The following is a 57,671-nucleotide window of genomic DNA, read 5'->3' as shown; positions in this document are numbered from 1 at the left end:
CGCGCAGGACATCCTGACGCGCCACCGCCCGGGCCCGGACGACATCACGCAGCTCATCTACACCTCGGGCACCACTGGCGAGCCCAAAGGCGTGATGCACTCGGCCAACACGGTGATGGCCAACATCATCCCCTACGCCCAGCGCCTGCACCTGGACGCCGAGGACATCATCCTCATGGCCTCGCCCATGGCGCACCAGACCGGCTTCATGTACGGGCTGATCATGCCCGTCATGCTCAAGGCCAGCGTGGTGCTGCAGGACATCTGGGAGCCCAGGAAGGCGATCGAACTGATCCAGAAGAAAGGCGTGACCTTCACCATGGCCTCCACCCCGTTCCTCACCGACCTGGCCAAGACCGTCACCGAGACGGGCCAGGGCGTGTCCACGCTGCGCACCTTCCTGTGCGCCGGCGCGCCCATCCCCGGTCCGCTGGTGGAGCAGGCCCGCGTCGCGCTGGGAGCCAAGATCGTGTCCGCCTGGGGCATGACGGAGAACGGCGCCGTCACGTTGACCCAGCTCGACGACGAGGACGAGCGCTCCTTCTCCACCGACGGCTGCCCGCTGCCCGGCGTGGAGGTCAAGGTGGTCGATGTCGATGGCAATGACCTGCCCGTGGGCGAGACCGGCCGGCTGATGCTGCGCTCGTGCTCCAACTTCGGCGGATATCTGCACCGCGCGCACCTCAACGGGACCGATGCCGAAGACTGGTTCGACACCGGCGACCTGGCACGCATAGACGCGCGAGGCTACATCCGCATCACCGGCCGCAGCAAGGACGTGATCATCCGCGGCGGCGAGAACATCCCGGTGGTGGAGATCGAGTCGCTGCTCTACCGCCACCCCGCCGTGGCCATGGCTGCCATCGTGGCCTACCCCGACGAGCGCCTGGGCGAGCGCGCCTGCGCCGTGGTGGTGCCCAAGCCGGGCCAGACCTTCGACCTGCCCACCATGGTGGAGTACCTCAAAGACCAGAAGGTGGCCCTGCAGTACATCCCCGAGCGGCTGGAAGTCACCGACACCATGCCGTCCACGCCGTCCGGAAAGATCCAGAAGTTCAAGCTGCGCGAGCTGATGCGCGCCCAGGGCTGATCCGCCCCACCGGAGACACCGCATGACGGACGACCACCCCATCCGCGTGGAAACGCACGGCCGCACAGGCCTGATCACCCTGCACCGGCCCCAGCAGCTCAACGCCCTGAACGACACACTGATGGACGAACTGGGCGCGGCCCTCCTGGCCTTCGATGCCGACCCCGGCATCGGCGCCATCGTCATCACGGGCAGCGACAAGGCCTTTGCCGCCGGGGCGGACATCGAGGCCATGGCCGACTGGACGTACATGGACGTCACCCAGGGCAACTTCATCACGCGCAACTGGGAAACCATCCGCGCCGTCCGCAAACCCGTGATCGCCGCCGTGGCGGGCTACGCCATGGGCGGCGGCTGCGAGCTGGCGCTGGCCTGCGACATCGTCGTGGCGGCCGAGTCGGCGCGCTTTGCCCTGCCCGAGATCAAGCTCGCCATGCTGCCCGGCGCCGGCGGCACGCAACGCCTGCCGCGCGCCATCGGCAAGGCCAAGGCCATGGACATGTGCCTGTCGGCGCGCATGCTCGACGCCCAGGAGGCCGACCGCTACGGCCTGGTTTCGCGCGTCGTTCCCGACGCAGAACTCCTGGAGCGCAGCCTGGCGCTGGCGGCGCAGATCGCGTCGTTCTCGCTGCCCGCGCTGGCGGCCATCAAGGAATCGGTGAACCGTGCCTGGGAAAGCCCGCTGACCGAGGGCATCTTGTTCGAGCGCCGCGCGCTGTACGGCCGCTTCGCGAGCAGCGATGCGCATGAGGGCATGCACGCCTTCCTGGATAAGCGCAAGCCGGACTTCCAGCACCGCTGAGGTGCCCCGATAGTTTGCCAAGCGCTTTCTCCATCCAGGCCAATGAATTTAAACACTATAAGCTATTAAAAACATAGCAACAAACGGGTAGCCGGTGGCCACAACGTGGATCCGAGCACCCGCACCAGGAGACAAGAACATGTTGACGATCAATCTTTTCAACCGATTGGTGTACGGCGCCCTGCTCATCGTGATGCGCTCGGGACTGGCGCTGATCTATGGCCTGCGGCGCGTGGTCGATTACAAGGACAGCGACGACGGCAGCAAGATGCTGGCGCTGCGCGGCACCCATGCCTTCTCCAAGCGCACGGCCGCCTACGCCACGGTGGGCGCCCTGCGCAACGACGGCAGCGCGCGCTTCTCGCCCTCGGTGGGCGTGAGCAACACCGCGCTGGCGCCCGTCGCGGGCCAGAACCAGACCGGCCTGATGGTCGGACTGCGCCACGCCTTCTAAGCCCGTGCCTCGGGGCGGCGCTGCGCAGACACGTGCTCCGCCTCGTTTTCCAAGGAAGTGACGGCACTCCCCCCCACCAACCCACCAACCCAAGAAGGAGACAAGTATGCCCCTGCATTCCCGCCATCTCGCCATCGCGCTCGGCCTGGCTGGCCTGATGAGCCTGCCCGCCCAGGCACAGGACAAGATTCGCATCGGCTTTCTGACCGACATGTCCAGCGCCTACGCCGACCTGGACGGCAAGAACGGCGCCATGGCCATCCAGATGGCCATCGACGACTTCGGCGGCAAGGTCAACGGCCTGCCCATCGAACTCCTCAGCGCCGACCACCAGAACAAGGCCGACATCGCCGCCTCCAAGGCGCGTGAGTGGATGGACACCCAGAACATCAGCATGCTCGTGGGTGGCACCAACTCGGCCGCCGCCCTGGCCATGGCCAAGCTCGCGCAGGAAAAGAAGCGCGTGTTCATCGCCAACGGCCCCGGAACCTCGGCGCTGACCAACGAGCAGTGCTCGCCCTACACCATCCACTACGCCTGGGACACCACGGCCTTGGCCAAGGGCACGGCGGGCGCCCTGCTCAAGCAGGGCTACAAGAACTGGTTCTTTCTTGCCGCCGACTACGCTTTCGGCGAAGCCCTGCAGCGCGACGCGACGAGCGTGATCAAGGCCCACAACGGCCAGGTCATAGGTGGCGTCAAGCACCCGCTGGGTGCCGCGGATTTCTCGTCCTTCCTGGTGCAGGCGCAGAGCTCCAAGGCGCAGATCCTGGGCATCGCCAACGGTGGCAGCGACATGATCAACGCACTCAAGGCCTCGCGCGAGTTCAGCATCGGCAAGAGCATGAAGGTCGCCAGCCTGATGCTGTTCCTGGTGGACGTGCACAGCATGGGCCTGAAGAACGCCGAGGGCCTGCTGTTCACCACCAGCTGGGACTGGAGCCTGGACGATGAGAGCCGCCAGTTCGGCCGCCGCTTCTTCGAGAAGGCCAAGCGCATGCCCACCGACATCCAGGCGGCCAACTACTCGGCCACCATGCAATGGCTCAAGGCAGTGCAGGCCCTCAAGACCACGGATGCCGACAAGGTCATGGATTGGTTCAAGAAGACCCCGCTCAAGGACTTCTACGCCCAGGGCCATGTGCGCCCCGATGGCCGCTATGTGCACAACATGTACCTCATGCAGGTCAAGGCGCCCGCCGAATCGACCATGCCCTGGGACTATGTGAAGCGGATCGCCACCATGCCGGGCGAAGAGGTCTTCACCACCAAGGCGGAGTCGCGCTGCGCGCTGTGGAAGTAACTCCCGCGCCTGCGCGGCGGGTGGTGGCAGCAGTGGCGCCGTTGGGCGCTCCATGTGCCGCACCGCCGCCAGGTGGTGGCCATCTTGTACCAACACCATGAACCCCAACAACAAGACCGCCCTTGTGACGGGCTCCACCAGCGGCATCGGCCTGGGTATCGCCAAGGCCCTGGCCCAACAGGGCGCCAACCTGGTGATGAACGGCTTTGGCGACGTGCAGGCCGCCATGCAGGAAGTGGCGGCACTGGGCGGCCGGGTTGAACACCATCCGGCCGATCTGACCAGGCCCTCGGATATCGCCGATCTGATGCGCTTCGCCAGCGACCGGTTCGGGGGCGTGGACAGGGCACAGGCGATGGGCGTTGACGAGCAGGAGGCCACCCGCCTGTGCCTGGGTGAAAAGGAGCCGTCCATGCAGTTCACGACGACGCAGGACATCGGGCAACTGGCCCTGTTCTTCTGCTCTCCCGCTGCGGCCAATGTGCGTGGCGTGACCTGGGCCATGGACGGCGGCTGGACCGCGCAGTAAGGGGCGCCATGCTGGACATCTCGCTCAAGGGCACAGACCTCACGCCATTCAGCGCCCGGGTGGAATGCGACCGTCTGCGCTTGTTCGCCCAGGTGACCGGGGAGGAAAACCCGTTGTTCCGGGACGAGGCCGTGGCACAGGCCCGTGGCTACCCTTCGCTGCCGCTGCCGCCCACCTTCCTGTTCTGCCTGGAAATGGCAGGCCCCCGGCCGATGGAGGTGTACGAGCGCCTTCAGGTCAACTATGCGCATGTGTTGCACGGGGAACAGCACTTCGTCTACCACCGCCTGGCTTTTGCGGGGGAAACGCTGCACTTCAAGCCGCGCATTGCCGATCTCTATGAAAAAAAAGACGGCACCCTGGGCTTCATGGTCTGGGAGACCCGTGTCGAGGCCAGCGATGGCACACCCGTGGCCGATCTGCGCAGCGTGATGATCGTCCGCCCGCCGCAGCCCGAAAGCGGGCACCCCGCCCCACGCGCCACCGCTCCCGCTGCGGAGGACGGCCTGCCCCGCGTGGCGGCGGGCCCCATCACCCGACACCAGCTGGGTCTGTATGCCGGTGCATCGGGGGACTACAACCCGCTGCACATCGACATGGACTATGCCCGCCAGGCCGGCATGCCCGATGTCTTCGCGCACGGCATGCTGTCGGCCGCATACCTGGCGCGTGTGCTCACCCGCTGGGCGGAGCCTGCGGCGCTGCGGCGCTTCAGCGTACGTTTTGAAGCCATCACCCACATCGGTGACGAGGTGCATTGCCAGGCCCGCGCAACCGGCCACTGCATCGAGCACGGTGAACCCTGCCTGACTCTGGCATTGACCGCACGCAACCAGGCGGGCGAGACCAAACTCACCGGCACCGCGGTGGTCGCCGCCGCAGCGCTGAGCGCCCCCTGATTTTCAGCTTGCCCTGCCCAGTACCATGACCCCCTCTACCTCCGACATCCTCTGGACTCCCGGCCCCGAGCAACTGCAGTCCAGCCGCCTGGTGCAATACCAGGACTGGCTGGCGCGGGAACAAGGCGTTACCACCCACGATTACGCCGGGCTGTGGCGCTGGTCGATCGAGCACCTGGATGACTTCTGGCAGTCGATCTGGAGCTATTTCGACATCCAGGCCGATGGCGAACGCGAGCCCGCGCTGGGCCAGCGCAGCATGCCAGGCGCCGAGTGGTTTCCCAAGGCCCGGGTGAATTTTGCCGAGCATGTGTTCCGCCATGCCACGTCCCAGCAACCGGCCGTGATCGCACGCAGCGAGGATGTGCCGCTGCAGCACATTGCCTGGGCCGAGCTGGAGCGCGCCACCGCAGCGCTGGCGGCCACGTTGCGCGGCTGGGGCGTGGGGCCGGGCGACCGCGTGGCGAGCTACATGCCCAACCGCCCCGAAACGGTGATCGCATTTCTGGCCTGCGCCAGCATCGGCGCCGTATGGTCCAGCTGCGCACCCGACATGGGGGCGCCTGTCGTGCTGGACCGCCTGCGCCAGATCGAGCCCAAGGTACTGTTCGCCGTGGACAGCTACCGCTACAACGGCAAGCCGCACGACCGGGCCCGGGAAGTCGCGCAATTGCTGGCCGAGTTGCCCAGTGTCGAGCATGTCGTGCAGGTGGATGGGCCGCTGGCGCAGGAGCGCGCGGTCGATTGGCGCCAACGCACGGGCTGGCACGCGACCGTGGCCCGGGATGCCTCACCCCGCTACGAGCGCCTGCCTTTCGGCCACCCGCTGTGGATCCTCTATTCCTCGGGCACCACGGGGCTGCCCAAGGCGATGGTGCACGGCCATGGCGGCATCCTGCTCACGCACCTGAAGGAAATGGCACTGCACAACGACCTGCGGCCCGGCGACCGACTGCTGTTCCTGGGCAGCACGGGCTGGGCCGTGTGGAACCTGCTGGTGGGCGCCCTGGTCACAGGCGCCTCCATCGTACTGTACGACGGCCATCCCTCCTGGCCCTGTGGCGACACCCTCTGGCGGTTCATCGACGAGCAGGAAGTCGCCGTGTTCGGCACGGGGGCGGCCGTCCTCATCGCGCACAGGAAGGACGGGCTGCGCCCCCGGGATTACGCGCCGCTGAGGAAGCTGCGCACCATCCTCTCCACGGGCTCACCCCTGCCCGTGGATGCGTTTGAATGGGTGTACCGCGACGTCAAGCCCGACGTCTGGCTGGCGTCGGTCAGCGGCGGCACGGACATCGCCGCCTGCTTTGTCGCCTGCGCGCCCACCCTGCCGGTGCATGCCGGAGAGATCCAGTGCGCGGAGCTGGGGGTGGCCGCCTACGCCTTCAACGAACAGGGTCAGGCGGTGATCGACGAGGTGGGCGAACTGGTGATCACCCAGCCGATGCCGTCGATGCCGCTGTACTTCTGGAACGATCCCGACGGACGGCGCTACCGCGAGAGCTACTTCGAGATATACCCCGGGGTATGGCGCCACGGCGACTGGATTCGTTTCACGCCCTATGGCAGCTCGGTGATCTATGGCCGCTCCGACAGCACCATCAACCGCTACGGCATCCGCATCGGCACGGCGGAAATCTACCGGGTGGTGGAGGAACTCCCCGAGGTGCTTGACAGCCTGGTCGTGGACCTGGAGTACCTGGGGCGCCCCTCCTTCATGCCCTTGTTCGTCGTGTTGCAGCCGGGCGTGGCCTTGGACGCCTCCCTGACCGAGCGCATCCGGCAACAGATCCGCACCAAGGCATCGGGCCGCCATGTGCCCGATGCGGTGGTCCAGGTGGGCGAGATTCCGCGCACGCTGAGCGGCAAGAAGATGGAAGTGCCGGTGCGCAAACTGCTGCTGGGCGCCCGCCTGTCCCAGGTGGCCAGCCCGGACGCCATGCAGAACCCCCACAGCCTGGACTTCTTCGCCACGTACGCCAAGGCGCTGGACCTTGGCGGCCCGGGCGGGACGGCGCTTTGATCTTGAACGGTACTTCACGAGGACAAACCAGACCATGAAAGCAGCATTCATTTCCGGCCATGGCGGCAACGAAGTGGTCGAGGTGCGTGAACACCACCTCCCAGAGCGCGCACCCGGCGAGGTGCGCGTGCGCGTGCAGGCCGCCACCCTCAACCAGGTAGATCTGTACATGCGCAACAGTGGCGCCGGCATCACGCACCGCCTGCCGCAGATCCTGGGCCTCGACGCGGCCGGTGTGGTGGACGCCTGCGACGCCAGCGATCCGCTGCTGCGCCCGGGCCAGGAGGTGGTCATTCACCCCGGCGTGGCCTGCGGCCGTTGCGAGTTCTGCCTGCACGGCGACAGCGCCCTGTGCACGCGCATCCAGTTCCTGGGCGAGCACCGCGATGGCACGTTCGCCCAATGGATTCAGGTGCCGGCGACACAGGTGTTTCCCAAGCCCGCCCACCTGACTTTTGCCGAGGCGGCCGCCCTCGGTGTCAACCACCTCACGGCCTGGCGCATGCTGTTTTCCAAGGCGCGCCTGCAGCCCTGGGAAACGGTGCTGGTCTTCGGTATCGGCGGCGGCGTCTCGTTGGCCGCCCTGCAGCTGGCCAGGGCCATCGGCGCGCGTGTGTTCGTGACCTCGCGCGACGACGCCAAGCTCGAACGCGCCCTTGCGATAGGGGCCGATCACGGAATCAACAGCCAGACCCAGGATGTCGCGAAACAGGCCATGGCCCTTACAGGCGGTCGGGGAGTGGACGTGGTGTTCGAGAACACGGGTGCGGCCACCTGGCCATCGGCCATGAAATCGCTGGTGCGCGGCGGCCGACTCGTCACCTGCGGCGCCACCACAGGAGATCAACCCGGTGCCGACCTGCGCCGCCTCTTCGTGCGCCAGTTACAGATCTTCGGCTCCAGCCTGGGAAGCTATGGGGAGTTCCACGACATGCTCGGCTTCGTGGATCGCACCAGCCTGCGCCCGCTGATCGACAGCACTTATGCGCTGGACGATATCCACGCTGCACTCAACCAGCTGGAGTCTGGTGCGCAATTCGGCAAAGTGGCCCTGCGCATCGACGGCCATGATGCACATCACGAGTAAGAACGCATGGACGCGGGCGACGGCCTTGCCAGCCTTTCGGCGATGTTTGAGGTTCACTTCATCCAGACGCTGCGGGCCAACGATCCTGAAGTCGGCTACAACCGCTGGCCTACGTTCACGCCGCGAACTGGGACTGTGGATTGAGTGCATAGAGCTGCGCCAGAAACCGATCAGTCACGAACGGCAGATCGTGGCCGTTTTCAGCCCTCAGCTCCCCGCGCCCTGATGGTGCGCAGCACAACACCGGTGCACTGCCTCCCCCGGTCTCTTTCAGAAAGAAAGGCCTGCAGTGCCGGTAAATACTTCGCAGTACGCTCATCATTCAATAGCAAAAATCACTTCCACCAGCTGGCACAGGGCTTGCAATGCATTAGGCAAGACCCTCACAGGTCTGCAATGGCGATTCTGCCCAACGGCGGGCGGATGCGGCCAGAAACCGGACAAAGGCGTCCCCACCCGCGCACAACTGCATGACGCAGCCAGGCGCGGTGTGAGGACGCCTTTTTTGTTTGTCACGCCACCAGGGAAGCCCCATGACCGATCTGCTCAAAACTCGCCTCAACCGCCGCACCGTACTGCAGGCCGCCACCGTGGGCGCCGTGGGCGTAAGCCCCGCGCTGCGCGCGCTGGTGCATGCCCAGGGCTCGGACGCGCCCGAGAAGAAGGAAGTGAAGATCGGCTTCATCCCGCTGACCGACTGCGCCAGCGTGGTGATGGCCTCGGTGCTGGGTTTCGACAAGAAATACGGCGTGACCATCATTCCCACCAAGGAAGCCAGCTGGGCCGGCGTGCGCGACAAGCTGGTGAACGGCGAGCTGGACTTTGCCCATGTGCTCTACGGCCTGGTGTACGGCGTGCACCTGGGCACGGCGGGCCCGAAGAAGGACATGGCGGTGCTCATGTCCCTCAACCACAACGGCCAGGCGATCACGCTGTCGAAGGCACTGGCCGACAAGGGCGCGGTGGACGGCCCCTCGCTCGCGGCGCTGATGGCCAGGGAGAAGCGCGAATACACCTTCGCGGGCACCTTCCCCACGGGCACGCACGCGATGTGGATGCACTACTGGCTGGCAGCGGCGGACATCAACCCGCTGTCGGGCGCCAAGCTGATTACCGTGCCGCCGCCGCAGATGGTGGCCAACATGCGCGTGGGCAACATGGACGGCTTCTGCGTGGGCGAGCCCTGGAACCACCGCGCCATCATGGACGGCATCGGCATCACGGCCAACACCACGCAGGACATCTGGCGCGACCACCCCGAGAAGGTGCTGGGCACCACGGCCGAGTTCATGAAGAAGCACCCCAACACCACGCGCGCCGTGATGATGGCGGTGCTGGAGGCCAGCCAGTGGATCGACGCGAGCCTGTCGAACAAGATGAAGATGGCCGAAACCATTGCCGGCAAGGCCTATGTGAACACCAGCGTGGATGCCATCAACCAGCGCATCCTGGGGCGCTACAGCAACGGCGTGGGTGGCGGCCAGGGCAAGACCTGGGACGACCCCAACCACATGAAGTTCTTCAACGACGGCGCGGTGAACTTCCCCTACCTGTCGGACGGCATGTGGTTCCTCACGCAACACAAGCGCTGGGGCCTGCTCAAGAGCCACCCCGACTACCTGGCCGTGGCCAGGCAGGTGAACCAGGTGGAGCTGTACCGGTCGGTCGCCGGCGCCCTGAAGGTCAACGTGCCCAAGGACGCGCTGCGCACCAGCAAACTCATCGACGGCGTGGTGTGGGACGGCAAGGACCCCACCAAGTACGCCGATGGTTTCAAGATCAAGGCCTGACGCCCGGCCCCATCCCCCCGCACGCCAAGCACGCAGGAGATCACCATGGTCAGCGCAGTCTTCCACTCGCCGCTGGAGCACGCACCAGCAACACCGTCAACCGCTATCGCAAACATAGCAAACAACGCTCAAGCCGCAAGCACTTCAGCCGTAAAAGCATCCAAACCGACCCATTCGTCCACGCCAGCCCGTTCCGCGCGCGACGGGGCCGCGCTCTCGCGGGCCTTCTGGCTCGCGGTGCTGCCGCCCGCGCTCGGCCTGGGGCTGCTGGTGGGGCTGTGGGCCCTGGTGTCGGCCAGCACGGGCGGCAGCATTCCCACGCCGCACGAGACCTGGCTGCAGGCGCTGGAAGTGTTCAGCAACCCCTTTTACCGCAACGGCCCCAACGACCAGGGCGTGGGCTGGAACGTGCTGGCCTCGCTGCAGCGCGTGGCCGTGGGCTTTGGGCTGGCGGCGCTGGTGGGTATTCCGGCAGGCTTCGCCATCGGGCGCTTTGCCTTCCTGGCGCGCATGTTCAACCCGCTCATCAGCCTGCTGCGGCCGGTGTCGCCGCTGGCCTGGCTGCCCATCGGGCTGCTGGTGTTCAAGGGCGCCAACCCGGCCGCGATCTGGACCATCTTCATCTGCTCGATCTGGCCCATGGTCATCAACACCGCCGTGGGCGTGCAGCGCGTGCCGCAGGATTATCTGAACGTGGCCCGCGTGCTGAACCTGAGCGAGTGGAAGGTGCTCACCAAGATCCTGTTCCCCTCGGTGCTGCCCTACATGCTGACCGGCGTGCGCCTGGCCGTGGGCACGGCGTGGCTGGTGATCGTGGCGGCCGAGATGCTGACGGGCGGCGTGGGCATCGGCTTCTGGGTGTGGGACGAGTGGAACAACCTCAACGTCAAGAACATCATCATCGCCATCTTCGTGATCGGCATCGTCGGGCTGCTGCTCGAATACGCCCTGGTCAAGCTGGCCACGGCCTTCACGTTCGAAGAGGTGAGGACTTGACCCACCCCTGCGGCGCGTCACCCCCTCCAGGGGGCGCCACCAGTGGCCCGGCAAAGCCGGTTCCACGGTGGCCTCGGAAAAACCAGGAGAACCTCATGCATACATCTCTCACCACCAAGTTCATCGAGGTCCAGGGCGTCGAGCAGACGTTCAAGACAGCCAAGGGCCTGTTCCCGGCACTGCGCGATATCAACCTGACCATCGCCAAGGGCGAGTTCGTGGCGCTCATCGGGCACTCGGGCTGCGGCAAGTCCACGCTGCTGAACCTGATCGCCGGGCTGACCACGCCCACCCACGGCGCGCTGCTGTGCGCCAACAAGGAGATCAAGGGCCCCGGGCCCGAGCGCGCCGTGGTGTTCCAGAACCACTCGCTGCTGCCCTGGCTCACCTGCTTCGACAACGTGTACCTGGCCGTGGAGCGTGTGTTCGGCGCCCGCGAAGGCAAGGCGCAACTGAAGGCGCGCACCGACGCCGCACTGGCCCTGGTGGGCCTGACGCACGCGGGCCAGAAGCGCCCCGGCGAGATCTCGGGCGGCATGAAGCAGCGCGTGGGCATCGCCCGGGCGCTGTCGATGGAACCCCAGGTACTGCTGATGGACGAGCCCTTCGGTGCGCTCGACGCGCTCACCCGCGCCAAGCTGCAGGACGAGCTGCTGGAGATCGTGGCGCGCACGCACAGCACGGTGGTGATGGTGACCCACGACGTGGACGAGGCCGTGCTGCTGTCCGACAAGATCGTGATGATGACCAACGGACCGGCCGCCACCATTGGCGAGGTGCTGGCGGTCGATCTGCCGCGCCCGCGCTCGCGCGTGGAGCTGGCCGAGGATGCGCGCTACGTGAACTACCGCAAGGCGGTGATCGACTTTCTGTACACGCGCCAGGGGCATGTGGAGAAGGCCGCATGAAACGCCACCCATTCGCCCCTGTGCTGGCATAGAAACTGCATGACTTCCGCGCGGCCACGTGGTCGCGCACTGGCCTGGTGCAACGACGCACTCCCGCCTCCCCCGACAAAGGTGTCCCTGCCAACCACTGCTTGCCCAGTGGCGGCACGGACGCCTTTTCTGTTTTTGGCATTGCATACGGACCTCAAGGCACCGCCATGTTCAACCTCCGCGATTTTCACCACGCAGGCCATGCCCCCACGCTGTGGGCCTCGTTTCTGTACTTTGCCTTCTCCTGCGGCATCTGGGTCATCAATGGCGCGATGGCGCCTTTCATCAGCGAGACCTACCAGCTCAGCCCCGCGCAAAAAGGGCTCATGCTCTCCATCCCCATCTTCGCTGGCGCCCTGATGCGGTTTCCGCTGGGCGTTCTGGCCCAGTACATCGGGCGCAAGAACGCCACGCTGGTGGAGATGACCGGCATTGCGCTGGCCATGGGCTTTGGCTATTTCTTCGTGGCGAGTTACCACGACCTGCTGGCCATGGGCGTGCTGCTGGGCATTGCGGGAGCCAGTTTTGGCGTGGCGTTGTCACTGGGATCGGGCTCGTTCCCGCCCCGCTACAAGGGTCTGGCCATGGGGTTGGTGGGCGCGGGCAACGTGGGCACAGCCGCGTGCGCCCTGCTGGCGCCGCCGCTGGCGCAGCAGTTCGGCTGGCAGACGGTGTATGGCTTTGCGGCCATCGGCATCGCCCTGCCCATGCTGGTGATGGTCTTCTGCGCGCAGGAGCCGCCCGACAACAACCACCATGCCAGCCTGCGCGAGCACGTGGCCTGCCTGTTCGAAAAGGACGGCTGGGCGTTCAGCCTGATCTACGCCGTCACCTTTGGCGGCTTCATCGGCCTGACCAGCTTCTTGCCCAGCTATTTTCACGACCAGTTCGGTGTGGGCAAGGTGCAGGCCGGGCAACTCACGATGCTGGTCGCCTTTCTGGGCGCGGCGCTGCGCATCGTGGGCGGCTGGCTGTCTGACCACTGGGGTGGCATCAACACCCTGACCGGCGTGCTGGCCGTCACGGCCATCAGCCTGGTGCTGTGCGGTCTGGCCGAAGGCTCGCTGCTGACCACCATGCTGCTGTTTCTGCTGTGCTTTGCCGCACTGGGCGCGGGCAACGGCGCGCTGTTCCAGCTGGTGCCGCTGCGCTGGCCGCTGGCCACGGCCGTGGCGGGCTCAATGATCGGCGAGATCGGGGCCTTGGGCGGCGGCCTGATTCCCAGCGCCATGGGCCTGTCGCGCCAGTACACCGGCACCTACCTGTGGGGCTTTGTCCTGTTTGCTGCCTGTGCCGCCGCCATGCTGGCGTTGCTGCGCACCATGCAGCCCCGCTGGACCCGGACCTGGGTGGACAAGGGCGGCCGCGCCCGTCCAATGCCAGCCTGAACGCGGCCGCACCGCACGGGCGCCCCTGGCGACTCTGGCAGCTGCAGCCGCAGGCGCGACCACGGCCACGCATCTTGTGGTCCGACCACGCGGCAGGGGTGCGCGCTGCGAAACACGCGCACGCAATGCGACGTGATGGCGCGCATGGCGCGCGGCCACGGCTTCGCCCGCTTTGGCGAGCCCGGCGCCCGGCGACACCCGCCGCGCCGGTGTCAGGCGTGCTTAGCGCCCGCCGCCAGTGATGTAGTGCTCGAGCTGCTCGATGATGAATTTCTGCTCGGAAATGATGTCCTTGACCAGGTCGCCAATGGAGATCAGCCCCACCAGCTTGCCACCATCGACCACCGGCAGGTGGCGCAGGCGGTTTTCGGTCATGAGCGCCATGCACTCCTGGCTGGTCTGGGTGGGGCCCACATACATCACCGCCGTCGTCATGACATCGCGCACCAGCGTGGCGGTGGACTTGCGCCCCAGCAGGGCGATCTTGCGGGCGTAATCGCGCTCGGTGACGATGCCCACGATGGTGTCACCCTCCATCACCAGCAGCGCCCCGATGCGCTTGTCGGCCATGCGCTGCAGCGCATCGAACACCGAGTCTTGCGGTGCGATGGCGTAAATGGTGTGGTCGCTCTTGGATTTGAGAATTTCGGCAACGGCTGTCATGGAGGACCTCCCTACAAAAATGATGGCGGACGTGAAAGAGTTTCAACGCATCCTGCCTTGTGCGCAACACCGGCAGCGTCATGGGCCCTGCCTGGCGGCATCTGGCAACGCCACGGACTTGCTTGGCGTTGCCCATTATTTTGAAGCCATAGTGGGCAAAATTGCTTCCCCGCAAAGCGCCAAGAGCGCTCGAAAGCAGAGCAGATGGGTGGCACCCTAGCGCCGCCCGCCCAGCAGGCCGCCGCCCATCTTGAGCAGGTCGCCCAGGCCTACCTGGCCGTCACCGTCCTGGTCGAGCAGGTTGCCCAGCAAGCCGCCACCCAGGCCCCCATGCTGCTGCACGCGCGCCTGCTCCTGGCCCAGCGCCTGACCCAGACCGCCGGCGTCCATGCCGCCCGCGCTCATGCGCTGTGCCAGAAACGACATCACGATGGGCGCCAGCATCTGCAGCAACTGCCCGGCGTTCGCCCCCAGCCCCGTGGCCTGGCCCAGGCCGGCCTCGGCACGCTGCTGGTTGCCACCGAAGATGTGGCCCAGGATGGCCGCGCCATCGGGCTGGCCGCCACCACCGCCCAGCAGCGAACCGAGCAGGCCACCCAGGTCGGGGCCGCCGCTGTGGTCGCGCTGCAAGGCGCCAAAAAGGTCCATCGCGCCCTGGGGCTGGGCCGCATTGCGCCCCAGCGTGCCCAGCAGCAGCGGCAGGGCCGCGCCCACGGCGCTCTCGGCCTGCGCCGGGCTGGTGCCGAGTTGCTGGGCCATCTGCTGCAGCGGCGCACCCTGAAGCTGGGCCATCAGTTCGTCAACAAGGGAGGCAGGGGAGTTCATGACAGGCATCCTTTCAAAAAATGCATGGGCCACCGGGCCCGGCAGACATGGTAGGCCCAATGGGTGACATCGCAGTGCACGGTGACCCCTTGCCAAGTCAACAACCGGGTCAGGAACAAGGGATTTACCCCTTATTACAATCAGGGTTAACCCTTGATTTGTTGCAGCCCACCCGGCCGTTGCAGACCGTTGCACGACGTGCGCGCCCACCTGCGCGCTGTGCACGCCCATCGCCACGTACCGCGTGGCATTCGCGGGCCCTCCCCCCATTCGACTTTTCAGCCACCGTTGCGCTGCCCCGCGTGCTGCACGCCAGCACCGCGCCGCCGCGACCGCTGCGCCTTCCAAGGATATGCACCATGCAGGCCATCGCCCGTCTGAGCCAGTTCGTGGGCAAGACTTTTGCCATCTGGGTTCTTCTGTTCGCCGTGCTGGCGTTCTATGCCCCCGCCCAATTCAAGTGGATCGGCCCTTACATCGTGCCGCTGCTGGGCATCATCATGTTCGGCATGGGCCTGACGCTGTCCAAGGACGATTTCAAGGAAGTCGCCAAGCGCCCGCTGGACGTGGCCATCGGCGTACTGGGCCAGTTCATCATCATGCCGGGCCTGGCCTGGGCGCTTTCCAAGGCGCTGAACCTGCCGCCCGAGGTGGCCGTGGGCGTGATCCTGGTGGGCTGCTGTCCCGGGGGCACGGCATCGAACGTGATGACCTTCCTGGCGCGCGGCGACGTGGCGCTGTCGGTGGCCATCACCTCGGTGACCACGCTGCTGGCGCCGGTGGTGACGCCCACCCTCATCTACCTGCTGGCCAGCCAGTGGCTGGAGGTGAGCGCCTCGGCCATGTTCTGGTCCATCGTGCAGGTGGTGGTGCTGCCGATCGCCTTTGGCGTGCTGGCGCAATCGCTGCTGCGTGACAAGGTGAAGGCGGCGGTTTCGGTGCTGCCGCTGGTGTCGGTGGCCGCCATCGTGGCCATCGTGGCGGCGGTGGTGGCCGGCAACCAGGCCCGCATTGCCACCAGCGGCCTGATGATCTTTGCCGTGGTGGTGCTGCACAACAGCCTGGGCCTGCTGCTGGGCTACTGGCTGGGCAAACTCACGGGCATGGAGGTCTCCAGGCGCAAGGCCTTGTCGATCGAGGTGGGCATGCAGAACTCGGGCCTGGGCGTGGCGCTGGCCACGGCGCATTTTTCGCCCCTGGCCGCCGTGCCCAGCGCCATCTTCAGCGTGTGGCACAACATCTCGGGCCCGCTGGTGGCCACGCTGTTCCAGCGCTTTCGCAACGAAGACAGCACCACCGCCCCCGGCAAGTCTGCCTGATTTTTGCGCGATTCATAGCTGCAAAATAAATAGCATCCAGCGCTTTACCAAAAGCGCCAGAAGCACTTTCGGCACGGATTCCTCAGAACCATCGCCGCGCCAGACAGCCACGCATGGACCATGCCGCGCAAGCGCTGAACGGGCGCCCACGGCATGGCCGGCGATGCCGGGCGATCGTCGGCCCGCCGGGGGCGCCGCCCCGCTTGCCACAGCACGCCATCCCCTTGGGCGCCCGGGACTTCCATGCCCCCGCGCTTTTTGCGTCAAAATGTTTTGCCAACCAGGACTGCGCGCGCCCATGACACCTCTTTTCCCCGACCACCTGCCTGCCCCCACGCCGTCCGCCCTCCATTCCCCTCTCCCGCCCTTGCGTTCACCGCGCCCACTGGCCTGCGCCACGCTGATGGGCCTGGCCTTGCTGCTGGGCGCCTGCTCCGACAAGGCGCCACCGGTGGCGCCCAAAGGCCCGGCGGAAGTGGGCGTGGTCACCCTCCAGCCCGAGCGCCAGACCGTCACCACCGAACTGCCCGGCCGCACCAGCGCCTACCTCAGTGCCGAAATCCGCCCGCAGGTGGGCGGCATCGTGCAGCAGCGGCTGTTCACCGAAGGCGCCCAGGTCAAGGCCGGCCAGCCGCTGTACCAGCTCGACGCCTCCAGCTACCAGGTGGCGCTGGCCAGCGCCGAGGCCTCGCTGGCCAAGGCGCAGGCCAATGTGGGCACGGCCGAGGTCAACGCCCGGCGCAATGCCGAGCTGGTGAAGATCGATGCGGTGAGCCGGCAGGTGCATGACGACAGCCAGGCGGCCCTGGTGCAGGCCCGCTCCGACCTGGCCGTTGCCCGCGCCGCGCTGGACAACGCCCGCATCAACCTGGGTTACACCCGCATCAAGGCGCCGATTGCGGGCCGCACCACCACGTCCACCGTCACCCCCGGCGCGCTGGTCACCGCCAACCAGGCCGCCGCACTCACCACTATCTCGCAGCTCGATCCGCTGTATGTGGATGTCACCCAGTCCAGCACCGAGGTGCTGCGCCTCAAAAGCGACCTGGCGCGCGGGCGCATCCAGAAAAGCGGCCAGGCCGAGGCGCCCATCACCCTGCAGCTGGAAGACGGCAGCCGCTACCCCCACCCCGGCAAGCTGCAGTTCGCCGGCGTGAGCGTGAACCCCGGCACCGGCGCCGTGACCCTGCGCGCCGTGGTGCCCAACCCCGACGGCCTGCTCATGCCTGGCATGTATGTGCGTGCGGTGCTCGAAACCGGCATCAACGCGCAGGCGCTGCTGGTGCCCCAGCAGGGCGTGAACCGCGACACGGCCGGCAACGCCAGCGTGCTACTGGTCACCGCGAACGACAAGATCGAGCGGCGCAAGATTGCTGTCGAAACAGCCGTGGGCAACCGCTGGCTGGTGGGCAACGGGCTGGCGGCCGGCGACCGCGTGGTGGTGGATGGTTTTCAGCACATCAAGCCCGGCGATACCGTGAAGCCGACCGAGGTGGCACCCAAGCCGATGGCAGCGCCGGCTTCTGCGACCGCGACGCCTGCAGCTTCGGCCGCATCGGCCGCACGCTGAGGGCCGGCCCGCCATGGCACAGTTCTTCATCAACCGGCCCATCTTCGCGTGGGTCATCGCCATCATCATCATGCTGGCCGGCGCCATGTCGATCAAGACATTGCCGCTGGAGCAATACCCCGACATCGCGCCGCAGCGCGTGTCGATCAGCGCCCTGTACACCGGTGCGTCGGCCAAGACCGTCGAGGAATCGGTCACGCAGGTGATCGAGCAGCAGCTCAAGGGCCTCGATAACCTGATCTACATGGGCTCGACCAGCGACGCCTCGGGCAGCTCGCGCACCACGCTCACCTTCAATGCCGGCACCAACATCGACGTGGCGCAGGTGCAGGTGCAAAACAAGCTGCAGCAGGCCATGTCGCGCCTGCCGCCGGCGGTGCAAAGCCGGGGCGTCACCGTCACCAAGGGCGGCAACGACTACCTGATGATCATCACCTTCACCTCGCCCGACCCCAGCGTGTCGCAGGTGGACATTGGCGACTACATCACCAGCAACCTGGTGGACGTGATCAGCCGCATCGACGGCGTGGGCGACGTGCTCACGCTGGGCACCGGCTACGCCATGCGCGTGTGGCTCGATCCGGGCAAGCTCGAAAAATATGCGCTCATGCCGTCCGATATCGGCAGCGCCATCAACGCGCAGAACGCACAGGTGTCGGCGGGCCAGCTGGGGGCCCTGCCCGCCGTGGGCGAGCAGCAGCTCAATGCCACCATCACGGCGCGCAGCAAGCTGCAGACGAAAGAAGAGTTCGAGCAGATCGTGCTCAAGTCCACCACCGACGGTGCCGCCGTGCGCCTCAAGGACGTGGCGCGCATCGAGCTGGGGGCGGAAAACCTCACCATCACCTCGCGCCTGAACGGCCAGCCCGGCGCCAGCATGGGCGTGGTGCTGGCCGACAGCGCCAACGCCATGGCCGTGGCCACAGCCGTCAACGCCAAGATTGCCGAGCTGCAGCCGTTCTTTCCCTACCAGCTCAAGCCCTTCACCAGCTACGACACCACACCGTTCGTCAGCGCCTCGATCGAAGAAGTGGTCAAGGCCCTGCTCGAAGCCATGGCGCTGGTGGTGCTGGTGATGTATGTGTTCTTGCAGAACTTCCGCGCCACGCTGATCCCGGCCATTGCCGTGCCCGTGGTGCTGCTGGGCACCTTCGGGGTGCTGTCGGCAGCGGGTTTCTCGATCAACACGCTCACCATGTTCGGCCTGGTGCTGGCCATCGGCCTGCTGGTGGACGACGCCATCGTGGTGGTGGAAAACGTCGAGCGCGTGATGGGCGAGGAAGGCCTGTCGCCCAAGGAGGCCACGCGCAAATCGATGGCCGAGATCACGCCCGCCCTCGTGGGCATCGCCCTCACGCTGTCGGCGGTGTTCATCCCCATGGCGTTCTTTGGCGGCTCCACCGGCGTGATCTACCGGCAGTTTTCCATCACCATCGTGTCGGCCATGGTGCTGTCGGTGCTGGTGGCCCTGACGCTCACGCCCGCGCTGTGCGCCACCTTGCTCAAGCCCATTGCCAAGGGGCAGCACAGCCCCTTTGGCGCACCGCGCAAGGGCATTGCGGGTTGGATCGACCGCTTTTTTGTGGGGTTCAACCGCCGCTTCGACCGCACGGCCGACAGCTACCAGCGCGGCGTGGGCGGCGTGGTGCGCCGGGGCAAACGCATGATGCTGGTGTACCTGCTGATCTGTGCGGGCATGGCGGTGCTGTTCTTGCGCCTGCCCACGTCGTTCTTGCCCAATGAGGACCAGGGCGCGATATCGGTGCAGATCACCCTGCCACCGGGCTCTTCCAACGCGCGGTTGCAGGCCGTGATGGCGCAGGTGCAAAAGTACTTTGCGGCCCAGCCCGATGTGATCAGCTTCAACTCCATCACCGGCTCGGGCGGCGACCAGAGCTCGGCGCGCGGCTTTGTGCGGCTGACCAACTGGAGCCAGCGCAAGCGCCCAGACCAGAGCGCCGACGCCATTGCGCGCAAGGCCACCAAGGACCTGGCCGCCATCCGCGATGCGCGCATCTTCGTGCTGCTGCCGCCTGCCGTGCGCGGGCTGGGGGCCAATGCGGGGTTCAACTTCCAGCTCAAGGACCTGAACGGCCTGGGCCACGACGCGCTGGTGGCTGCACGCGACAAGGTGCTGGACCTGGCCGCCAAGCGCCCCGAACTGAGCAACACGCGCAGCACCAACCTCGATGACACCGCGCAGCTGGGCGTGGACATCGACGACCGCAAGGCCGGCGCCCTGGGTCTGGCCACGGTGGACGTGAACAACACCCTGTCGAGCGCGCTGGGCGGCACCTATGTGAACGATTTTCTGAACAAGGGGCGCGTCAAGCGCGTATACATGCAGGGCGATGCGCCATTTCGCATGCTGCCGCAGGACGTGGCCCCCTGGACGGTGCGCAACAACCAGGGGCAGATGGTGCCATTCTCGGCATTTTCGAGCACCCGCTGGACCTATGGCTCGCCGCAGCTGCAGCGCTACAACGGCGCCCCCAGCTATGAATTCGTGGGCAATGCGGCCGCGGGCGTGAGTTCGGGCGTGGCCATGGCGGCGGTCGAAAACATCATGAAGGAAATGCCGCCCGGCATTGGCTACGAATGGACCGGCGCCTCGTTCCAGGAGCGGCTCTCGGGCTCGCAGGCGCCGCTGCTGTATGCGGTGTCGATCCTGTTCGTATTCTTGTGCCTGGCCGCGCTGTATGAAAGCTGGTCGGTGCCGTTCTCGGTGATTCTGGTAGTGCCGCTGGGCATTGTCGGGGCGCTGCTGGGCATCGGTTTTCGCGGACTGCCGAACGACGTGTACTTTCAGGTGGGCCTGCTCACCACCGTGGGGCTGTCGTCCAAGAACGCCATCCTGATCGTGGAATTTGCCACCCAGCTGCAAGAGCGCGGCCGCAGCGTGGTGGACGCCACGCTGGAGGCCGTGCGCCTGCGGTTGCGGCCCATCTTGATGACCTCGCTGGCCTTTGGTTTTGGCGTGCTGCCGCTGGCCCTGGGCACGGGTGCCGGCGCCGGCGGCCGGCAGGCCATTGGCACGGCCGTGCTGGGTGGCATGGTGTCGGCCACCGTGCTGGGCATCTTTTTTGTGCCGGTGTTCTTTGTGCTGATTCGCGGTTACTTTGCCGACCGCGCAGCCAGACAATTGGCCAATGAAACGGGAGCCCCCGCATGAGCCGCCCCCCCCTGATCGCACCCCGCCACACCGTGGGCGCCCTGGCGCTGCTGGCACTGCTGGCGCTGGCGGGCTGCACCAGTCTGGCACCCGACTACCTGCGCCCCGCGCTGCCCGTACCGGCCACGCTGCCGGGCACAGAGGGGCAACCCGGCACTCCTGTGCCCGACTCCGGCCCCATGGGCTGGCAGGATTTCCTGCAGGAGCCGCGCCTGCGCGAGCTGGTGGCGCTGGCGCTGCAGAACAACCGGGACCTGCGCGTGGCCGTGCTGGCCATCGAAAAAGCCCGCGCGCAATACGGCGTGGAGCAGTCCAGCCGCTTCCCCGCCGTGGGCGCCACCGGCGCCGGCACGCGCACGCGCACCGCCCAGGACCTGACCACCGGTGGCCGCTCGCCCACCAGCAGCCAGTACAGCGCGCAGCTCGGGTTCAGCAGCTACGAGATCGACCTGTTTGGCCGCGTGAAAAGCCTCAACGAGGCCGCACTGCAGGAATTCTTGCGCACCACCGAAAGCCGCCGCAGCGTGCAGCTGAGCCTGGTGGCCGAGGTGGCCAATGCGTGGCTCACGCTGGATGCCGATGGCCGGCGCCTGCAACTGGCGCAAGACACGCTGCGCAGCCGCCAGAAGTCGTACGCACTGACCGAGCGCAGCCACGCGCTGGGTGCGGCCTCGGGCCTCACGCTGGCGCAGGCCCAGACCACCGTGGACGCGGCCCGCGCCGACGTGGCCGCCTTCACCAGCCAGGTGGCGCGCGACCGCAATGCGCTGGCCCTGCTGGTGGGTGCGCCCGTGCCTGCCGCGCTGCTGCCCGAGAGTGCTGACACGGCCGCATCGGCATCCACAGAGCCCACAACCCCCCTCGCGCCACCCGCCGCCGCGCTGCTGGCGATTCCGGCCCATCTGCCCTCGTCGGTGCTGCTCCACCGCCCCGATGTGCGCGCGGCCGAATACACCCTGCGCGGCGCCTACGCCAGCATAGGCGCGGCACGGGCGGCGTTCTTTCCCAGCATCGCGCTCACGGCGTCGGCGGGCACCGCGAGCAATGCGCTCTCGGGCCTGTTCGACGGCGGCAACGGCACCTGGAGCTTTGCGCCGCAGATCCGCCTGCCCATCTTTGATGCGGGCCGCAACCGCGCCAACCTGCAGATCGCCGAAACCGCGCGCGACACCGCCGTGGCCCAGTACGAAAAGGCCGTGCAGACCGCGTTCCGCGAAGTGGCCGATGCCCTGGCCGACCGCGCCACGCTGGCCGAGCGCCTGCAGGCCCAGCAATCGCTGCAGGCCGCCACGCTGAAGGCGCTGCAGCTGTCCGAAGCCCGCTACCGCCTGGGCGCCGACAGCTACCTGCCGGTACTGGACGCCCAGCGCTCTCTCTACAGCGCGCAGCAGACACTGATTGCGCTCTTGTTGGCCGAGCAGGCCAACCGGATCACGCTGTACAAGGTGCTGGGGGGTGGCTGGAGCGACGACACCACGGACGGTACGGCAACGCCCGGCGCCTGAAGGGGCGCTTTCGCCCCACCCGACGGGGAATCCCCCTGGGCTGCCCATGCACCAAGCTGGCACGGCCGCCACGCAGGCCCTGCACCGATATCGACATCGGTTCCGATATTGCTTCCAAATTGATAGCTTAAAACGCTTTTCAAATAAGCGATACCGCATGATTTACCTTACACCACCCATTTTCACCATCGCTGGCACAGGCCTTGCATAACCCTGGGCGTGGCCAAGGTAGGCCACCTGTTGAGCCCGGTGCAATGGCGGATCGGGCTGACGAAGACGATGGCGTCCCTGCGGGAGTACTGGCTGCGAAGCCGGTGCACCGTGCGGACGCCTTTTTGTTTTTCCGAAACGCCTACGGGGGTCACGATGAAAAAATCCAGGCTGGTGATGGTGGGAAATGGCATGGCCGGCGTCCGCTCGCTCGAAGAGCTGCTGAAAATTGCGCCCGACCTCTACGACATCACGGTGTTCGGTGCCGAACCGCACCCCAACTACAACCGCATCCTGCTGTCTCCCGTGCTGGCGGGCGAGCAAACGATTGACGAGATCATCCTCAACGACTGGGCCTGGTACCAGGACAACCACATCACGCTGCACACCGGCTTTACCGTGACCGACGTGGACCGCGTGCACCGCACCGTGCATGCCGCCAACGCCGCGGGCGAAACCATCACCGCCGAATACGACCGCCTGATCATGGCCACGGGCTCCAACCCGTTCATCCTGCCCATTCCCGGCAAGGATTTAAAGGGCGTGCTGGCCTACCGTGACATTGCCGACACGCAGGCCATGATCGACGCGGCCGCCACCTACCAGCACGCCGTGGTCATCGGCGGCGGCCTGCTGGGGCTGGAGGCCGCCAACGGCCTCATGAAGCGCGGCATGCAGGTGACGGTGGTGCATGTAGGCGACTGGCTGATGGAGCGCCAGCTCGACGATGTGGCCGGCAAGATGCTGCAGAAGTCGCTGGCCGAGCGCGGCATGCAGTTTCTGATGAAGGCGCAGACGCAGGAGCTGGTGGGCAACGCCGAGGGCCGCGTGGCCAGCGTCAGGTTCAAGGACGGCACCGAGGTGCCGGCCGACCTGGTGGTGATGGCCGTGGGCATCCGCCCCAACACGCAGCTCGCCGAAAAGATGCGCCTGCATGTGAACCGCGGCATCGTGGTGAGCGACACGCTGCAGACCACCACCGACGCGCGCATCTACGCCGTGGGCGAATGTGCCGCGCACCGGGGCATTGCCTATGGCCTGGTGGCCCCGCTGTTCGAGCAGGGCAAGGTGCTGGCCAACCACCTGGCCGAGTTCGGCATCGGGCGCTACCAGGGTTCGCTCACGTCCACCAAGCTCAAGGTCACGGGCATCGACCTTTTTTCAGCAGGCGACTTCCAGGGCGGCGAGAACACCGAAGAGATCGTGATGAGCGACCCCTTTGGCGGCGTGTACAAGAAGCTGGTGCTCAAGGACGACAAGCTCGTGGGCGCCTGCCTGTACGGCGACACGGTGGACGGCTCCTGGTACTTCAAGCTGCTGCGCGACGGCCGCACGGTGACCGACATCCGCGACAAGCTGATGTTTGGCGAAAGCAACATCGGCGATGCAGGCCACCAGGGCCAGAACAAGGCCGCCGCCATGGCCGACACCGACGAGGTCTGCGGCTGCAACGGCGTGACCAAGGGCGCCATCTGCAAGGCCATCAAGGACAAGGGCCTTTTCACGCTGGATGAAGTGCGCAAGCACACCAAGGCCAGTGCATCGTGTGGATCGTGCACGGGCCTGGTCGAGCAGATCATCATGTTCACGGCCGGCGGCGACTACAGCGCCACGCCCAAGACCAAGGCGATCTGCGGCTGCACCGACCATGGCCACCAGGCGGTGCGCGAGGCGATCCGCGCCAACAAGCTGCTGTCCATTGCCGATGTCTTTCACTTCATGGAGTGGAAGACGCCCAACGGCTGCGCCACCTGCCGCCCGGCCATCAACTACTACCTCATCAGCACCTGGCCCAAGGACGCCAAGGATGACCCGCAAAGCCGCGCCATCAACGAACGCAGCCACGCCAACATTCAAAAGGATGGCACCTACAGCGTGATCCCGCGCATGTGGGGGGGCGAGACCACGGCCGACGAACTGCGCCGCATTGCCGATGCGGTGGACAAATACCAGATTCCCACCGTCAAGGTGACGGGCGGCCAGCGCATTGACCTCTTGGGCGTGAAGAAGGAAGACCTGCAGGCGGTGTGGAAGGACATCGGCATGCCCAGCGGCCACGCCTACGCCAAGGCCCTGCGCACCGTCAAAACCTGCGTGGGCAGCGAGTGGTGCCGCATGGGCACACAGGACAGCACGCAGATGGGCAAGGACCTGGAGCGTGCCATGTGGCGCATGTACGCGCCGCACAAGGTCAAGTTTGCGGTGAGCGGCTGCCCGCGCAACTGCGCCGAGGCCGGCATCAAGGACGTGGGGATCATCGGCGTGGACAGCGGCTGGGAGATGTACGTGGCCGGCAACGGCGGCATCAAGACCGAGGTGGCGCACTTCTTCACCAAGCTGAAAACCGCCGAGGAAGTGCTGGAGTACACCGGCGCGTTCTGCGAGCTGTACCGCCAGGAAGGCTGGTACCTGGAGCGCACGGTGCACTACGTGAACCGTGTGGGCCTCGACTACGTGAAAAAACGCATCCTCGAAGACCACGCCGGCCGCCAGGCGCTGTGGGAGCAGCTGCAGTTCGCGCTCGACGGCGAGCCCGACCCGTGGTTCGAGTTGGACAAGGCGGCGGTAGACCAGCGGCAGTTCATCCCGATCGCCGCGGTCTGAAAGTTTTCATCTCAAAAGTGCCCTCAGCGTTTTACCGACAGGCGCAAGAAGCCACAAAGGAATAGCAATGACCGAATGGACATCCATCTGCCGCGTGGACGATATCCCCGTGCTGGGCTCGCGCCGCGTGGCCCGCGAAAAAGGCCTGGACGTGGCGGTGTTCCGCAGCGCGTCCAACGAAATCTTTGCCTTGCTCGACCGCTGCCCGCACAAGGGCGGCCCCCTGAGCCAGGGCATTGTTTTCGGCACCAGCGTGGCCTGCCCCATGCACAACTGGACCATTGGCCTGTGCGACGGCCAGGCCGCCGCCCCCGACGAGGGCTGCACGCCCCCATTTCAGGTGCGGGTGGAGGACGGCACCGTGCTGCTCAACACCCACGAACTGGCCCACCACGCCGTGAGCGAAACGCGCCCCATCGCAGGGCCGCAACGGCGCACCCCGGCCCCCCCGCCAGCGTGATCCCACGCCAGCCCCGACGGCTTGACACGCTCCGCGGGCAGGCCGGCATCCACCGCACCCTTGGCAACCCTGGCACTTCCAGACAGACCACAGAAAGAAACCCATGGCCTATCTCGTCCCCTCCGAATTCGTCACCAAAATGGTGGACGCCGGCGAATCCAAGATCTACATGTCCACCCGCGACGCCCTGATCCGCGCCTACATGGCGGGCGCCATCCTGGCGCTGGCGGCGGTGTTCGCCGTCACGGCCACCGTCATGTCGGGCTCGGCACTGGTGGGGGCCATCCTGTTCCCGGTGGGTTTTTGCATGCTCTACCTGCTGGGCTTTGACCTGTTGACCGGCGTGTTCGTGCTGACGCCGCTGGCCTGGCTGGACAAGCGCCCGGGGGTCACCATCCAGGCCATTCTGAAGAACTGGGGCCTGGTGTTCACCGGCAACTTCCTGGGCGCGCTGACCGTCGCCTTCATGATGTCCTTTATCTTCACCTATGGTTTTTCGGTGGCGCCGAATGAAATCGGCACAAAGATCGGCCATATCGGCGAGGCGCGCACCCTGGGTTATGCCCAATACGGCCTGATGGGCTGGCTCACCATCTTCATTCGCGCCATGCTGTGCAACTGGATGGTGTCCACCGGGGTGGTGGGCGCCATGATCTCCACCACCGTCAGCGGCAAGGTCATTGCGATGTGGATGCCCATCATGCTGTTCTTCGCCATGACCTTCGAGCACTCGGTGGTGAACATGTTCCTGTTCCCCTCGGGTCTGATGATGGGCGGCAACTTCTCGATCCTCGACTACTTCATCTGGAACGAGATCCCCGTGGTGCTGGGCAATCTGGTCGGCGGCCTGGCCTTTACCGGGCTCACGCTGTACGCCACCCACATCAAGACCGGCCCCAAGCGCAAGCTCGTCTGAGCCCCCCGCATCCGCCGGGTGCCAACGCGGCAATGCTCCTGCGGTCCCGAACCCGACACCCTGAACGAATGGCGCGCCAATGAGCGACACCCTGAAAGTGAGCATTGGCCAGCATTCTGACAAGGGGCGCAAGGAAGTCAACCAGGATTTCCACGGCGCCTGCGTGCCCCAGGGGCAGGTATTGGCCGCCAAGGGGGTGGTGGTGGCACTGGCCGATGGCATCAGCAGCAGCGATGTCAGCCAGATCGCCAGCGCCGCCGCGGTGCACGGGTTGCTCCAGGACTACTACTGCACCTGCGACGCCTGGAGCGTCAAGCGCTCGGCACAGTGCGTGCTGGCGGCCACCAACTCGTGGCTGCACGCACAAACCCAGCGCAGCCCCTACCGCTTCGACAAAGACCGCGGCTACGTCTGCACCCTCAGCGCGCTGATCGTCAAATCCACCACCGCACACCTGTTGCATGTGGGCGACACGCGCATCTACCGCGTGCAGGGCAAGGCACTGGAGCAGTTGACCGAAGACCACCGGGTACGCCTTCCGGACGGGCAGATCTACCTGGGCCGTGCGCTCGGGATTCAGCCGCAGCTGGAGGTGGACTACCAGGCCCTGCCGGTAGAGCCCGCAGACACCTTTGTGCTGACCACCGATGGGGTGCATGAACATGTCAGCGCCAGCTTCATCACGCAGGCCATTGAAACCCACGCAGACGATCTGGACCAGGCTGCCCGCACCATCGTGGACGAAGCCCTGCGCTGCGGCAGCGACGACAACCTGACCCTGCAGATCGTGCGCATTGATGCACTGCCCCACCAGGACGCCAGCGAACTGCAACGCCAGCGGGCCGCGCTGCGGTTGCCGCCCATCCTGGAGCCCCGTGCCCTGCTGGACGGCTACCAGATCGTGCGCGAGCTGCACGGCAGCCACCGCAGCCACATCTACCTGGCCATCGACACCGACAGCGGGCAGAAGACGGTGCTCAAGACACCCTCCATCGACCTGCAGGACAACGCCGCCCGCCTCGACCGCTTTCTGATGGAAGAATGGATTGCGCGGCGCATTCACAGCCCCCATGTGCTGCGGCCCGCCCCCTCGGAACGCAAGCGCGGGTACCTTTACGTGGCGATGGAATACGTGCAGGGGCAAACCCTGGCCCAGTGGATGATTGACCACCCCAGGCCCGAACTGTCGGTGGTGCGCGACATCGTGGACCAGATCGCACGCGGCCTGCAGGCCTTTCACCGGATGGAGATGCTGCACCAGGACCTGCGGCCCGAGAACATCATGATCGACACCTCGGGCACCGTGAAGATCATCGACTTTGGCGCGGTCCACGTCGCCGGCCAGGCCGAGAACGCGGCGCCCGGTGCCGGCGACACCGTTCCGGGCACCTTGCAATACGCGGCCCCCGAGTACTTTCTGGGCGAGCCCGGCACGCCGCAATCGGACCTGTTCTCGCTCGGCGTGATCACCTACCAGATGCTCACCGGGCGGCAGCCCTATGGCACGCAGGTGGCCGGGATCCGCACCCGGGCGGCACTCAGGAAGCTGCACTACGCCAGCGCGCTCGATGAACACCGCGCCATTCCGGCCTGGATGGACGCCGTGCTGCGGCGTGCCGTCCACCCCAACCCGCTCAAAAGGCAGGAAGCCTTGTCCGAGTTCGTGCACGATCTGCGGCAGCCGAGTGCGGCCTACCTCGGTCGCGCCCGCCCGCCACTGTATGAGCGCAACCCGATGGTGTTCTGGCGCACCATGGCGCTCGTGCTGGGGGCCGTCGTGGTGGTGTTGCTGGCGGTGATTCAACACCTGCGCTGACACCAGCGCGCCCCGGCGCGGCACGGCTGCGCGCCCGCTCACGCCACCCTCCCGTCCTGGAGCGCCCCGATGCACCACGCTGGTGCCAACCATCTGCCCGTGACCCACCCGGATCGGCGCCAGATCGGTGCCAGGTGGCATGTGGGCTGGCACATGTATTGCGTTACCTGTGCGAAGGCCCCGGCAGGGGCCGGTGAACCCGGGGTGCAATGGCGCAGCCAGGGGCACACGGACGAAGGCGTCTGCACCTGCGGTTTCAAAACCTCGAAGCCGCAGGGTGTGGGCGCTTTTTTTTGCGATTTTCCTTGGGGGCTTCGATGAAAAATTTCAGACAAACGATGGGGGACCCAGCGGACTTGTCCCTGGCGTACGGGGCAGAGTCCCTTGTCGTGCGTTCCATGCAGGAAACCCCATCCACCTGCCCCTACTGCGGTGTAGGCTGTGGTGTGATCATCGAAAGCAACGGCCCGCAGATCACCGGCGTGCGTGGCGACCCGAACCACCCCGCCAACTTCGGCCGCCTGTGCACCAAGGGCTCCACCCTGCACCTCACCGCCACCAGCACCCTCACCCTGCAGACCCGCCTGCTGCAACCACAGCACCGCGCGCAACGCGGCGGCAAGCCGCAGCCGCTGCCATGGGATGCAGCACTGGCCATGGCGGCCGACCGATTCGCCACCACCGTCGCACAGCATGGCCCCGACGCCGTGGGCTTCTACGTCAGCGGCCAGCTGCTCACCGAGGACTACTACGTCTTCAACAAGCTGGCCAAGGGCCTGATAGCCACCAACAACATCGACACCAACTCGCGCCTGTGCATGAGCAGCGCCGTGGCCGGCTACAAAGCCACGCTGGGTGCCGATGCGCCGCCTGCCTGCTACGACGACGTGAACCACGCACAGTGCCTGTTCATCGTGGGCAGCAACGCGGCCTGGGCGCACCCCGTGCTGTTTCGCCGCATCGAAGACGCACGCGCCGCCAACCCGGGCATGAAGGTCATCGTGGCCGACCCGCGCCGCACCGACACGGCCGGCATGGCCGACCTGTTCCTGCCCCTCCAGCCCGGCAGCGACGTGATGCTGTTCAACGGCATGCTGCACCTGATGCTGTGGGAAGGCTGGGTGGATGCCAGCTACATCGCCGCGCACACCACGGGCTTTGACGCACTCAAGGCCCTGGTGCGCGAAGCCACGCCTGAGCGCGTGGCCCAGGTGTGCGGCATTTCGGTGGCCGACCTGACCACCGCCGCCCAGTGGTTTGCCACGGGAGCCACAGGCGACCCGCAGCGTCGCAAGGCCACTTTGAGCCTGTACTGCCAGGGCCTGAACCAGAGCAGCAGCGGCACCGCCAAGAACGCCGCACTCATCAACCTGCACCTGGCCACGGGCCAGATCGGCAAGCCCGGCGCCGGCCCCTTCAGCCTGACGGGCCAGCCCAACGCCATGGGCGGGCGCGAGGTGGGCGGCCTGGCCAATCTGCTCAGCGCGCACCGCGATCTGGCCAACCCGGCACACCGCGCCGAGGTGGCCGCGCTGTGGGGCGTGGCCGATGTGCCCAGCCAACCCGGCAAGACGGCCGTGGAAATGTTCCAGGCCGCCGCCGACGGCGAAATCAAGGCGCTGTGGATTGCCTGCACCAACCCCGCGCAGAGCATGCCCGACCAGGCCACCGTGCGCCGCGCCCTGCAGCGCGCCGAGTTCGTGGTGGTGCAGGAGGCTTTCGCCACCGCCGAAACCTGCGCATATGCCGACCTGCTGCTGCCCGCCACCACCTGGGGCGAAAAAACCGGCACGGTGACCAACAGCGAACGCCGCATCTCGCGCGTGCGCTCTGCCGTGCCCGCACCCGGCCAGGCGCGCCACGACTGGGCCATTGCGGTGCAATTTGCGCACCAGCTCGAGGCGCGGCTGCGCCCCGGCCAGCCCACGCTCTTCCCCTATGCGACCGACCACGCCGACGCAGGTGCCGAAGCGGTGTGGAACGAGCACCGCGAAAGTACGCGCGGGCGCGACCTCGACATCACGGGCCTGTCGTGGCAGATGCTCGAATCCCAAGGCCCACAACAGTGGCCGTGTCCTGCGGACCCGGCCGGCGGCGGCAATGTGGACGGCAACGCGACAGCGTTGCCGGCCCGACGGCGCGACATGGGCAAGCCGCGCCTGTATGAAGACGGTATCTTCCCCACCGCCGATGGCCGCGCCCGCTTTGCCGTTCATGCCTGGCAACCCCTGGCCGAGCCCCGCGAGTCGCGCTACCCCTTCAGCCTGACCACGGGCCGCCTGCGCGACCAGTGGCACGGCATGACGCGCACCGGCCAGCTCGGCCGCCTGTTCGGCCATGTGGCCGAGCCCAGCGTGCAGCTGCACCCGCAGGACATGGAGCGGCGCGGCCTGCACAACGGCGACCTGGTGCATGTGACCAGCAAGCGCGGCTCCATCGTGGTGCCCGTGCAGGCCGATGCCACGCTGGGCCTTTCGCAGGCCTTCATGGCCATGCACTGGGGCAGCGAATTCCTGAGCGGCTGCTCGTCCACCGGGGAGCGCCTGGCGGGTGTGAATGCGCTCACCACCTCGGCGTTCTGCCCCACATCCAAACAGCCCGAGCTGAAACACGCCGCGGTCAAGGTGCTCAAGGCCGAACTGCCCTGGATGCTGCTGGCCATGGCCTGGCTGCCGGCTGACAAGGCACAGCTGACACGCGAAGCCTTGTCCACGCTGATGGCGCAGTTCCCATTTGCCAGTTGCGTGCCCTTCAGCAACGCCACCCCGCTGGATGATCCGGGCCGCGAGCGCACCGGTGTCTTGGTGCGCGCCGCCGCGCACGAGGCACCGCCCGAAGCACTGGTCACGCAGATCGAAGCCCTGCTGGGCCTGGCGGGCGCGGACACGCTGCGCTATGCCGACAAGAAACGCGGCCAGCACCGCGCCGCGCGCCTGGCGCGCCAGGGCGAAACCACCACACTCGAAGGCGTGGTGCTGGCCGGCGATACCAGCGCCGAAGGCTGGCTCAAGACCCTGCTGCAAGAGGAACTGCCCGCGCAAACCTATGGCCGCCTGCTGCTGGTGCCCGGCGCCAAGGCCCCGGTCGCGGTGCAGTCGCGCGGCAAGCCGGTGTGCAGCTGCTTCAACGTGACGGACGCCGCCATCACGGCCGAGCTGGCGAAGTGCCACGGAACCGACGACGACCGGCTGGCCCAGCTGCAAGGCGCCCTGCGCTGCGGCACCCACTGCGGCTCGTGCGTGCCGGAGCTCAAGCGCATGGTGCGCAGCACGGGGCCACTGGCCGCCACGCCCGCTCCTGCACAGGCCGTCATATAACCAAAAGTTCGCTGGATTGCAGGAAAATAGCCGTCCACCCCACCACTACCGCACCAGGACTTGTGCAATAGGGCTCCGGCCAGGCATTTCGGCGCAGACAGTACAAGCGTACGGCAAGCCGAAATAACGACGCCGGAGCCCTATTTCACAAGTTCCGCCACCAAAAACCATGGGTATCAGCCAGTACATCAAGGAAATCGGCCGCGGCCCGCGTGGCTCCAAGCCCCTGACGCGCGAGCAGGCGGCCGATCTTTTCGGCCAGGTGCTCGATGGCACGGCCTCCGACCTGGAGATCGGCGCCTTCTGCCTGGCCATGCGCATCAAGGGTGAAACGCCCGAGGAAATGTGCGGCTTTCTCGACGCCACGCACAGCCGCATGGCGTTGCTGCCCGCCAGCGACCGCCCCCTGATCGTGCTGCCCAGCTACAACGGCGCGCGCAAGCTGCCCGTGCTCACCCCCCTGCTGGCGCTGCTGCTGGCACGCGAGGGCCTGCCCGTGCTGTTGCATGGCATGCGCACCGAGGCGCGCCGTACCCTGGCATCGGATGTGCTGCTGGCGCTGGGTGTTCCTGCGCTTACGGCTCCTGAAAAGATCGCCAATGGCCGCGTGGCCCACATCGAGACCCAGCACCTGCACGCCGGCCTGGCGCGCCTGCTGAAGGTGCGCGAGGTGGTGGGGCTGCGCAACGCGGGGCACAGCGCCGTGAAGCTGATGAACCCCTGCGCAGGCGCCGCCGTGGTGGTGACCAGCTACACCCATCCCGAGTATTACGAGATGCTGCAGGCCACCTTTGGCGCGCTGCACATGACCGCCCTGCTCTCGCGCGGCCTCGAAGGCGAAGTGGCGGCAGACCCGCGCCGCACGCCCCGCTACGACGCCTTTGCGGCCGGTGTGCACCAGCTGCTGCAAGAACAGCAACCCGGCACCGCAGCCGAGGTGCCCGGCCTGCCCACCGCGATTGACATCGACACCACGGCGCGCTACACCCGAGACGTACTGGACGGCCGCCTGCCCGTGCCGGCGGCGCTGGCGCAGCAGGTGGAACATATCTTGCATCTGGCTGCGCAAACCACACGGCCAACACCATGAAAACCACCCTCCCCCCCGCCAGCCCGCCGCCAGCCGCCTTCCAGGGAACCTGCACGCTGGTGGGCGCGGGCCCGGGCGACCCCGAGCTGCTCACCCTCAAGGCCCTCAAGGCCATCCAGGCGGCCACCGTGCTGCTGGTGGACGATCTGGTGAGCGACGCCATCGTGGCGCACGCATCGCCCACGGCGCGCATCGTTTATGTGGGCAAGCGCGGCGGCTGCCAAAGCACGCCGCAGGCCTTCATCGAAAAGCTGATGCTGATGGCCGTGAACGAGGGCGAGAACGTGGTGCGCCTCAAGGGTGGCGACCCGTTCATTTTTGGGCGCGGCGGCGAAGAGGTGGAGCACCTGCGTGCTGCGGGCGTGCGAGTCACCGTCATCAATGGCATCACCGCCGGCCTGGCAGGACTGACCGCGCTGGGCGCACCGCTCACCCACCGCGAGCATGCGCACGGCGTGGTGTTCGTCACCGGCCACGCCAAGCCCGGCGACGCCGGCATCGACTGGCGCCAGCTGGCCGCCACCGCGCGTGATGCCAAGCTGACCCTGGTGATCTACATGGGCGTGAGCGGCGCCGCGCACATCGAGCACGAGCTGCTCACCGGCCTGCCCGCCCACACGCCCGTCGCCATCATCCAGCACGCCAGCCTGCCCCACCAGCGCCACGCCGTGGCCACGCTGGGCACGCTGCAGGCCACCATCGCACGCGAAGGGCTGGCCAGCCCTTCCGTCATTGTGGTCGGCGATGTGGTGCGCGGCGTGGCGGCAGCGGCCCCGGCCGCCGCGGAGCGCCGGGTGGCAGGCTGAGGCTTTTTTCCTCCACGGGAACACCGGTGCCACGGAGCCGCAAGGGCGCGCGCAGTGCTAGCATCGCGGCCGCGTGGTGCACGGGTTGCCAACCACCGCGCAGAAAGTTCTGCCTTTGACTTCCCGCGTTGCGCACCCGGCTGTGGTGCTGGCCCTGTCCTTTCTCAGCGTGATTGCGCTGGGCACCATGTTGCTGATGCTGCCTTTCGCACACGCGCAGGCGGGTGAAAGCGCGCCATTTCTCACCGCGCTGTTCACCGCCACATCGGCTGTCTGCGTGACCGGGCTGGTGGTGGTGGACACGGGCACCTACTGGAGCGGCACGGGCCAGGCCGTCATCATGGGCCTGTTCCAGATCGGCGGCTTCGGCATGATGACCTCGGCCACGCTGATGGGCCTGTTGATCAGCGGGCAGATGCGCATCCGCACGCGGCTGCTGCTGCAGGCCGAAACCCACTCGCTGGCGCTGGGCGACGTGAAAAGCGTGGCCAAGCTCGTGCTCAAGGTGACGGTGGCCGTGGAACTGGCCATGGCCCTCGCGCTGTGGCTGCGGTTTGCACTGGGCTATGGCATGCCCTGGGGCGATGCGGCATGGCACGGACTGTTCCATTCCATCTCGGCGTTCAACAACGCGGGTTTTTCCACCTGGGGCAACAGCGTGATGGCGTACTCGGGCGACGCCCTGGTGCTGGTGCCGCTGATGCTGGCCATCGTGATCGGCGGCCTCGGGTTTCCGGTGCTGCACGAGCTGCTGGCCGAGCGCGGGCGCAAGCGGCCCATCTGGTCCATGCACACGGCCCTCACCGTGTGGGGCTCGCTGGCGCTGGTGGCGCTGGGCACCGGGGTCATCCTGCTCGCCGAGTTCGACAACCCCGGCACGCTGGGCCCCATGGGCTGGGCGCACAAGGCGCTGGTGGCGCTGTTCACCTCCGTCTCGGCACGCACGGCGGGCTTCAACGCCATCGACATCGGCGCGCTCACCACCGAATCGCTGGCGCTGCACTATGTGCTGATGTTCATTGGCGGCGGCAGCGCGGGCACGGCGGGGGGGGTGAAGGTGACCACCTTCTTCGTGCTGGTGTTGGTGGTGTGGAACGAGATCCGCGGCCACCGCGACGTGGAGTTCCGCGGCCGGCGCATCGCGGACTCGGTACAGCGCCAGGCCATCACCATCATGGTGCTCAGCGCGGCCGTCGTCTCGCTGGCCCTGTTGCTGATCCTGCCGCTGACGACGCTGCCCCTGGAAAAAGTGCTGTTCGAAGTGGTCTCCGCCTTTGGCACCGTGGGCCTGTCCACCGGCATCACGGCCGAGCTACCGCCCGGCGCCCAGTCCATCATCATTGCGCTGATGTTCGTTGGCCGCGTGGGCGTGGTCACGCTGGCCGTGGCCCTGGCCACGAACCAGATCCGCCGCAACTACCGATACCCCGAGGAGAAACCGATTGTTGGATAAATCCGTCAAACACCTGTCCGGCAGCGTGGTCGTCATCGGCCTGGGCCGCTTTGGAACGGGCGTGGCCAAATCGCTGGTGGAGCTGGGCCACGATGTGCTGGCCATCGAGCACGATGCCGATACGGTGCAGTCGCTGTCGCTGGTGCTGCCCCACGTGGTGCAGGGCGACGCCACCGACCTGGAAACCCTGCGCCAGCTGGCCGTGCCTGACTTCGCGCACGCGGTGGTGAGCATCGGTGGAAACCTGGAAGCGAGCGTACTCACCATCCTCAACCTGAGCCAGCTGGGCCTCAAGGACATCTGGGCCAAGGCCATCGACCCGCAGCACGGCCGCATCGCAGAGCGGGTGGGTGCGCACCACGTGGTGTACCCCGAGGCCGACATGGGCGAGCGCGTGGCCCACCTGGTCACCGGCAAGATGATCGACTTCATCGAGTTCGACGACGGCTTCGCCATCGCCAAGACCCGCGCGCCCATGGAAACGCACAACAAGCCCCTGTCGCAGTCCAACGTGCGCAAGCGCCATGGGATCACCGTGGTGGGCATCAAGCGGCGCCACGTCGACTTCATCTATGCCAAGGCCGAGACCGAGGTCAAGCCCGGCGATCACCTGATCGTGGCGGGCCCCACGCGGATGGTGGAACGCTTCGCTTCGCTGTACTGAGCGGCGCGAGCCGGCCGGCGTGTGCGCCACCATCGACGCCTTCGCGCAACCGGTGGCCAATGTGCTATCGGGGCGCACCAGCGAGATGGCCGGGCTCTCGCGGCAGGCCGTATCGCTGGCGGGGCGCTGCCGCAACGCGGCTTGCAAGCCGGTGAGGGCGGAGCCGGTCAGCCCTCTGTCGCCTCCCGCACCTGCTGGAAGCGCTCGGCCAGCTCCTTGCGCAGCGACTTGCGCAGCAGCGCCGCCTCCCAGCGGCGCCGCTCATCGGCGGTCACGGGCATGAGGGGCGGCACCGCCATGGGCTTGCGCGCCTCGTCCACCGCCACCATGGTGAAAAAGCAGCTGTTCACATGCCGCACCACCTGCGCGCGGATGTCTTCGGCCACCACCTTGATGCCCACTTCCATCGACGAACTGCCCGTGTAGTTGACGCTGGCCAGAAAGGTCACCAGCTCGCCCACATGGATGGGCTGCAGAAACATCACCTGGTCCACGCTCAGCGTGACCACGTAGCAGGCCGAAAAGCGGCTGGCGCAGGAATACGCCACCTGGTCGAGCAGCTTCAAGATGGCCCCGCCATGCACGTTGCCCGAAAAATTGGCCATGTCGGGAGACATCAGCACGGTCATGCTGAGCTGGTGGGAGGGGATGTTCATGCCGCCCATTGTCGCCCACCGCCGACCAAAATCGGCGGTCTGCGCAGCACCTACACTGCAGGCCATGCAGATGTTTGACGTGGTGATCGTGGGTGCCGGTGCTGCCGGCCTTTTTTGTGCCGGCCAGGCGGGCCAGCGTGGCCTCCAGGTGCTGCTCATCGACCACGCCGACCAGGTGGCCGAAAAAATCCGCATCTCGGGCGGCGGGCGCTGCAACTTCACCAACCGCGATCTCGACCCGCGCGCGCCGCACAGGCACTTCGTGGGCCAGAACCCGCAGTTCTGCCGCTCGGCGCTGTCGCGCTACACCCCGTCGGACTTCATCGCCCTGGTGCAAAAGCACGGCATCCCCTTCCATGAAAAGCACAAGGGCCAGCTGTTTGCCGACCGTTCGGCCGAAGACATCATTGCCATGCTGCTGGCCGAGTGCGCCGCCGGCGGGGTGACGCACTGGCAGCCTTGTGCCGTCAAAAACATCGTTTTCTCGGCCTATGGCGCAGATCCGTCCGGCGCTGGCAGCTATCACATCCATACCGATAGAGGCCCCGTGCAAGCGCGTTCGCTGGTGGTCGCCACCGGCGGCCTGTCGATCCCCAAGATCGGCGCCACCGACTTCGGCTACCGGCTGGCACAACAGTTCAGCATCCCGCTCATCGAGCGCCGCCCGGGCCTGGTGCCGCTGACCTTTGACGGCGCTCTCTGGGCGCCGTATGCACAGCTGTCTGGCCTGGCCCTGCCGGTGGAGATCAGCACCGGCAGCAAGAAGGAGCGCATGGTTTTCCACGAAGACCTGCTGTTCACCCACCGTGGCCTGTCGGGCCCGGCGGTGCTGCAAATTTCCAGCTACTGGCGCGAAGGCACGCCCCTGGCCATCAACCTGGCACCCGGCGTGGACCTGGGCGAGGCCCTGGCGACGGCAAAGAACCGCTCGAAAAAGCGCATCGCCAACGAACTGGCCACGCTGGCTCCAAGCCGCCTGGCCGATGCCTGGGCCCAGCGCGAGGCCGACTGGCAGCGCCCCATCAACGAAGCCTCGGACAAGGCCCTGGCCCGGCTGGCCGAGCAGCTGGCGCGCTGGGAGCTCACCCCCACCGGCACCGAGGGCTACAAGAAGGCCGAGGTCACGCTGGGCGGCGTGGACACGCGCGCACTGTCGCAGCAGACCCTGGAGTGCAAGACGCAGCCGGGGCTGTATTTCGTTGGCGAGGTGGTCGATGTGACGGGCTGGCTGGGCGGCTACAACTTCCAGTGGGCCTGGGCCAGTGCCCATGCGTGTGCGCAGGCGCTGGTTTCTGCCTCTTGATTTGCGCGCCGCAGTCGCTATAATGGCGGGCTTCGCTGGCAATGCCCCGTCGGCCAAATACTAGTTACAGACGGGGAAAACCGCCACGCATGGTCTTGAGGCCCGATCTCCCCAAGACCCTCTGTGGGCAACCTATTGGAAAACATTAGCTAATGACTACGATCCGCGTAAAAGAAAACGAACCCTTTGACGTTGCACTGCGCCGCTTCAAGCGCACCATTGAAAAGCTCGGCCTGCTGACCGACCTGCGCGCCCGCGAGTTCTACGAAAAGCCCACCGCCGAGCGCAAGCGCAAGAAGGCAGCCGCCGTGAAGCGCCACTACAAGCGCGTTCGCAGCATGCAACTGCCAAAAAAGCTGTACTAAGTACCGCTTCGGCACAGTCCCTCATACGGACAGCCGCCAAACCCGCGCTAGGGACGCCAAGCGCGGGTTTTTGTTTTTTCGGGTTTGCACAAAGCCCCTCTGGCGTCGTTGCAGCGCCTTGCCGTCGCGAGACTACTGTCTGCGGCGCTGACGCCTAGCCAGAGGGGCTTTGTGCAAACCCTCCGTCCCTGTCTGAAACCAAAAAAGGAAGCCGCCATGAGCCTCAAGGACCAGATCACCGAAGACATGAAGACCGCCATGCGCGCCAAGGACAGCGAGCGCCTGGGCACCATCCGCCTGCTGCAGGCCGCCATGAAGCAAAAGGAAGTGGACGAGCGCGTGGTGCTGGACGATGTGGCCATCGTCACCATCGTGGACAAGCTCATCAAGCAGCGCAAGGACAGCATCACCGCCTTTGAAGGCGCGAGCCGCCAGGACCTGGCCGACAAGGAGAAATCCGAAATGGCCGTACTGCAGGCCTACCTGCCCGAGCGCATGTCGGCCGAAGAAACCCTGGCCGCCGTCAAGGCCATCGTGGCCGAAGTGGGCGCCTCGGGCCCCGGCGACATGGGCAAGGTCATGGGCGTGGTCAAGACCCGCCTGGCCGGCAAGGCCGACATGGGCCAGGTGTCGGTCGCCGTGAAGGCGGCGCTGGCGGGCTGATCCCGATACCCACGCAAAACTACAGAAACATAAAAACAGTGGCACCTGGAGCTTGCGTGACAAGCGCCAGGTGCTATTTTTTCCTGATTCGCCACAGCGCAGCCGGGCTTTCGCAGACGGCCGTCTCGCGCATCTGGCGCGCCTTCGGCTTGCAGCCGCATCGCCAGGAGACATTCAAACTGTCTGCCGATCCGATGTTCGTCGAGAAGGTGCGCGACATCGTCGGCCTCTACATGGATCCGCCTTTGATGGCCATGGTGCTGTGCGTGGACGAGAAGAGTCAGATCCAGGCGCTTGATCGCACGCAGCCCTTGCTGCCCCTTGCGCCCGGCATTGCCGAGCGGCACACCCATGACTACGAGCGTCATGGTACGACCACGCTGTTTGCAGCCCTGGATATCGCCACGGGAGCGGTCATCGGCGAGATGCACCGTCGCCACCGCAGCAGCGAATTCCTGCAGTTCCTACGAACCGTTGAAGCCAGAGTGCCAGCGGTGCTGGATATCCACCTGGTCATGGACAACTACGGCACACACAAGACGGCGTCGATCAGATCATGGCTGGCCCGTCATCCGCGCATTCACGTGCACTTCACGCCGACCTCGGCGTCATGGCTCAATCAGGTTGAGCGCTGGTTCGCAACGCTCACGCAACGCTGCATTCGCCGCGGCACACATCGCTCCACACGACAACTTGAGCAGGCGATCCGGGAGTACCTCGACATCAATAACGCCAAGCCGAAGCCTTTCGTTTGGTCCAAGACCGCCGATGACATCCTCGCCAGCATTGAGAGGTTTTGTCTGCGAACTTCTAACTCACCACACTAGTCTGTGAAACAGTAAACGCGATAGCTCGGCACAAATGCTCCCTGACGGAGAGGCTTGCTGCAGTCGCCTTTTCTACCCTTCACCTTGCCACTGGCTTCGATCGTCAAGTCAATTGCCAGCAGATCATTTTCCTGACATCGTCGCTCATTCCAGCCACGCGCGGCTGGACTTGCCAATATGCGCCGCCAGTGCCCCCAGCGCCGGCACAAAGCGCATTTGCAGTTCTGCAGGCGCCACGGCGGCTTTCGGGAACACCATGTTGAGCACACCGAGCAGACGCTCTCCGCTGCGCAGCGGCACAGCCACCGCCGCAAAGTGCTGCTCGCGAACCCACTCGCCATCGTTGTAGGCATAACCCCGCTGCTGCGTTTCGCGCACTGCCTCGGCTACCGCAGCCCGGTCCCTTGCCATCACTCCGATCCAGTCATCGCGCTGGCCAAGCATCGACAGCAGGGCCTCGCGCTGCTCCTCCGAGCATGCCGCAAGATAGGCCCGCCCCAGCGCCGTCACAAACACCGGCATCTTCTCGCCGATCATGGCGCGGTGCTGCGACAGCGCGCTGAATCGGTGGGTTGACTCGCGCACCACCATGAAGCCTGACTCCATCGTGCCCAGATCGCAGGGCCACAGCAGCTTGCGCACCGAGGCGCGCATCAACGGCGCTGCAACCTGCTCCACCCATGCCTCGTCCTCAAATCCCTCGCTAAGGCGACGCACCTCAAACGTGAGGTAGTACTGCCCTTCACGTTCACCGCGTCGCACAAAACCCTCGGTGCGCAAGGTTTCCAGCAGCCGCTTGACGGTGGTGCGATGCATGCCGCAGACCTCGGCCAATTCAGTCGTTGTGGCCATGCCGCCCGAGGCGCTGTTGAGTGCCTTGAGCACATCCAGCCCACGCGCCAGGCTGCGCACATCTTTGTATTGGGATTCAACGGCCACAGGCCTGTGTTGCGGCATGGATCGATCTCCAAAACGATGGTTGGCGGCGAAAAACGGGGCACACCATGCAAAACAAGGGATAACCCCAGTATTTGGGTGCACCAGGTGCACGCAGTTTACGCTTTGATCTAGCGCAAACACAATCGCTTCAACTTGCGCTAGCCGTCCCCTGCGTTCATGACGCAAGCCACCGGGCTTCAGGTCCCGTGTGTTTCAACCGTTACATCCACAGGAGCAAGGCCCATGGCCACGAAAGTCCACAAGACAACCGCCGAATTCGATGTCGACGTCATCATCGTCGGTGCAGGCCCCGTCGGCCTGACCATTGCCAACACGCTCGGCGTGGCCGGCGTACCTTCGCTGTTGATCGAAAAGCTCGACAAGATCATCGACTACCCGCGCGCAATCGGAATCGACGACGAGTCCTTGCGCACGCTGCAGACTGCGGGCCTGGTGGACCAGGTGCAGGCGCACATCACACCTGACCACTGGATGCGCTTTTTTACTGCCAGCGGCAAGTGCTTCGCATCCATCGAACCGCGCACCGACGAGTTCGGCTGGTCGCGCCGCAATGCGTTCATTCAGCCACAGGTGGATGAAATCCTGTACCGGGGCCTGCAGCGCTTCAAAGACACACGGGTTCTGTTTGAGCAGTCGGTCACCGACATCACTCAGGACGCCGAGGGCGTCACGCTCACGCTCGAAGACAGCAAGGGCCAACCGCGCACCTTGCGCGCACGCTATGTGGTGGCATGCGACGGCGGCAACAGCTTCATCCGCCGCGCACTCAACGTGCCATTTGAAGGCCGCACCAAGCCCAACCAGTGGATTGTGGTCGATGTACGCAACGACCCGCTGGGAACGCCCCACATTGACATGCATTGCGACCCCGAGCGCCCTTACGTTTCGGCGGCACTTCCGCACGGCATACGCCGCTTTGAATTCATGGTGATGCCCGGAGAGACCGAAGAAGAACTCTCCAAGCCCGAGAACCTGGCCAAGCTCATGCGCAAGGTCGTCGCCGATCCGGACAGTGTGGATTACATCCGCAAGCGCGTCTACACCCACAACGCCCGCCTGGCCTCCACCTTCCGCGTGGACCGGGTGCTGCTGGCCGGTGACGCTGCACACATCATGCCGGTGTGGCAGGGCCAGGGCTACAACAGCGGCATGCGCGATGCCAGCAACCTCGCATGGAAACTCGCCTGGGTTGCCAAGGGCCTCGCCGGCGACGCCCTGCTGGACACCTATGGCGACGAGCGCCGTGACCACGCCCGCTCGATGATCCACCTGTCCGAGGTGGCTGGCGACATCTTCGCCCCCGAAAGCCACACCGCCGCCAAGGTTCGCGACACCGTGATGCTGGCTCTCAACGCCGTGCCGCCGGTCAAGCAGTACTTTGCAGAAATGCGCTTCAAGCCCATGCCCCGCTACGAGCGCGGCGTGGTGGTGTTGCCCGAAAAAGGCGAGAGCCAATCCATCCTGGGAGGTTTGCTCAACCGCTCGGGCGACCACCCGCTGGGCCGCCTTCTGGGCCTGATGGCCGAGAAGAAGGAATCGCCCCTGGGCCGCCTTCTCAATGGCTTTGAGGTGCCGCTGGAGACGCCCGTAGGCCGCATGTTCATCCAGCCGCGCGTGACCACCGAAACCGGGGAAACCGTGCGCCTGGATGACGTGATCGGCCTGAACTTTGCCATCCTGGCCTGGGGCACCGATCCCACTTTCAACCTGAGCAAAGAGGCTCGCGCCTTCTGGGATCGCCTGGGCGCGAAATTCATCACCGTCAAACCCCAGGTGCAAATGGCGCACAGCAACGATGCCCGCACAGGCGTTATCACGCTGGGCGACACCCAGGGCCGCATCAAGGAATGGTTTGGCAAGCAAAACAAATCCATTGTGTTCGTGCGCCCAGATCGGTTTGTGGCGGCCCTGTGCTCACCCCAGGAAGTCTCTGCCGTCACAACAGCCCTGTCCCGCAAACTCGCAACGCCCCTGGAGGCCTGAATGCCCAGCATTGCACCCCGTGCCTTTCTGGGCATGTCGCACTCGCCCTTGCTCGGACTCAACGAGATCAGCCCCGACGCCAAGGCCTCGCTCGACGCTGCGCTAGAGCAGGCGCGCGCCCAGGTACACGCTTTCAAGCCCGAATTGGTGGTGCTGCTGGGCCCCGATCACTACAACGGCTTTTTCAACGCGCTGATGCCACCGTTCTGCATTGGCAGTGCGGCCACTTCGGTGGGTGACTACCTCACGCCGCCCGGCGCCCTGAACACTGACGAAGCCGCCGCCCTTGCGATGACCACGCACCTGATGGACAACGGCTTTGACATCGCCCTGTCGCGCCGCATGCAGGTGGATCACGGCTTTGCGCAGGCCCTGCAGTTCCTGTGGGGCGGCCTGGACACCCCCTCCGTGGTGCCGATCTTCATGAACGCCGTGGCCCAGCCCGGCATTCCGCGCTTGGCACGCTGCCAGCAGCTGGGCGAGGCCATTGGCCAGTTTCTAGACACCCTGCCGCACCGCACCCTGGTGATCGGCTCGGGCGGGCTGTCGCACGAGCCCCCCGTTCCCACGCTGGCCCACCCCGATGCGGCCGTGCGTGAACGCATCACCATCAGGCGCGAGCCCACCGCGGCCGAGCGCGAAGCCAAGACAGCGCGCGTTATGGCCGCGGGCGTGGCTTTGGCGCGCGGCGATTCCAGCATGAAGCCGCTGAACCCGGCCTGGGACCGGCACTGGATGGACGCACTGGAGCGTGGTGCTTTCAGCGAACTGACTGCCATGACCGAAGACTCCATCGAGCAGCAGGCCGGTCTGTCGGCCCACGAGTCCAAGACCTGGCTGATCGCCCGCGCCGCCCTGCCCGCCCGGCCCATACCCTGCACGCTGCGCCATTACCAGGCCCTGCCCGCACTGATTGCGGGCTATGGCGTGCTGTTCCAGCACACCGCCTAAACACCACAAGCAATCTTCGAGGAACCAGATGACCACCACTGAACAGATCAACGCCTGGGCCGAGCGCCTGCGCGCAGCAGAGCAGACTGCGACCCCGATCGCGCCGCTGCGCGAGGAAATCACCCAAGCGGACGACGCCTACGCCGTGCAACTGGCCAATGTGCGCCATGCGCAGGCACAGGGTCGCCGTATCGTGGGCCGCAAGGTCGGCCTGACCTCGCCCGCCGTGCAAAAGCAGCTCGGTGTGGACCAGCCCGACTTTGGCACCCTGTTTGCCGACATGGTCTATGGCGACGACGAGGAAATTCCCTGGGCGCGCACCCTGCAGCCCAAGGTCGAAGCCGAAGTGGCCCTGGTGCTGGAGCGCGACCTCGACCTGACCGACGCCACGCTGGTGGACGTGATCAACGCCACTGCCTACGTGCTGCCCGCCATTGAGATCGTGGGCAGCCGCATCGCGAACTGGAACATAAAGTTCATCGACACCGTGGCGGACAACGCCTCCAGCGGGCTCATCGTGCTGGGCGCCGTGCCCACGCGCCTGAACGCGCTCGACCTCAAGCTGTGCGAGATGACCACCGAGCGCGCCGGCGCCGTGGTGTCGCAAGGCCAGGGCCGTGCCTGTCTGGGCCACCCGCTCAATGCCGCCGTATGGCTGGCGCGCAAGCTGGCCACTCTGGGCCAGCCCCTGCGCGCGGGCGACCTGGTGATGACCGGCGCACTCGGCCCCATGGTGGCGGTGCAGCCTGGAGATGCCTTCGAGGCGCGCATCAGCGGCGTCGGCACGGTGCGTACCTGCTTCGGTCACTGATCCAGCACCCGCACGCCCTTCTTTCCAAATCCTGTTCTGAAAGCCAACCTCATGCTGCTTCGTCGCACCCTCCTTGCTGCCCTGTCGGCCACCGTTGTTACGGGCATGGCCCATGCCCAGGCACCTGCATTCCCGTCACGCACCGTGACCCTTGTCGTGCCGTTTCCAGCAGGCGGCATCACCGACACCATCTCCCGCGCCCTCGCCCAGAAGATGACCGACTCGCTGGGCAAACCCGTGATCGTGGACAACAAGCCCGGTGGCGGCGGCCAGATCGCGGCCAACCAGGTCAAGCAGGCCGAGGCCGACGGCCACACCATCTACGTGGGTGCCACCGAGATGTTCGCCATCAACCCCACGCTGTACCGCAAGTTTTCGTACGACCCGATCAAGGACTTCGCCCCCGTCACCTCGCTGATTTCCTCGCCGCTGGTGCTGGTGGTGCCCAGCAACAGCCCAACCAACGCGATGGCCGATCTGGTGCAGCAATCCAAAACCCGCAAGGAGGGGCTGAACTTTGCCTCGCAGGGCATGGGCTCCATCGGCCACCTGCTGGGCGAGCTGTTCCGTGGCAAGACGGCGGGCAACTTCCACCACGTGGCCTACAAAGGCTCCGCCCCCGCGCTGCAGGACGTGATGAGCGGCCAGGTCGACATGATGTTCGACCCCATCATCAGCACGGGCCCGCTGATCGCCGGCAAAAAGCTCAAACCCCTGGCCATCGCCGCCACCAAGCGCTCGGCCCAACTGCCCGACGTGCCCACCCTGGGTGAGCTGGGCATCCAGGGCGTTGATGCCGGCGTGTGGTTTGGCGCCGTGGTCAAGGCCGGAACGCCCGCACAGACGATTGCCAAGCTCAACGAAGCCTTCCTGAAGGCCCTGAACGAGCCCGACATCCAAAAGCGCTTTGCCGAACAAGGCATGCAGGCCTTCCCCTCGACCCCCGCACAGTTCGGCAGCTTCATCCAGTCGGAAGTCGCACGCTGGGCACCGCTGATCAAGGCCAGCGGCGTCACCATCGAATAAAGGCCATCCCATGACCCGCAAACTCAAAGCCGCCATCATCGGCAGTGGCAACATCGGCACCGATCTGATGATCAAGATCCTGCGCCACGGCCAGCACATCGAGATGGGCGCCATGGTCGGCATCGACGCCGCCTCCGACGGCCTGGCCCGTGCCGCCCGCATGGGCGTGGCCACCACGCACGAAGGCGTGGCCGGTCTCACGCGCATGCCCCAGTTCGCCGACATCGACGTGGTGTTCGATGCCACCTCGGCGTCGGCCCATGTCCAGAACGATGCCTTCTTGCGCGGCCTCAAGCCCGGCATCCGCCTGATCGACCTCACGCCCGCGGCCATCGGCCCCTACTGCATCCCGGTGGTCAACGGGGAAGACCACCTGGACGCACTGAACGTGAACATGGTCACCTGCGGTGGCCAGGCCACCATCCCCATGGTCGCCGCCGTCTCGCGCGTGGCCAAGGTGCAGTACGGCGAAATCGTCGCCAGCATCTCCAGCAAGAGCGCCGGCCCCGGCACCCGCGCCAACATCGACGAATTCACCGAAACCACCTCCAAGGCCATCGAGGTGGTGGGTGGCGCCGCCAAGGGCAAGGCCATCATCGTTTTGAACCCGGCCGAGCCGCCGCTGATCATGCGCGACACGGTCTACACGCTCTCCGACAGGGCCGATGAAACCGCCATTGCTGATTCCATCGAGCGCATGGCCGCCGCCGTGCAGGCCTATGTGCCGGGCTACCGCCTCAAGCAAAAGGTGCAGTTCGACCGCATCGAGGGCCTGGACATCCCCGGCGTGGGCCACAACCTCAGCGGCCTCAAGACCTCTGTGTTCCTGGAGGTGGAGGGCGCAGCCCACTACCTGCCCGCCTATGCCGGCAACCTGGACATCATGACCAGCGCCGCCCTGCGCACCGCCGAGCACATGGCCCGGCGCATCCTGGCCGCTGCTGGCGCAGCCACCGCCGTGGCCGCCTGAAGGAGAACCCCATGAGCACCCCTGTTTCCAAGAAGATCTACATCTCCGACGTGACGCTGCGCGACGGCAGCCACGCCATTCGCCACCAGTACAGCGTGGTCCAGGCCATGCAGATCGCCAAGGCGCTGGACGACGCCCGGGTCGATTCCATCGAAGTCGCCCATGGTGACGGCCTGCAAGGCGGCAGCTTCAACTACGGCTTTGGCGCCCACACCGATGTGGAGTGGATCGCGGCCGTGGCCAGCGTGGTCAAGCACGCAAAAATAGCCACGCTGCTCTTGCCGGGCATTGGCACCGTGCACGATCTGAAGGCGGCCTATGACGCTGGCGCGCGCATCGTGCGCGTGGCCACGCACTGCACCGAAGCCGACATCTCCAAACAGCACATCGAATACGCCCGCCACCTGGGCATGGAAGCCGTGGGCTTTCTGATGATGAGCCACATGCAGACGCCCCAGGGCCTGGCCCAGCAGGCCAAGCTGATGGAAAGCTACGGCGCCACCGTGTGCTATGTGGTCGATTCAGGCGGCGCGCTCTCCATGAACGACGTGCGCGACCGCTTCCGCGCCTTCAAGGATGCGCTCAAGCCCGAGACGCAGACCGGCATGCACGCCCACCACAACCTGAGCCTGGGCGTGGCCAACTCCATCGTCGCCGTGGAAGAAGGCTGCGACCGCGTGGACGCCAGCCTGGCCGGCATGGGCGCGGGTGCGGGCAATGCGCCGCTGGAAGTGTTCATTGCAGCGGCGGACCGCATGGGCTGGAGCCATGGCACCGACCTGTACCAGTTGATGGATGCGGCCGACGACATCGTGCGCCCGCTGCAGGATCGCCCGGTGCGCGTGGACCGCGAAACCCTGGCGCTCGGCTATGCGGGGGTGTACAGCAGCTTCCTGCGCCATTCGGAAGTGGCCGCCCAAAAATATGGCCTCAAGGCCGTGGACATTCTGGTCGAACTGGGCAAGCGGCGCATGGTGGGCGGGCAGGAGGACATGATCGTGGATGTGGCGCTGGATCTGCTCAAGGCCCGCGAGCATGAGCGCATGCATGCGATGCCGGTGATGAGCGAAGCGGGCTGAGGCACCGCACTGCTGCTTGCAGGCTGATGGGGCATATTTTGATGCCAAATCGGCCTAACGCGCCTGTCAAAAAAGCGCCATAAGCTATCTTTTTAATAGCAAAATATCATCCCATGCCAGGAGTTCCCATGACTGCCACCATCCCCACCATCACCGAAACCGCCACCAGCAAGTTCGTCCGCATCCAAGAGGGCGATCTGAACTTGCAACTGCACTACAACGACGTCGGTCAGGGCGCCGAGACGGTTGTCATGCTGCATGGCTCTGGCCCCGGCGCCAGCGGCTGGGCCAACTTCAACCGAAACATCGAGCCATTTGTGAACGCGGGCTACCGCGTGATTCTGATGGACTGCCCCGGCTGGAGCAAAAGCGACCCCATCATCAACACCGGCTCGCGCTCAGAGTTGAACGCCCGCGCCTTGAAGGGCCTGCTGGATGCCATCGGCCTCGACAAAGTCCATATCGTCGGCAACTCGATGGGCGCGCACAGCACCGTGGCGTTTGCGCTGGCCCACCCCGAGCGCGTGGGCAAGTTGATCCTGATGGGCGGCGGCACCGGCGGCCCCAGCCAGTTTGTGCCCATGCCCACCGAAGGCATCAAGCTGATCGGCGCGCTCTACCGCGACCCGACGATTGAAAACCTCAAGCGCATGATGAATGTGTTTGTGTACGACGCAAGCCACCTGACCGACGAACTGTTCCAGGCGCGCCTCGACAACATGCTGGCCCGCGGTGATCACCTGGAAAACTTCGTCAAGAGCAGCACGGCCAACCCCAAGCAGTTCCCCGATCTGGGCCACCGCCTGGGCGAGATCTCGGCCAACACGCTGGTCATCTGGGGGCGTGACGACCGCTTTGTGCCCCTGGACGTGGGCCTGCGCCTGCTGTGGGGCATGCAAAACGCGCAGCTGCACGTCTTCAACCGCTGTGGCCACTGGGCCCAGTGGGAGCATGCCGACAGCTTCAACCGGCTGGTGCTGGACTTTCTCACGCACTGAGCGGCGTTACCACTCCCTCACCGGCTCACTGTTGACTGGCCGTCCTCCAGCCTTGAAGCGAAATCTGCCGGTGTAGTTGACTCAGCTCCCCGCCACCTTCATGCGGTTGACCAGGATGGAGCCCACGGTCTTGGCGCCGTAGTTGTAAGCATCGGCGCCCACGGCCTCGATGCCCTTGAGCATGTCCTTGAGGTTGCCCGCGATGGTGATCTCGTGCACGGGGAAGGCGATCTTGCCGTTCTCCACCCAGAAGCCGCTGGCGCCGCGCGAGTAGTCGCCCGTCACGTAGTTCACGCCCTGGCCCATCAGCTCCACCACAAACAGGCCCGTGCCCAGCTTTTGCAGCATGGCATCGAGGTTGTCGCCGGCCTGCGTGAGGCGCGAGGTCATCACCAGGTTGTGCGAGCCACCGGCATTGCCCGTGGTCTTCATGCCCAGCTTGCGCGCCGAGTAGCTGGACAGGAAATAGCCCTGCACCCGCCCGCCCTGCACCACCTTGCGCGGGGCCACGCGCACGCCTTCTTCGTCAAAGGGCGAGCTGCCCTTGCCACGCAGCACGAACGGGTCTTCCAGAATGTCGATGTGCTTGGGAAACACCATCTTGCCCAGCGAATCGAGCAAGAAGCTGCTCTTGCGGTAGAGCGAGCCGCCACTCACGGCCTGCACAAAACCGCCCAGCAGGCCCGCCGCCAGGGACGATTCAAACAGCACCGGGCATTGCGTGGTGGGAATCTTGCGGCTGCCCAGGCGGGCGAGCGCGCGCTGGGCGGCATAGCGGCCCACGGCCTCGGGCGAGGCCAGTTCGGCCGCGCTGCGCATGGAGCTGTACCAGGCATCGCGCTGCATCTCGGCATTGCGGCCGGGCAGCGAGGCGATGGGGGACACCGAAAAGCTGTGGCGCGAGCTGGCATAGCCACCGCGAAAGCCCCGCGTGTGCGCGCTGAAGAAATGGCTTTGCTGTGCCGACACGCCGGCGCCTTCGCTGTTGGTGATGCGGCGGTGGGTTTGGAGGGCAGCGGCCTCGCACGCCATGGCCAGTTGCGCTGCCTCTTCGCTGGTGACGGCCCAGGGATGGAACAGGTCGAGGTCGCGGTGCGTATCGGCCGGTGCAATATCGGCCTCGTCGGGCAGACCGGCCATGGGGTCTTCGGCGGTGAAGCGGGCGATGTCGTAGGCGGCCTGCACGGTCTGCTCGACGGCCTTGTCCGAGAAATCGGAGGTGCTGGCATTGCCACGGCGGTGGCCGATGTACACCGTCACGCCCAGCGACTTGTCACGGTTGCGCTCCACGTTCTCCAGCTCGCCCTTGCGCACGCTGACCGACAGGCCACAACCCTCGGAGGCCTCGGCGCCTGCGTCGGTGGCGCCCAGTTTTCTGGCATGCGCCAAAGCACGGTCCACCAGGTCTTCAAAGAACGAGCGGCTGTAGCTGAAGCCGCGCTCCGGAGCGGGCGAAATCGCGGCGGCTGGGGCGGAGGCCGCAGCGCCAGTGGCGCGGGAGGCGCGTTGGGTGGGTTTGTTCATAGCGGCGGCTATGATACTTGCCGCTGTGGTGCGCGCTGCGCCACCTCTCTCTTTGCCCCCACCCATGTCACGCAAACCCAAAAAAGGCTACTTTGTGCGAGGCCAGTTCGTTGCCGAAGGCAGCGAAATGGACATTCAGCTCAAGGCCGAACTCAAAGGCACGCCCGATGCCAGCCGCACCGATCTCAAGCGCGAAAGCGACGAGCTGCAAGACCTGGGCAAGGAGTTGCTGAGCCTGCGCGCTGACCTGTTCGACGCCGTGGGCCTGCCCGACAAACTGGTGGAGGCGCTGGCCGAGGCCCGGCGCATCACCAACTTCGAGGGCAAGCGCCGCCAGATGCAGTACGTGGGCAAGCTCATGCGCAAGCTCGAACCCGAGCGGGTGCAGGCCGCCCGCCAGGCACTGGAAGAGCAGCACAAGGGCTCGGCCAGCGAAAAACTGGCGCTGCACCTGGCCGAGCACTGGCGCGACCGGCTGATTGCCGACGACGCAGCCCTGGCCCCCTGGATGGCCGAGCACCCCGACACCGACACCCAGCAACTGCGCGCCCTGATCCGCCAGGCGCGCAAGGATGCCACGCCAGCCGGCAAGACCGCCAACGTGCAGGTCTCCGAGGGCCTGGCCCCGCGCAAGGGCCGGGCCTACCGCGAGCTGTTCCAGCTGGTGCGCGAGCACCTCGGCGGCGCGGCCGGCCCCGACGAGCAGCCCGAGGAGGACACGCACGATGACTGAAGCCATCCACGACCCGGTCAAGATCGGCATCGTCTCGATCAGCGACCGCGCCAGCACCGGCGTGTATGAAGACAAGGGCCTTCCGGCCCTGCAGGACTGGCTGACCCGCGCCCTGCGCAACCCCATCACCTTCGAGCCGCGCCTGATCCCCGACGAGCAGGACACCATCAGCGCCACGCTGATCGCCCTGGTCAACGCGGGCTGCAGCCTGGTGCTGACCACCGGCGGCACGGGCCCGGCCCTGCGCGACGTGACGCCCGAGGCCACGCTGGCCGTGGCGCACAAGGAAATGCCCGGCTTTGGCGAGCAGATGCGCCAGATCAGCCTGAAGTTCGTGCCCACCGCCATCCTGTCGCGGCAGGTGGCCGTGGTGCGCGAGCAAAGCCTCATCATCAACCTGCCCGGCCAGCCCAAGGCGATTGCCGAAACGCTGGAAGGCCTGAAGGATGCGGAGGGCCAACAACTCGTACCCGGCATCTTTGCGGCCGTGCCCTACTGCATCGACCTGATCGGCGGGCCGTATCTGGAAACGCACGATGAGGTCTGCAAGGCGTTCCGGCCCAAGAACGCCATCCGGCCTGCCCGCATCTGACCTCAAGCCAGATCAGCCCGTAGCCCTTCATTCATAAATGCAGACAGCTATCAGTTTTGCTGCATTGGGAGGAAGCAACACGGCGCCAGCTGCCGCCGCTTCTTGATCTGGGACAAGCCCGCCCACCTCCATCACCCAACTGGCACCATTGCGATATAGCCTCGGCAGGTTGTTCAACCCCAGCCTCCAAGGAAACCGCCATGCCTTCCATGATGAAAGCCGCCGTGTTCGTCGAACCCGGCCGCATCGAGCTGACCGACAAACCCATCCCCGACGTGGGCCCCAACGACGCGCTGATCCGCATCACCACCACCACGATCTGCGGCACCGACGTGCACATCCTCAAGGGCGAATACCCGGTGGCCAAGGGCCTGACCGTGGGGCACGAGCCCGTGGGCGTGATCGAGAAGCTGGGCAGCGCGGTGCAGGGCTACACCGAGGGCCAGCGCGTGATTGCCGGCGCCATCTGCCCCAATTTCAACAGCTACGCGGCGCAAGACGGCTACCCCAGCCAGGACGGCAGCTACCTGGTGCCGCAAGGCCTGTGCGGCTGCCACGGCTACAAGGCCACGGCCGGCTGGCGCTTTGGCAACCTGATCGACGGCACCCAGGCCGAGTACGTGCTGGTGCCCGATGCCCAGGCCAACCTGGCCCCGATTCCCGATGGCCTGACCGATGAGCAGGTGCTGATGTGCCCGGACATCATGTCCACCGGCTTCAAGGGCGCCGAAAACGCCAACATCCGCATCGGCGACACCGTGGTGGTGTTTGCGCAGGGGCCCATTGGCCTGTGCGCCACGGCGGGCGCACGCCTGCTGGGGGCCACCACCATCATCGCCGTGGATGGCAACGACCACCGCCTGGGCATCGCCAAGAAAATGGGCGCCGACGTGACGCTGAATTTCCGCAACGTGGACGTGGTCGATGAGGTGATGCAGCTCACCGGCGGCAAGGGCGCCGACAGCTCCATCGAGGCACTGGGCACGCAGGCCACCTTTGCCCAGGCCATGAAGGTGCTCAAGCCCGGCGGCACGCTGTCGAGCCTGGGCGTGTACTCGGAAGACCTGTCGATCCCGCTGGCGCAGTTTGCGGCGGGCCTGGGCGACCACACCATCCGCACCGCGCTGTGCCCCGGCGGCAAGGAGCGCATGCGCCGCCTGATGAACGTGATTGCCGCCAACCGCCTGGACCTGGGTGTGCTGGTGACGCACCAGCGCAAGCTCGACGACATCGTCGAGGCCTACGACCTGTTTGCCCACCAGCGCGATGGCGTGCTCAAGATTGCGATCAAGCCGTTCTGAACGGCCTGCTCTCTGAATTTGGAGAAAATTGGCCTCCAGCGCTTATCCATCCAGTGCTGGCAGGTGTAAAAAAAGAAGCACGCCAATGGCGTGCTTCTTTTTTGCGCGGCCGGCTGCGGCTACTTGCCCACGAGGTCGCTCAGCTTGCCCGCCTCGAACTGCTCCTTGAGCGCCGCATCGTCGGGCACGCAATCGCCCGTCTTGACGCACTCCGACAGCTTTTCGATGGCCTGCCACAGCAGTGCGATCTGGTGCTCTTGCGAGGAGGCGTTGTCGATCAGGCCGCGCATGGCCTGCGAGAGCGGGTCGTCCTCTTGCGTGATGCCGTAGGCCGTGAACTTGCGCGGCTGCTGCGGCTCGGTCACGTCGGCGCTCTGGCCTTCCTTGGACGGGATGATGCGTGCCGGAATGCCCACCGCCGTGGCGCCCGCGGGCACGGGCTTGATGACCACGGCGTTGCTGCCGATCTTGGCGCCATCGCCCACCTCGAAACCGCCCAGCACCTTGGCGCCGGCGCTCACCACCACATCGCGGCCCAGCGTGGGATGGCGCTTGGCCCCCTTGTACAGCGAGGTACCGCCGAGCGTGACGCCCTGGTAGATGGTGCAGCCGTCGCCGATTTCAGCCGTCTCGCCCACCACCACGCCCATGGCGTGGTCGAAGAAAACACGCTCGCCGATCTTGGCGCCGGGGTGGATCTCGATGCCGGTGAACCAGCGTGCAAAGTGCGAGATGAAGCGACCCAGCCATTTGAGGCCATGGTGCCAGCACCAGTGGGCCGGGCGGTGCAGCCAGATCGCGTGCAGGCCCGGATAACAGGTGACCACCTCCCACGTGCTGCGCGCGGCAGGATCGCGGTCGAGGATGCACTGGATATCGGAGCGCAGACGGGCAAGCATGGTTGTTATGGTTATTTGTAAATGGAAAACGCAGTCTATCGTTTCGCTTGTGCCGTCTCGATCATGGCTTTGGCGACACCACGCAGGATGTGGATTTCTTCCGGGCTCAGTTGCGCACGGTTGAAAAGCTGGTTCAGCCGCGGCATGAGCTTCTTGGGCGCGGCGGGGTCGAGAAAACCAATGCCGGTGAGCGCCCGCTCCCAGTGGGCCAGCATGCCGGCCACCTGGGCGGCATCGGCCTGCACGCGGGCCGGCGTGGCCTCCTGCACCGCAAACCCGCCCAGCGCCTGGCGCCACTCGTAGGCAATCACCTGGATGGCGGCGCCCAGGTTGAGCGAGCCAAAACCCGGGTTGGTCGGGATGGAGAGCGCCACATGGCAGCGGTACACATCCTCGTTGGCCATGCCGAAGCGTTCGGAGCCAAACAGAAAGGCCACGCCCGACTCGGCCGTCGCAGCGGTCGGTTTTGAAGAATTTTCGACCTCCAGCGCTTGTCCATCCCTCGCTGAAAGCGCTCTTTTCAAGAGCCTTTCAAAGTGCGCGCGGGGGCTGGCCGTGGGCGGGCCAAAGTCGCGCGGCGTCATGGCGGTCGCGCACAGGTGGCTGATGCCATCGAGGGCTTCATCGAGCGTGGCGACGATGCGCGCGTTTTCCAGCACATCGAGGGCGCCGCTGGCACGCTGGATGGTTTCCTCGCGCCGCAGCACGTTGGGCCAGCGCGGCGCCACCAGCACCAGATCGTCAAAACCCATGGTTTTCATGGCACGGGCGGCGGCGCCCACATTGCCGGCGTGGCTGGTTTGAATGAGGATGAATCGGGTACGCATGGAAAAATCAGAAAGAAACAAGGGGCCACCGGGGCATGCGCCATTGTCGCCGCTGGCCCGGGCCTGGCGGAGGTGCCAGCCCCAGCAGCTGGGCGCCGCCTGCAGGGCCGCGCACCCTGCGCGGGTGTAAAACTCTGTGCGTGGCACGGGCGTTGTGCACGGGTGTCGCAACCCGGACGTTAAGGGCCTGTTGAAGGTCGCTTTGGCACCTCGCACCTCTCTCCACCGCTTTCCCACTTTCAACCCTCCCTCCATGCACGCTCCCTCCTCCATCGCCAGAACCCTGGGCAGCTGGCTGCTGCTGGCGTTTGCCCTGCTGCTGTCGTCCACCGCCTGGGCCCAGCGCGACGAAGGCCCCTACCAGATCCTGCAGGCGGTCTATGGCACCGACCAGTACAGCATCGACGTCACCGACCGTCTGCGGCAACTGGCCCGCCGCGACCAGCGCTTTCGGCTCACCAATGACCTGTTCGGCGCCGACCCGGCCCCCGGTCTGCGCAAGATGCTGCGCATCCATGCCCGGGGACCCGACGGTCAGCCCCGCAACTTCGACTTCAGCGAATACAGCTGGGTGGATGGCGCGCAGTTCACGGGCTGGCGCAGCGGCCGCTGGGGGCGGGGCTACGACAACGATGACCGGCAAGGCTGGAATGGCGAGGATCAGGGCGGGTATGGCCACGCCGACCGGGACCCTCTCGACATCCGGCAGGCCACCTATGGCACGCCGCAATCGCGCTTCGATGTGACGCCACAGATCCGCCAGCTGCTGCGGGGCGAGCAGCGTTTCCAGCTGAACAACCAGCTCTTCAACGGCGACCCGGCGCCGGGCCAGCGCAAAACCCTGCAGATCGTGCTGGGTGGATTTGGCCGCCAGCCCGAGATTCTCGAATACGGCGAAGGCAGCTGGATCGACGGATCGCGGATCGCGCAGGCCCGCGCCCAACGGTGGGAGCAGCGCGGCGGGCGCAACGAGGCAGACCACGGCTACGTCAACATCCAGCGCGCCCTCTACGGCAACGGTTACCGCCAGGTGGACATCACCGTGCGCCTGCGCAGCTTGGTGCGTGACGGCCGACTGGAAGTGGCGGTGGACAACCAACTCGCCGGCGCAGACCCTGCCCCCGGTGAGCGCAAGAGCCTGATGGTGGAGTTCAGCCTGGGTGGGGGGCCGGTGCAGCAAACCACCGCAGGCGAAGGCCAGTGGCTGCGGCTGCCTTGAAACGCTGCTGAATCTGCGGATGCAGGCGGTGGATGCGCCGCCGCAGGCCAGGTTCCAGGCCCTCGCCCAGCGGTTCAGGGGCGCAGCGGGTAGAATCTCTCCCATTGTCGCCGCATCGCCGGTCCACGCCTTGTCCCAAGGCCCCTGTCCTTCACCCACAATTTATGTCGTCCACCCTGCACCCCATGCTCAACGTGGCCATCAAGGCCGCACGCGCCGCCGGCGCCATCATCAACCGCGCGGCCCTGGACGTGGAATCGGTGCGGATCTCGCAAAAGCAGATCAACGACTTCGTGACCGAAGTGGACCACGCGTCCGAAAAGATCATCATCGAGACGCTGCTCACGGCCTACCCCGGCCACGGCATCCTGGCCGAAGAATCGGGCACCGAGTATGGCGCCAAGGATTCCGAGTTTGTCTGGATCATCGACCCGCTGGACGGCACCACCAACTTCATCCACGGCTTTCCCGTCTATTGCGTCAGCATTGCGCTGGCCGTGAAGGGCAAGATCGAGCAGGCCGTGATTTACGACCCCTCGCGCAATGACCTGTTCACGGCCACCAAGGGCCGCGGCGCCTACCTGAACGAGCGCCGCATCCGCGTGAGCAAACGCACCCAGCTCAAGGACTGCCTGATCTCCACCGGCTTTCCTTTCCGCCCGGGCGACAACTTCAAGAGCTACCTGGCCATGATGAGCGACGTGATGCAGCGCACCGCGGGCCTGCGCCGCCCCGGCGCTGCCGCGCTGGACCTGGCCTACGTTGCCGCGGGTTTCACCGATGGGTTCTTTGAAACCGGCCTGTCGATCTGGGATGTGGCGGCGGGCTCGCTGCTGGTGACGGAAGCCGGCGGCCTGGTGGGCAATTTCACGGGCGAGGCCGACTTTCTGGAGCAGCGCGAATGCCTGGCCGGCAACCCGCGCATCTACGGCCAGCTGGTGCCCATCCTGGGAAAATACAGCCAGTTTGCGAGCGCGGGTGACAAGGCGGCCGTGCGCCAGGCGGCTGCCGCCGCCCCCCAGGAAGCAGATGGCGCTGCGGCCGCAGCAGCATCCGCCGCCCCACAGGCCGACGCAGCCAAGGGTGAAGACGCGCCGTTCTGATCCCCGCCTTCGCCTCTCGAAGTCGCGCTCGCGACGGTCGTGTAGAACGATGGGAAGCCATGGTTCCTTCGCACGGGACCATGGCAAGAAAGCCGCCGATGCTCGCAACACGGCGGCTTTCGACATTTTGCTCTCCAAGCGACGCTGTGTGTAAACCAACGCCACGGCGTTTCCCAGAAAAACAGTTGTCGTCTGAAACATTGCGCCTGAACTACGCCACCAACCCCATGGTGGCGCATCAAGGGCGCATGCCTCGAAAACCCGCATAAACACGGGGTTTCCTGGAGCAAACAGCGATTTTGGCGGCAATTGGGCGGCACGCTTCGAAGCGCGATTGAAGCCGCATGCCCTAGAACCCGCTGGACTGACCCTGTCTCAGGCGGAACCCCGCCTCTCTGGTCGCCAACGGGAGGTTGCGCTCGAAAACTTGGTGGACCTCATCCAGCGCACCGCGCAGACCGGCCCGCGTCGCGAGCACGTCGTGCTCCAATCAGCCGCGCAGCTTCGCGTCGAGGTCGACGGCAAGCTCCGAGAGCAGCTCCAAATCCGGGTCGCCGAGCTTGTCGGGGGCAGCATGGGGCGCCAAAACTTCATCCCGCATCGACATCAGATCGGCGATCTCAGGCAGGCACATGCGGACAGTCGCCCCGATCGCCGCGTCCATCTCGGCGTGGCCCGTATCGAGTCGCATCGACATCAGCAGCTCGGCCGTGAGGTCGGATTCCAGCCTCAGATCCCCGTCAGCGCCAGGGCCGCGGCGGGCAGCGCCGCCAAGGTCAATTTCAAGCTTGTCTTCATATCCAGTCCTTGGGTTGATTTCATTGGCGAGGACGCTCCTCGGGAGCGAAGAGGCGGCCAGGCCGCGATCGGCTTCGCGGGAACTCAAAAATAGTTTGCAAGCCACGGAAACGGTCGAAGCGGCAGCGCGCTCAGAGCGATCCGCGCGCCGCCGATCCAGTCGACGGAGCGGTTCAAAAGAAATCTTTCTCCGACCGCGAACCCTTTGGCAGCCCTGGCCCCTCTTAGAGCCTGTTTACGATCTCCCAGGGGTCGCGCAGTGGCCTTTGCGGGAGGGGATGCAAGGCGCGGTGCGCAACCAATAGCTTGGCTATTGGCAAGCGCCGCAACGCCGCAGACCGCCCGCAAAGACCACTGCCCGAAGGGTTGGAGCGAAATCGGGCGATTGGACGCC

At 66.0% G+C, this 57,671-nt stretch carries 50 protein-coding genes and 1 pseudogene (1 of these 51 running past the window's edge); 42 read left to right on the top strand and 9 right to left on the bottom strand.

What is annotated here, in order from left to right:
- The 13 genes from aliA to AC1Q5S_RS15855 all read left to right on the top strand — a co-directional run.
- On the top strand, window positions 1-1,090 hold the 3' portion of the coding sequence (gene aliA / locus AC1Q5S_RS15915) for a cyclohexanecarboxylate-CoA ligase (RefSeq protein ID WP_348682401.1). 551 nt of this gene lie to the left of the window's left edge; the window shows 1,090 of its 1,641 coding nt (coding positions 552-1,641); its start codon lies off the left edge, out of view; the stop codon is at window positions 1,088-1,090.
- A 22-nt stretch (window positions 1,091-1,112) separates the two neighbouring features.
- Window positions 1,113-1,892 (top strand): enoyl-CoA hydratase, encoded by a 780-nt coding sequence (locus AC1Q5S_RS15910; protein WP_348682400.1) that lies wholly within the window; start codon window positions 1,113-1,115, stop codon window positions 1,890-1,892.
- A 139-nt stretch (window positions 1,893-2,031) separates the two neighbouring features.
- Window positions 2,032-2,346 carry a hypothetical protein gene (locus AC1Q5S_RS15905; RefSeq protein WP_348682399.1) on the top strand — a complete coding sequence of 105 codons (315 nt, stop codon included), beginning with the start codon at window positions 2,032-2,034 and terminating at the stop codon, window positions 2,344-2,346.
- A gap of 106 nt (window positions 2,347-2,452) precedes the next feature.
- Entirely contained in the window at window positions 2,453-3,649 is a 1,197-nt protein-coding gene (locus tag AC1Q5S_RS15900; protein ID WP_422205831.1) for an ABC transporter substrate-binding protein, read from the top strand.
- A 97-nt stretch (window positions 3,650-3,746) separates the two neighbouring features.
- A complete protein-coding gene (locus AC1Q5S_RS15895) occupies window positions 3,747-4,178 on the top strand; it encodes an SDR family oxidoreductase (protein WP_348682753.1) in 432 nt (143 codons plus the stop codon).
- A gap of 8 nt (window positions 4,179-4,186) precedes the next feature.
- A complete protein-coding gene (locus tag AC1Q5S_RS15890; RefSeq protein ID WP_348682752.1) occupies window positions 4,187-5,077 on the top strand; it encodes an FAS1-like dehydratase domain-containing protein in 891 nt (296 codons plus the stop codon).
- 25 nt (window positions 5,078-5,102) lie between these two features.
- Complete coding sequence (locus AC1Q5S_RS15885; RefSeq protein WP_422205834.1) at window positions 5,103-7,100, top strand: acetoacetate--CoA ligase; 1,998 nt, start codon at window positions 5,103-5,105, stop codon at window positions 7,098-7,100.
- A 34-nt stretch (window positions 7,101-7,134) separates the two neighbouring features.
- Window positions 7,135-8,187, top strand: a complete 1,053-nt coding sequence (locus tag AC1Q5S_RS15880; RefSeq protein WP_422205836.1) for a zinc-binding dehydrogenase — start codon at window positions 7,135-7,137, stop codon at window positions 8,185-8,187.
- 6 nt (window positions 8,188-8,193) lie between these two features.
- Window positions 8,194-8,331: a hypothetical protein gene (locus AC1Q5S_RS15875; protein WP_422205837.1), complete on the top strand. Its 138-nt coding sequence runs from the start codon at window positions 8,194-8,196 to the stop codon at window positions 8,329-8,331.
- A 389-nt stretch (window positions 8,332-8,720) separates the two neighbouring features.
- Window positions 8,721-9,977 carry a CmpA/NrtA family ABC transporter substrate-binding protein gene (locus tag AC1Q5S_RS15870; RefSeq protein ID WP_422205839.1) on the top strand — a complete coding sequence of 419 codons (1,257 nt, stop codon included), beginning with the start codon at window positions 8,721-8,723 and terminating at the stop codon, window positions 9,975-9,977.
- Between the two features lie 45 nt (window positions 9,978-10,022).
- Window positions 10,023-10,973 carry a nitrate ABC transporter permease gene (gene ntrB / locus AC1Q5S_RS15865; RefSeq protein WP_422205841.1) on the top strand — a complete coding sequence of 317 codons (951 nt, stop codon included), beginning with the start codon at window positions 10,023-10,025 and terminating at the stop codon, window positions 10,971-10,973.
- A gap of 95 nt (window positions 10,974-11,068) precedes the next feature.
- Window positions 11,069-11,881, top strand: a complete 813-nt coding sequence (locus AC1Q5S_RS15860) for an ABC transporter ATP-binding protein (RefSeq protein WP_422205843.1) — start codon at window positions 11,069-11,071, stop codon at window positions 11,879-11,881.
- 197 nt (window positions 11,882-12,078) lie between these two features.
- Window positions 12,079-13,299, top strand: coding sequence for an MFS transporter (locus tag AC1Q5S_RS15855; RefSeq protein WP_422205845.1), 1,221 nt, complete (start codon window positions 12,079-12,081; stop codon window positions 13,297-13,299).
- Between the two features lie 222 nt (window positions 13,300-13,521).
- Here the strand turns inward: AC1Q5S_RS15855 and AC1Q5S_RS15850 are convergent, their stop codons facing one another.
- Both AC1Q5S_RS15850 and AC1Q5S_RS15845 read right to left on the bottom strand, forming a co-directional pair.
- The gene (locus tag AC1Q5S_RS15850; RefSeq protein ID WP_303837779.1) at window positions 13,522-13,962 is read right to left on the bottom strand and encodes a CBS domain-containing protein; all 441 of its coding nucleotides are present in this window, start codon (window positions 13,960-13,962) and stop codon (window positions 13,522-13,524) included.
- 216 nt (window positions 13,963-14,178) lie between these two features.
- Window positions 14,179-14,787, bottom strand: a complete 609-nt coding sequence (locus tag AC1Q5S_RS15845; protein WP_422205847.1) for a DUF937 domain-containing protein — start codon at window positions 14,785-14,787, stop codon at window positions 14,179-14,181.
- 359 nt (window positions 14,788-15,146) lie between these two features.
- Here AC1Q5S_RS15845 and AC1Q5S_RS15840 point away from each other — a divergent pair, with 359 nt between their 5' ends.
- The 13 genes from AC1Q5S_RS15840 (at window position 15,147) to AC1Q5S_RS15780 (ending at window position 35,689) form a co-directional block, all read left to right on the top strand.
- Window positions 15,147-16,106 carry a bile acid:sodium symporter family protein gene (locus tag AC1Q5S_RS15840; RefSeq protein ID WP_422205849.1) on the top strand — a complete coding sequence of 320 codons (960 nt, stop codon included), beginning with the start codon at window positions 15,147-15,149 and terminating at the stop codon, window positions 16,104-16,106.
- 298 nt (window positions 16,107-16,404) lie between these two features.
- Window positions 16,405-17,676 (top strand): efflux RND transporter periplasmic adaptor subunit, encoded by a 1,272-nt coding sequence (locus AC1Q5S_RS15835; RefSeq protein WP_422205851.1) that lies wholly within the window; start codon window positions 16,405-16,407, stop codon window positions 17,674-17,676.
- A gap of 13 nt (window positions 17,677-17,689) precedes the next feature.
- Window positions 17,690-20,848 (top strand): efflux RND transporter permease subunit, encoded by a 3,159-nt coding sequence (locus AC1Q5S_RS15830; RefSeq protein ID WP_422205853.1) that lies wholly within the window; start codon window positions 17,690-17,692, stop codon window positions 20,846-20,848.
- Window positions 20,845-22,353 (top strand): efflux transporter outer membrane subunit, encoded by a 1,509-nt coding sequence (locus tag AC1Q5S_RS15825; protein WP_422205855.1) that lies wholly within the window; start codon window positions 20,845-20,847, stop codon window positions 22,351-22,353. The genes AC1Q5S_RS15830 and AC1Q5S_RS15825 overlap by 4 nt, the downstream gene beginning before the upstream one ends.
- Window positions 22,354-22,719: 366 nt before the next feature.
- Window positions 22,720-25,167 (top strand): nitrite reductase large subunit NirB, encoded by a 2,448-nt coding sequence (nirB, locus tag AC1Q5S_RS15820; RefSeq protein WP_287876919.1) that lies wholly within the window; start codon window positions 22,720-22,722, stop codon window positions 25,165-25,167.
- 67 nt (window positions 25,168-25,234) lie between these two features.
- Entirely contained in the window at window positions 25,235-25,627 is a 393-nt protein-coding gene (gene nirD, locus AC1Q5S_RS15815) for a nitrite reductase small subunit NirD (RefSeq protein WP_287876918.1), read from the top strand.
- A gap of 103 nt (window positions 25,628-25,730) precedes the next feature.
- Complete coding sequence (locus tag AC1Q5S_RS15810) at window positions 25,731-26,543, top strand: formate/nitrite transporter family protein (protein WP_092698820.1); 813 nt, start codon at window positions 25,731-25,733, stop codon at window positions 26,541-26,543.
- Window positions 26,544-26,622: 79 nt separating this feature from the next.
- A complete protein-coding gene (locus tag AC1Q5S_RS15805; RefSeq protein ID WP_422205858.1) occupies window positions 26,623-28,359 on the top strand; it encodes a bifunctional protein-serine/threonine kinase/phosphatase in 1,737 nt (578 codons plus the stop codon).
- Between the two features lie 398 nt (window positions 28,360-28,757).
- Window positions 28,758-31,676: a nitrate reductase gene (locus AC1Q5S_RS15800; protein WP_303838136.1), complete on the top strand. Its 2,919-nt coding sequence runs from the start codon at window positions 28,758-28,760 to the stop codon at window positions 31,674-31,676.
- A 169-nt stretch (window positions 31,677-31,845) separates the two neighbouring features.
- Window positions 31,846-32,766: a DNA-binding protein YbiB gene (ybiB, locus tag AC1Q5S_RS15795; RefSeq protein WP_422205861.1), complete on the top strand. Its 921-nt coding sequence runs from the start codon at window positions 31,846-31,848 to the stop codon at window positions 32,764-32,766.
- On the top strand, window positions 32,763-33,572 hold the full coding sequence (gene cobA, locus AC1Q5S_RS15790) for a uroporphyrinogen-III C-methyltransferase (RefSeq protein ID WP_303837997.1): 810 nt from the start codon (window positions 32,763-32,765) through the stop codon (window positions 33,570-33,572). Before ybiB ends, cobA begins: the two co-directional genes overlap by 4 nt.
- Before the next feature lie 115 nt (window positions 33,573-33,687).
- Window positions 33,688-35,025, top strand: a complete 1,338-nt coding sequence (locus tag AC1Q5S_RS15785) for a TrkH family potassium uptake protein (RefSeq protein ID WP_303837998.1) — start codon at window positions 33,688-33,690, stop codon at window positions 35,023-35,025.
- Window positions 35,015-35,689, top strand: coding sequence for a potassium channel family protein (locus tag AC1Q5S_RS15780; RefSeq protein WP_348682739.1), 675 nt, complete (start codon window positions 35,015-35,017; stop codon window positions 35,687-35,689). Before AC1Q5S_RS15785 ends, AC1Q5S_RS15780 begins: the two co-directional genes overlap by 11 nt.
- Window positions 35,690-35,856: 167 nt before the next feature.
- On the opposite strand, the gene AC1Q5S_RS15775 is transcribed toward AC1Q5S_RS15780, so the two are convergent.
- Window positions 35,857-36,345, bottom strand: coding sequence for an acyl-CoA thioesterase (locus tag AC1Q5S_RS15775; protein ID WP_303838001.1), 489 nt, complete (start codon window positions 36,343-36,345; stop codon window positions 35,857-35,859).
- A 64-nt stretch (window positions 36,346-36,409) separates the two neighbouring features.
- Between AC1Q5S_RS15775 and AC1Q5S_RS15770 the strand changes: the two genes are divergently transcribed.
- From AC1Q5S_RS15770 to AC1Q5S_RS15755, 4 genes and pseudogenes are all read left to right on the top strand, one after another.
- Window positions 36,410-37,648 carry a BaiN/RdsA family NAD(P)/FAD-dependent oxidoreductase gene (locus tag AC1Q5S_RS15770; protein WP_422205864.1) on the top strand — a complete coding sequence of 413 codons (1,239 nt, stop codon included), beginning with the start codon at window positions 36,410-36,412 and terminating at the stop codon, window positions 37,646-37,648.
- Between the two features lie 152 nt (window positions 37,649-37,800).
- Window positions 37,801-38,013, top strand: a complete 213-nt coding sequence (rpsU, locus tag AC1Q5S_RS15765) for a 30S ribosomal protein S21 (RefSeq protein WP_007833691.1) — start codon at window positions 37,801-37,803, stop codon at window positions 38,011-38,013.
- A 216-nt stretch (window positions 38,014-38,229) separates the two neighbouring features.
- Window positions 38,230-38,676, top strand: a complete 447-nt coding sequence (locus AC1Q5S_RS15760; RefSeq protein ID WP_303838127.1) for a GatB/YqeY domain-containing protein — start codon at window positions 38,230-38,232, stop codon at window positions 38,674-38,676.
- 104 nt (window positions 38,677-38,780) lie between these two features.
- Window positions 38,781-39,503, top strand: a pseudogene (locus AC1Q5S_RS15755) (IS630 family transposase); the annotation flags it as partial.
- Window positions 39,504-39,647: 144 nt separating this feature from the next.
- On the opposite strand, the gene AC1Q5S_RS15750 reads toward AC1Q5S_RS15755, so the two are convergent.
- Window positions 39,648-40,460: a DNA-binding transcriptional regulator gene (locus tag AC1Q5S_RS15750; RefSeq protein ID WP_422205866.1), complete on the bottom strand. Its 813-nt coding sequence runs from the start codon at window positions 40,458-40,460 to the stop codon at window positions 39,648-39,650.
- 225 nt (window positions 40,461-40,685) lie between these two features.
- Here AC1Q5S_RS15750 and mhpA point away from each other — a divergent pair, with 225 nt between their 5' ends.
- The 7 genes from mhpA (at window position 40,686) to AC1Q5S_RS15715 (ending at window position 48,281) form a co-directional block, all read left to right on the top strand.
- Window positions 40,686-42,446 carry a bifunctional 3-(3-hydroxy-phenyl)propionate/3-hydroxycinnamic acid hydroxylase MhpA gene (mhpA, locus tag AC1Q5S_RS15745; protein WP_422205868.1) on the top strand — a complete coding sequence of 587 codons (1,761 nt, stop codon included), beginning with the start codon at window positions 40,686-40,688 and terminating at the stop codon, window positions 42,444-42,446.
- On the top strand, window positions 42,447-43,397 hold the full coding sequence (locus AC1Q5S_RS15740) for a 3-carboxyethylcatechol 2,3-dioxygenase (RefSeq protein WP_422205870.1): 951 nt from the start codon (window positions 42,447-42,449) through the stop codon (window positions 43,395-43,397).
- 28 nt (window positions 43,398-43,425) lie between these two features.
- Window positions 43,426-44,208, top strand: a complete 783-nt coding sequence (gene mhpD, locus AC1Q5S_RS15735; protein ID WP_303838145.1) for a 2-keto-4-pentenoate hydratase — start codon at window positions 43,426-43,428, stop codon at window positions 44,206-44,208.
- A gap of 51 nt (window positions 44,209-44,259) precedes the next feature.
- Window positions 44,260-45,234, top strand: a complete 975-nt coding sequence (locus AC1Q5S_RS15730) for a Bug family tripartite tricarboxylate transporter substrate binding protein (protein ID WP_303838147.1) — start codon at window positions 44,260-44,262, stop codon at window positions 45,232-45,234.
- 10 nt (window positions 45,235-45,244) lie between these two features.
- Complete coding sequence (locus tag AC1Q5S_RS15725; RefSeq protein WP_422205873.1) at window positions 45,245-46,204, top strand: acetaldehyde dehydrogenase (acetylating); 960 nt, start codon at window positions 45,245-45,247, stop codon at window positions 46,202-46,204.
- An 11-nt stretch (window positions 46,205-46,215) separates the two neighbouring features.
- Complete coding sequence (dmpG, locus tag AC1Q5S_RS15720) at window positions 46,216-47,283, top strand: 4-hydroxy-2-oxovalerate aldolase (RefSeq protein ID WP_303834238.1); 1,068 nt, start codon at window positions 46,216-46,218, stop codon at window positions 47,281-47,283.
- Between the two features lie 128 nt (window positions 47,284-47,411).
- Window positions 47,412-48,281 (top strand): alpha/beta fold hydrolase, encoded by an 870-nt coding sequence (locus AC1Q5S_RS15715; protein WP_422205875.1) that lies wholly within the window; start codon window positions 47,412-47,414, stop codon window positions 48,279-48,281.
- A gap of 81 nt (window positions 48,282-48,362) precedes the next feature.
- Here the strand turns inward: AC1Q5S_RS15715 and pmbA are convergent, their stop codons facing one another.
- Complete coding sequence (gene pmbA, locus AC1Q5S_RS15710; protein ID WP_422205877.1) at window positions 48,363-49,805, bottom strand: metalloprotease PmbA; 1,443 nt, start codon at window positions 49,803-49,805, stop codon at window positions 48,363-48,365.
- Window positions 49,806-49,869: 64 nt separating this feature from the next.
- On the opposite strand from pmbA, the gene yjgA reads away from it, so the two are divergent.
- Window positions 49,870-50,538: a ribosome biogenesis factor YjgA gene (gene yjgA, locus AC1Q5S_RS15705; protein ID WP_422205879.1), complete on the top strand. Its 669-nt coding sequence runs from the start codon at window positions 49,870-49,872 to the stop codon at window positions 50,536-50,538.
- Window positions 50,531-51,130: a molybdopterin adenylyltransferase gene (gene mog, locus AC1Q5S_RS15700; protein ID WP_422205881.1), complete on the top strand. Its 600-nt coding sequence runs from the start codon at window positions 50,531-50,533 to the stop codon at window positions 51,128-51,130. The genes yjgA and mog overlap by 8 nt, the downstream gene beginning before the upstream one ends.
- 27 nt (window positions 51,131-51,157) lie before the next feature.
- On the opposite strand, the gene AC1Q5S_RS15695 is transcribed toward mog, so the two are convergent.
- Window positions 51,158-51,307 (bottom strand): hypothetical protein, encoded by a 150-nt coding sequence (locus AC1Q5S_RS15695; protein ID WP_492239065.1) that lies wholly within the window; start codon window positions 51,305-51,307, stop codon window positions 51,158-51,160.
- Window positions 51,308-51,330: 23 nt separating this feature from the next.
- Between AC1Q5S_RS15695 and AC1Q5S_RS15690 the strand changes: the two genes are divergently transcribed.
- Window positions 51,331-52,431: an NAD(P)-dependent alcohol dehydrogenase gene (locus AC1Q5S_RS15690; protein WP_303834228.1), complete on the top strand. Its 1,101-nt coding sequence runs from the start codon at window positions 51,331-51,333 to the stop codon at window positions 52,429-52,431.
- A gap of 119 nt (window positions 52,432-52,550) precedes the next feature.
- On the opposite strand, the gene cysE is transcribed toward AC1Q5S_RS15690, so the two are convergent.
- The gene (cysE, locus tag AC1Q5S_RS15685) at window positions 52,551-53,330 is read right to left on the bottom strand and encodes a serine O-acetyltransferase (RefSeq protein WP_303834225.1); all 780 of its coding nucleotides are present in this window, start codon (window positions 53,328-53,330) and stop codon (window positions 52,551-52,553) included.
- Window positions 53,331-53,365: 35 nt separating this feature from the next.
- Window positions 53,366-54,157 (bottom strand): RNA methyltransferase, encoded by a 792-nt coding sequence (locus AC1Q5S_RS15680; RefSeq protein WP_303834224.1) that lies wholly within the window; start codon window positions 54,155-54,157, stop codon window positions 53,366-53,368.
- Between the two features lie 253 nt (window positions 54,158-54,410).
- Between AC1Q5S_RS15680 and AC1Q5S_RS15675 the strand changes: the two genes are divergently transcribed.
- Window positions 54,411-55,376 carry a DnaJ-like protein C-terminal domain-containing protein gene (locus AC1Q5S_RS15675; RefSeq protein ID WP_422205883.1) on the top strand — a complete coding sequence of 322 codons (966 nt, stop codon included), beginning with the start codon at window positions 54,411-54,413 and terminating at the stop codon, window positions 55,374-55,376.
- Between the two features lie 164 nt (window positions 55,377-55,540).
- Window positions 55,541-56,479, top strand: coding sequence for an inositol monophosphatase family protein (locus AC1Q5S_RS15670; RefSeq protein WP_303834222.1), 939 nt, complete (start codon window positions 55,541-55,543; stop codon window positions 56,477-56,479).
- A 490-nt stretch (window positions 56,480-56,969) separates the two neighbouring features.
- Here AC1Q5S_RS15670 and AC1Q5S_RS15665 read toward each other — a convergent pair whose 3' ends face one another.
- Window positions 56,970-57,365, bottom strand: a complete 396-nt coding sequence (locus AC1Q5S_RS15665) for a hypothetical protein (RefSeq protein WP_422205886.1) — start codon at window positions 57,363-57,365, stop codon at window positions 56,970-56,972.
- Window positions 57,366-57,671 lie beyond the last annotated feature (306 nt).

This window comes from Acidovorax sp. GW835-FHT14B10, assembly GCF_058793725.1.
The sequence above is the reverse complement of the archived record's forward strand: the minus strand, read 5'-3'. Positions and strand labels throughout refer to the sequence as shown.

Coding starts and splice junctions, on each gene's coding strand:
- mhpD (WP_303838145.1), top strand. CDS start 43,426: ATGACCACCACTGAACAGATCAACGCCTGGGCCGAGCGCCTGCGCGCA.
- AC1Q5S_RS15670 (WP_303834222.1), top strand. CDS start 55,541: ATGTCGTCCACCCTGCACCCCATGCTCAACGTGGCCATCAAGGCCGCA.
- ntrB (WP_422205841.1), top strand. CDS start 10,023: ATGGTCAGCGCAGTCTTCCACTCGCCGCTGGAGCACGCACCAGCAACA.
- AC1Q5S_RS15680 (WP_303834224.1), bottom strand. CDS start 54,157: ATGCGTACCCGATTCATCCTCATTCAAACCAGCCACGCCGGCAATGTG.
- AC1Q5S_RS15740 (WP_422205870.1), top strand. CDS start 42,447: ATGCCCAGCATTGCACCCCGTGCCTTTCTGGGCATGTCGCACTCGCCC.
- AC1Q5S_RS15895 (WP_348682753.1), top strand. CDS start 3,747: ATGAACCCCAACAACAAGACCGCCCTTGTGACGGGCTCCACCAGCGGC.
- AC1Q5S_RS15715 (WP_422205875.1), top strand. CDS start 47,412: ATGACTGCCACCATCCCCACCATCACCGAAACCGCCACCAGCAAGTTC.
- AC1Q5S_RS15810 (WP_092698820.1), top strand. CDS start 25,731: ATGGCCTATCTCGTCCCCTCCGAATTCGTCACCAAAATGGTGGACGCC.
- nirD (WP_287876918.1), top strand. CDS start 25,235: ATGACCGAATGGACATCCATCTGCCGCGTGGACGATATCCCCGTGCTG.
- AC1Q5S_RS15860 (WP_422205843.1), top strand. CDS start 11,069: ATGCATACATCTCTCACCACCAAGTTCATCGAGGTCCAGGGCGTCGAG.
- AC1Q5S_RS15855 (WP_422205845.1), top strand. CDS start 12,079: ATGTTCAACCTCCGCGATTTTCACCACGCAGGCCATGCCCCCACGCTG.
- dmpG (WP_303834238.1), top strand. CDS start 46,216: ATGAGCACCCCTGTTTCCAAGAAGATCTACATCTCCGACGTGACGCTG.
- AC1Q5S_RS15905 (WP_348682399.1), top strand. CDS start 2,032: ATGTTGACGATCAATCTTTTCAACCGATTGGTGTACGGCGCCCTGCTC.
- mhpA (WP_422205868.1), top strand. CDS start 40,686: ATGGCCACGAAAGTCCACAAGACAACCGCCGAATTCGATGTCGACGTC.
- AC1Q5S_RS15910 (WP_348682400.1), top strand. CDS start 1,113: ATGACGGACGACCACCCCATCCGCGTGGAAACGCACGGCCGCACAGGC.
- AC1Q5S_RS15690 (WP_303834228.1), top strand. CDS start 51,331: ATGCCTTCCATGATGAAAGCCGCCGTGTTCGTCGAACCCGGCCGCATC.
- AC1Q5S_RS15825 (WP_422205855.1), top strand. CDS start 20,845: ATGAGCCGCCCCCCCCTGATCGCACCCCGCCACACCGTGGGCGCCCTG.
- rpsU (WP_007833691.1), top strand. CDS start 37,801: ATGACTACGATCCGCGTAAAAGAAAACGAACCCTTTGACGTTGCACTG.
- AC1Q5S_RS15800 (WP_303838136.1), top strand. CDS start 28,758: ATGCAGGAAACCCCATCCACCTGCCCCTACTGCGGTGTAGGCTGTGGT.
- AC1Q5S_RS15770 (WP_422205864.1), top strand. CDS start 36,410: ATGCAGATGTTTGACGTGGTGATCGTGGGTGCCGGTGCTGCCGGCCTT.
- AC1Q5S_RS15840 (WP_422205849.1), top strand. CDS start 15,147: ATGCAGGCCATCGCCCGTCTGAGCCAGTTCGTGGGCAAGACTTTTGCC.
- AC1Q5S_RS15850 (WP_303837779.1), bottom strand. CDS start 13,962: ATGACAGCCGTTGCCGAAATTCTCAAATCCAAGAGCGACCACACCATT.
- AC1Q5S_RS15890 (WP_348682752.1), top strand. CDS start 4,187: ATGCTGGACATCTCGCTCAAGGGCACAGACCTCACGCCATTCAGCGCC.
- cysE (WP_303834225.1), bottom strand. CDS start 53,330: ATGCTTGCCCGTCTGCGCTCCGATATCCAGTGCATCCTCGACCGCGAT.
- pmbA (WP_422205877.1), bottom strand. CDS start 49,805: ATGAACAAACCCACCCAACGCGCCTCCCGCGCCACTGGCGCTGCGGCC.
- nirB (WP_287876919.1), top strand. CDS start 22,720: ATGAAAAAATCCAGGCTGGTGATGGTGGGAAATGGCATGGCCGGCGTC.
- AC1Q5S_RS15760 (WP_303838127.1), top strand. CDS start 38,230: ATGAGCCTCAAGGACCAGATCACCGAAGACATGAAGACCGCCATGCGC.
- AC1Q5S_RS15875 (WP_422205837.1), top strand. CDS start 8,194: ATGGACGCGGGCGACGGCCTTGCCAGCCTTTCGGCGATGTTTGAGGTT.
- cobA (WP_303837997.1), top strand. CDS start 32,763: ATGAAAACCACCCTCCCCCCCGCCAGCCCGCCGCCAGCCGCCTTCCAG.
- AC1Q5S_RS15885 (WP_422205834.1), top strand. CDS start 5,103: ATGACCCCCTCTACCTCCGACATCCTCTGGACTCCCGGCCCCGAGCAA.
- AC1Q5S_RS15730 (WP_303838147.1), top strand. CDS start 44,260: ATGCTGCTTCGTCGCACCCTCCTTGCTGCCCTGTCGGCCACCGTTGTT.
- AC1Q5S_RS15880 (WP_422205836.1), top strand. CDS start 7,135: ATGAAAGCAGCATTCATTTCCGGCCATGGCGGCAACGAAGTGGTCGAG.
- AC1Q5S_RS15805 (WP_422205858.1), top strand. CDS start 26,623: ATGAGCGACACCCTGAAAGTGAGCATTGGCCAGCATTCTGACAAGGGG.
- mog (WP_422205881.1), top strand. CDS start 50,531: ATGACTGAAGCCATCCACGACCCGGTCAAGATCGGCATCGTCTCGATC.
- AC1Q5S_RS15675 (WP_422205883.1), top strand. CDS start 54,411: ATGCACGCTCCCTCCTCCATCGCCAGAACCCTGGGCAGCTGGCTGCTG.
- yjgA (WP_422205879.1), top strand. CDS start 49,870: ATGTCACGCAAACCCAAAAAAGGCTACTTTGTGCGAGGCCAGTTCGTT.
- AC1Q5S_RS15775 (WP_303838001.1), bottom strand. CDS start 36,345: ATGAACATCCCCTCCCACCAGCTCAGCATGACCGTGCTGATGTCTCCC.
- AC1Q5S_RS15870 (WP_422205839.1), top strand. CDS start 8,721: ATGACCGATCTGCTCAAAACTCGCCTCAACCGCCGCACCGTACTGCAG.
- AC1Q5S_RS15845 (WP_422205847.1), bottom strand. CDS start 14,787: ATGAACTCCCCTGCCTCCCTTGTTGACGAACTGATGGCCCAGCTTCAG.
- ybiB (WP_422205861.1), top strand. CDS start 31,846: ATGGGTATCAGCCAGTACATCAAGGAAATCGGCCGCGGCCCGCGTGGC.
- AC1Q5S_RS15725 (WP_422205873.1), top strand. CDS start 45,245: ATGACCCGCAAACTCAAAGCCGCCATCATCGGCAGTGGCAACATCGGC.
- AC1Q5S_RS15830 (WP_422205853.1), top strand. CDS start 17,690: ATGGCACAGTTCTTCATCAACCGGCCCATCTTCGCGTGGGTCATCGCC.
- AC1Q5S_RS15900 (WP_422205831.1), top strand. CDS start 2,453: ATGCCCCTGCATTCCCGCCATCTCGCCATCGCGCTCGGCCTGGCTGGC.
- AC1Q5S_RS15835 (WP_422205851.1), top strand. CDS start 16,405: ATGACACCTCTTTTCCCCGACCACCTGCCTGCCCCCACGCCGTCCGCC.
- AC1Q5S_RS15750 (WP_422205866.1), bottom strand. CDS start 40,460: ATGCCGCAACACAGGCCTGTGGCCGTTGAATCCCAATACAAAGATGTG.